Source organism: Proteiniphilum sp. UBA5463 (assembly GCF_002427225.1).
Taxonomy (GTDB): domain Bacteria; phylum Bacteroidota; class Bacteroidia; order Bacteroidales; family Dysgonomonadaceae; genus Proteiniphilum; species Proteiniphilum propionicum.
The window spans coordinates 25020-69599 of record NZ_DIQL01000053.1 but is presented as its reverse complement, the minus strand read 5'-3'; the positions used below and the strand labels follow the sequence as shown (position 1 = coordinate 69599).

General features: G+C 43.8%; 27 protein-coding genes and 1 tRNA gene. 10 read left to right on the top strand and 18 right to left on the bottom strand.

Annotation, left to right across the window (positions count from 1 at the left end):
• From B3B27_RS09105 to B3B27_RS09095, 3 genes are all read left to right on the top strand, one after another.
• On the top strand, nt 1-581 hold a 581-nt coding region (locus B3B27_RS09105; RefSeq protein WP_286847314.1), incomplete at its 5' end, for a sugar phosphate isomerase/epimerase family protein.
• A 178-nt stretch (nt 582-759) separates the two neighbouring features.
• A complete protein-coding gene (ccsA, locus tag B3B27_RS09100; protein ID WP_286832290.1) occupies nt 760-3213 on the top strand; it encodes a cytochrome c biogenesis protein CcsA in 2454 nt (817 codons plus the stop codon).
• 265 nt (nt 3214-3478) lie between these two features.
• On the top strand, nt 3479-4483 hold the full coding sequence (locus tag B3B27_RS09095; protein ID WP_286847311.1) for a Gfo/Idh/MocA family protein: 1005 nt from the start codon (nt 3479-3481) through the stop codon (nt 4481-4483).
• Between the two features lie 166 nt (nt 4484-4649).
• Here the strand turns inward: B3B27_RS09095 and B3B27_RS09090 are convergent, their stop codons facing one another.
• The 11 genes from B3B27_RS09090 to B3B27_RS09040 form a co-directional block, all read right to left on the bottom strand.
• Nucleotides 4650-5570, bottom strand: a complete 921-nt coding sequence (locus tag B3B27_RS09090; RefSeq protein WP_238865708.1) for an alpha/beta hydrolase — start codon at nt 5568-5570, stop codon at nt 4650-4652.
• A gap of 70 nt (nt 5571-5640) precedes the next feature.
• Nucleotides 5641-6204, bottom strand: a complete 564-nt coding sequence (gene gmk, locus B3B27_RS09085) for a guanylate kinase (RefSeq protein WP_238865710.1) — start codon at nt 6202-6204, stop codon at nt 5641-5643.
• Between the two features lie 90 nt (nt 6205-6294).
• Nucleotides 6295-7167, bottom strand: coding sequence for a YicC/YloC family endoribonuclease (locus B3B27_RS09080; protein ID WP_286832284.1), 873 nt, complete (start codon nt 7165-7167; stop codon nt 6295-6297).
• 292 nt (nt 7168-7459) lie between these two features.
• Nucleotides 7460-8185 (bottom strand): CDP-alcohol phosphatidyltransferase family protein, encoded by a 726-nt coding sequence (locus B3B27_RS09075; RefSeq protein ID WP_238865714.1) that lies wholly within the window; start codon nt 8183-8185, stop codon nt 7460-7462.
• Between the two features lie 234 nt (nt 8186-8419).
• A complete protein-coding gene (locus B3B27_RS09070; protein WP_238865716.1) occupies nt 8420-9133 on the bottom strand; it encodes a response regulator transcription factor in 714 nt (237 codons plus the stop codon).
• Between the two features lies 1 nt (nt 9134).
• Nucleotides 9135-10694 (bottom strand): sensor histidine kinase, encoded by a 1560-nt coding sequence (locus tag B3B27_RS09065; RefSeq protein ID WP_238865718.1) that lies wholly within the window; start codon nt 10692-10694, stop codon nt 9135-9137.
• 383 nt (nt 10695-11077) lie between these two features.
• Complete coding sequence (gene sprA, locus B3B27_RS09060) at nt 11078-18313, bottom strand: cell surface protein SprA (protein ID WP_286847309.1); 7236 nt, start codon at nt 18311-18313, stop codon at nt 11078-11080.
• A 115-nt stretch (nt 18314-18428) separates the two neighbouring features.
• The gene (gene ruvA / locus B3B27_RS09055) at nt 18429-19019 is read right to left on the bottom strand and encodes a Holliday junction branch migration protein RuvA (RefSeq protein ID WP_238865722.1); all 591 of its coding nucleotides are present in this window, start codon (nt 19017-19019) and stop codon (nt 18429-18431) included.
• Nucleotides 19020-19212: 193 nt separating this feature from the next.
• Nucleotides 19213-20430, bottom strand: a complete 1218-nt coding sequence (locus tag B3B27_RS09050; protein ID WP_238865724.1) for an L-serine ammonia-lyase — start codon at nt 20428-20430, stop codon at nt 19213-19215.
• Nucleotides 20431-20633: 203 nt separating this feature from the next.
• The gene (locus tag B3B27_RS09045) at nt 20634-21227 is read right to left on the bottom strand and encodes an LEA type 2 family protein (RefSeq protein ID WP_238865726.1); all 594 of its coding nucleotides are present in this window, start codon (nt 21225-21227) and stop codon (nt 20634-20636) included.
• Nucleotides 21228-21243: 16 nt separating this feature from the next.
• Entirely contained in the window at nt 21244-22332 is a 1089-nt protein-coding gene (locus B3B27_RS09040; RefSeq protein WP_286847308.1) for a DUF2027 domain-containing protein, read from the bottom strand.
• A gap of 154 nt (nt 22333-22486) precedes the next feature.
• On the opposite strand from B3B27_RS09040, the gene B3B27_RS09035 reads away from it, so the two are divergent.
• The 3 genes from B3B27_RS09035 (at nt 22487) to B3B27_RS09025 (ending at nt 30592) form a co-directional block, all read left to right on the top strand.
• The gene (locus tag B3B27_RS09035; protein WP_238865730.1) at nt 22487-23728 is read left to right on the top strand and encodes an S-adenosylmethionine:tRNA ribosyltransferase-isomerase; all 1242 of its coding nucleotides are present in this window, start codon (nt 22487-22489) and stop codon (nt 23726-23728) included.
• 107 nt (nt 23729-23835) lie between these two features.
• A complete protein-coding gene (locus tag B3B27_RS09030; RefSeq protein WP_286847305.1) occupies nt 23836-28293 on the top strand; it encodes a translocation/assembly module TamB domain-containing protein in 4458 nt (1485 codons plus the stop codon).
• On the top strand, nt 28283-30592 hold the full coding sequence (locus B3B27_RS09025) for a BamA/TamA family outer membrane protein (RefSeq protein WP_238865735.1): 2310 nt from the start codon (nt 28283-28285) through the stop codon (nt 30590-30592). Before B3B27_RS09030 ends, B3B27_RS09025 begins: the two co-directional genes overlap by 11 nt.
• A 23-nt stretch (nt 30593-30615) precedes the next feature.
• On the opposite strand, the gene B3B27_RS09020 is transcribed toward B3B27_RS09025, so the two are convergent.
• The 3 genes from B3B27_RS09020 to B3B27_RS09010 all read right to left on the bottom strand — a co-directional run bounded on the left by B3B27_RS09020 (nt 30616) and on the right by B3B27_RS09010 (nt 33452).
• Nucleotides 30616-32385 (bottom strand): CotH kinase family protein, encoded by a 1770-nt coding sequence (locus B3B27_RS09020; protein WP_238865737.1) that lies wholly within the window; start codon nt 32383-32385, stop codon nt 30616-30618.
• A gap of 588 nt (nt 32386-32973) precedes the next feature.
• Nucleotides 32974-33044, bottom strand: a tRNA-Gln gene (locus B3B27_RS09015).
• A 48-nt stretch (nt 33045-33092) separates the two neighbouring features.
• Complete coding sequence (locus tag B3B27_RS09010; protein WP_238865746.1) at nt 33093-33452, bottom strand: diacylglycerol kinase family protein; 360 nt, start codon at nt 33450-33452, stop codon at nt 33093-33095.
• A gap of 153 nt (nt 33453-33605) precedes the next feature.
• On the opposite strand from B3B27_RS09010, the gene B3B27_RS09005 reads away from it, so the two are divergent.
• The 3 genes from B3B27_RS09005 to B3B27_RS08995 all read left to right on the top strand — a co-directional run bounded on the left by B3B27_RS09005 (nt 33606) and on the right by B3B27_RS08995 (nt 38977).
• Nucleotides 33606-35039 (top strand): hypothetical protein, encoded by a 1434-nt coding sequence (locus B3B27_RS09005; protein ID WP_286832262.1) that lies wholly within the window; start codon nt 33606-33608, stop codon nt 35037-35039.
• Between the two features lie 75 nt (nt 35040-35114).
• Nucleotides 35115-37190, top strand: coding sequence for an excinuclease ABC subunit UvrB (gene uvrB, locus B3B27_RS09000; RefSeq protein WP_238865750.1), 2076 nt, complete (start codon nt 35115-35117; stop codon nt 37188-37190).
• 122 nt (nt 37191-37312) lie between these two features.
• Nucleotides 37313-38977 carry a formate--tetrahydrofolate ligase gene (locus B3B27_RS08995; protein ID WP_238865752.1) on the top strand — a complete coding sequence of 555 codons (1665 nt, stop codon included), beginning with the start codon at nt 37313-37315 and terminating at the stop codon, nt 38975-38977.
• Between the two features lie 71 nt (nt 38978-39048).
• Here the strand turns inward: B3B27_RS08995 and hemW are convergent, their stop codons facing one another.
• The 4 genes from hemW to B3B27_RS08975 all read right to left on the bottom strand — a co-directional run bounded on the left by hemW (nt 39049) and on the right by B3B27_RS08975 (nt 43009).
• Complete coding sequence (gene hemW, locus B3B27_RS08990) at nt 39049-40173, bottom strand: radical SAM family heme chaperone HemW (protein WP_238865753.1); 1125 nt, start codon at nt 40171-40173, stop codon at nt 39049-39051.
• A 7-nt stretch (nt 40174-40180) separates the two neighbouring features.
• Entirely contained in the window at nt 40181-40612 is a 432-nt protein-coding gene (locus tag B3B27_RS08985; protein ID WP_238865755.1) for a phosphohydrolase, read from the bottom strand.
• Nucleotides 40609-41385 (bottom strand): glycerophosphodiester phosphodiesterase, encoded by a 777-nt coding sequence (locus tag B3B27_RS08980; protein ID WP_238865757.1) that lies wholly within the window; start codon nt 41383-41385, stop codon nt 40609-40611. The genes B3B27_RS08985 and B3B27_RS08980 overlap by 4 nt, the downstream gene beginning before the upstream one ends.
• A gap of 175 nt (nt 41386-41560) precedes the next feature.
• On the bottom strand, nt 41561-43009 hold the full coding sequence (locus B3B27_RS08975) for a tryptophanase (RefSeq protein WP_238865759.1): 1449 nt from the start codon (nt 43007-43009) through the stop codon (nt 41561-41563).
• 353 nt (nt 43010-43362) lie between these two features.
• On the opposite strand from B3B27_RS08975, the gene B3B27_RS08970 reads away from it, so the two are divergent.
• Nucleotides 43363-44325, top strand: a complete 963-nt coding sequence (locus B3B27_RS08970) for an ROK family protein (protein ID WP_238865761.1) — start codon at nt 43363-43365, stop codon at nt 44323-44325.
• Nucleotides 44326-44580 lie beyond the last annotated feature (255 nt).

The following is a 44580-nucleotide window of genomic DNA, read 5'->3' as shown; positions in this document are numbered from 1 at the left end:
ATCCTGCCGTCCGTAAGCAATGCCGTAACACGATGGAGGACCTTATTATTGCCGCCGGGGAACTGGGATCTATCGGCGTCATCATAGTTCCGGCATTCAACAGCCAGGTTCCCGTTATGCCCCATAATCAGGAGACACGCGATTTTCTCTGTGAGCAGTTCGAAGAAATGGGTACCTTTGCACAGCAACAGGGAACCACCGTCATCCTGGAGCCGCTCAATCGCAGAGAGGCCTTTTACCTGCGCCAGGTAGGCGATGCTGCATCCATTTGCCGCGATATCAATAACCCGGGTGTGAAATGCATGGGCGATTTCTGGCATATGACCTGGGAGGAGAACTCCGATATGGGAGCGTTTATCTCAGCTGGCGAACATCTGCAGCATGTGCATGTTGCCAGCCGCAAACGCCGCAGCATGCCCGGAGAAGATGGAGAAGCTGATAACTATGTTAACGGTTTTAAAGGGCTGAAAATGATCGGATACGACAAATATGTCAGTTTCGAGTGTGGTTGCCAGGGAGACCGTAAAGTGGTAGTACCCGCGGCTCTTGAGTTACTTCGTAAACAATGGGAAGAGGCCTGAGGCCGCTTCACTGTTTCCGGTTTGATGAAAAATGAGTGAAAGAAATCGGATTTTTCACTCATTTTTTATCACTGGATAAATGAGTTATAGCAACCATTTCAGTCAAGCTTGGCTTCAGTTTATCTGTTTAAAGCAAAAGTAAAACAAGCTTGTAACATTTTGTATCAATAATTACGGCATGGACAGATTACTGAAACTTCTTACCTCCTATAAGGCAACCATTACCCTGTTGTTTGTTTATGCTATTGGTTTGGCAACAGCTACGATTTTGGAAAAACAGATGGGTACCGAGGCAGCCAAAATGCTTATATACTACTCACCACTGTTTATCTTACTGCAGTTCCTGTTGGTGCTTAACTTCATCCTTATTCTTATTCGTCAAAATTTCATCAAAAGGAAAAGATGGGCAATGGTTGTGGTTCATTTAGCTCTTGTAGTCATCCTTGCGGGCGCATTAGTTACTTTCCTGTTCGGGAAAGAGGGGCAGATACATATCCGTGAGGGTGAAAAGGCAGACACAATGATGATGCATACATCAAATGGAATTAAGACCGAGAGGATGCCTTTTGTGCTGGAACTTGCCGAATTCAGGATTATCCGTTATCCAGGATCTGAAAGCCCATCATCTTACGAGAGCGATCTGCTGATACATATCAATGGTGAAGTGAGGGAGGTGAAACTGTTTATGAACAACGTGCTTGATTTAGAAGGATATCGATTTTTCCAAGCTTCTTACGATCACGATGAGAAAGGTACTATCCTTTCGGTCAACAGTGATGTGGCTGGACGAACTATCACCTATACAGGTTACCTCATTCTTGTGTTTGGCTTCATCCTTATGTTCATTCTTCCCGGTTCACATTTCAGAAAACTTGCAAGACAGCTTAAGGAGACAAGGGAGAGTGCAAGGAAAACCGTGATGACGCTCACTATGGTACTGATTACCATGGTAAGCCAGGGACAGGAGCTGCCAGGTAGCCATATGATTGAAGAGATACAGCAAAATACCATACCGCAGGAACATGCGGCAAGGTTTGGTGCATTGCCGGTACAGTTTCACGGGCGCGTGATGCCTATGAACACTTTTTCATCAGAGATATTACGAAAAATATATAAGAAACCGGTATATGGCAATCTCAACTCCGACCAGTTCCTTCTGAGCCTGATTGCACAGCCGCAGATGTGGATGCAGGTACCAGTTATCTCCATGGCAAACGAACAGATCAGTGACCGGTATAACCTGCCGGTAGAACATGTTGCTTACTATCATTTTTTTGATCATAGGGGAGACTATCGGCTATTGCCTCAACTGCAGGAGATATATCATAAACCGGCAGGTGAACGGAGTACTTTCGATAAAGACCTGTTAAAGCTTGATGAAAGGGTAAACATTTTATATCAGTTGTTTAACGGTGCTATGCCGGGCATCTTTCCCAATCCTCACGGCTCTTCTCACACATGGTATGCTCCGGGCGGCAATCTATCTGTTTTCAACGAAAAAGACTCACTTTTTATAACAAACACATTCGCATGGTACCTCTCGGAAGTTACACACTCGCTCAGTAGCGGTGATTGGAGCAAACCCGGCAGGGTGCTCGATTTGATTGAAGAGTATCAACGGAAGAACGACAAAGCCTCGCTTATCAACCCTAAAAAACTTGAGGCCGAAATCCGTTATAACCATCTGAATATTTTTAATCACTGCAAAGAAGGTTATTTTCTCTTTGGCGGAATTCTTCTGATGCTTGCATTTATGCTAATGCTGAACGAACGAAAGTGGATTCGTTATGCCTCAGCACTGTTTATAGGAGGGACACTGCTGGTGTTTCTTATACATATTTATGGTATGGGAATGCGGTGGTATATCTCCGGTTATGCTCCCTGGAGCAATTCTTACGAGACAATGGTTTATGTAGCTTGGGCAACGGTACTGGCGGGACTTATCTTTGGCCGGAAGAGCACCATCACGCTTGCCCTGGCAACCCTTTTCGGTGGTATCATCCTTTTTGTTTCAGGCCTCAACTGGATGGATCCGCAAATAGACACACTGGTACCGGTACTGAAATCGCCATGGCTGATGTTTCACGTGGCGGTGATTGTGGGGGCCTACGGATTTTTTGGTATCAGCTTTTTGCTTGGTATCACCAATCTATTAATAATGACTTTCACTAAGAAGAGTATGCTTCTATCATACCGTATCAGAGAACTGACAATTATCAATAACCTGTCGCTTCTGGCGGGGCTTGCTCTGATGGCGACCGGTACTTTTCTGGGTGCTGTATGGGCAAACGAATCGTGGGGCAGGTACTGGGGCTGGGACCCCAAGGAGACATGGGCACTTATAACAATTGTAGTATATTCAATAGTTACACATATACATCTAATTAAAAAGTGGGATAACGAATGGATCTTTAACTTGCTGTCGGTATTTGCATTTTCTTCAGTACTTATGACTTTCCTCGGGGTAAACTATTTCCTGAGCGGTATGCACTCTTATGGGCAAACAGAAAGTACAACGTCTGTTTTTTTGTACATTGCCATCGCATTTCTTATGATTGGCATTCTGGGCATATTCTCTTACAGAAAGAGAACAATTTTTAAGCAAGATCTGCTTGAAAAAGTCTCAAAATAGAATATTTGACATTATAATCACTGAGTCTCCTCCGATAAGTCTTTTTTCTTGAAAATTTCACAAGATGAACATTGATTTTCAATAAGTTGCAAGCCAATAAAATTGAGTTTTGAGGTTTTCGGAGAGGACTCATCACTTGAAAATCAAATATTATATTTTTACAAAACGACTTATTAAAGTGGACTCAAACAACAATTAAAATAGGACTCATAAATGATTTTACTGATGGTTGATATTTCAAAGATAAAATTTATTAATTGTTAATATGGTACATTGGGGTTTCATCGGCTGTGGATCCGTAACTGAAAAAAAAAGCGGCCCGGCCTTCGGAAAAGTAGAGGAATCGGATGTGGTAGCAGTGATGCGCCGTAATGCGGAAAAAGCGCAAGATTATGCCCGGCGGCACGGAATCGGCAAATGGTATGACGATGCATATGATCTGATCAACGATCCCGGGGTTAATGCGGTGTATGTAGCAACACCACCTGCATCGCATGAGGAGTACGCCATTGCGGCAATGAGGGCCGGAAAACCGGTATATGTAGAAAAGCCAATGGCTGCCTCGCACGAATCAGCACTTAGGATATGTCGTGTGTCAGAAGAGACCGGAGTCCCCTGTTTCGTTGCCTATTACCGTCGCACCCTCCCTTATTTTCTCAGGGTGAAACAGTTGATCGATGATGGATTGCTTGGAGATATATCTAACGTGCAAATCCGATTTGCCATTCCACCTTACGCAGATGATTATAATCGGGATAGTCTGCCCTGGAGAGTGAAGAAAGAGATCGCCGGCGCCGGATATTTTTACGATCTTGCTTCACATCAGTTCGATCTGCTTGATTATTTGTTTGGTGAGATCACCGATGCACACGGCTTCAGTACTAATGTGAAAAATCTGTATGAGGTTGAAGATACCGTCACAGCAGCCTTCCGGTTTAAATCCGGTATATTGGGCAGCGGCAGCTGGAGCTTTGTTGCACCGGGAAACACCCGCACCGATAAGATCGATATTACTGGAACTAAAGGCAAGGGCTCATTCTCAACCTTTATGTTTACCCCAATACTTTTGGAAACTGACAAAGGGAAGAAGGAATATCACGAAGAGAATCCTGAGAATATTCAGTATTACCTCATTAAAAGTATCGTTGACTATATAAACGGAGACGGGCTTATGCCTGTTAGTACAGGTGTATCTGCTGCCCGTACCAATTGGGTGATGGATGCCATCCTGCAGCGGAATTGTACCTTTGGCAAATTCGTCGAGCCTTAAAAGCACATTTTTTTCCCGATTGTCTCTTACTGAATATCTGCCATAAGTTTACCAGACTATGCCACAGACGCATGTCCAAGTTCCCAGTGTTGCAATCGGGTTCAGGTAGCTATGCATGAACCATATGGTGAGTACTGTGATTTTCTATCCTGGCAACGCAAGCATTTCAGTCGTAATAGCTGTCCGGAGTTGTAGAAGTGTCCGATTTTCGCAGAATATCTTTATAGTTTATATCTATCATCTGTTGTCTGCGGTCGAACACCATATCATTTATAAACTGTTCTATCTCGGGCAGAAACTCTTCCATGGGATAACCCGACACCTCATGTCCAATATTTTCCATGCTGTAGAAAATATATGGATAATGTTCCTCACGGAATCTCTTCGCCAGCGATTTAGATCCGAACATGCCAATATTGAATAATCGAATGTTGTCGTATGGTACAAGCTTATCGGCACTGCCGTGAAAGAAAAGAGTGGGAGCAGGCTTTTTTGCGTACGACGGTACACCTTCAGTACTAAAGATTCCGCCTGCAAAGGCAATCACACCTGCATATCTGAAATTGTCAGGCAGCACACTGGCTGAGGGATGGTTGTCGCGTTCACGGTAATCTGCTTGTAAAACAGTGATGGCACCTGCACTTGATCCGCTGATTATTATGAGCGAAGGGTCTATATAAAGCTCTTCGGCATTTTCCAGCAGATAACTTGTCGCAGAATATAGATCGGCTACAGCCAGTGAAATGGAATTTTGAATTGGTTTGTAATTAAATAAACCCGGGGCCTTTTGCCCCTTCATCCCCAGGCGGTAATCAATAGAGGCTACTGTAAATCCCTTGCTGGCGAAATAGTTGAAGAAAGAAGAATATATTTTTGCATCTCTTTCCCCTTCTTTAAACCCGCCTCCAAAAACAAAAAGGAGGCATGGCTGTGGCAATAAGGCGGCAGAATCTGATCTGTACAGATCCAGTTTAAGCTCCCGTCCATCCTTCACCGCATATGTGCGGGTCTCCTTTTCCAGTGAATGCGGGAAGAGAGAGAAAGAGAGAAAACAGGCCGCGAAAATTATGGATAACCTTCTGATCATAATGCGTATGCTTTTTTAATATGATTCAGTTAAATATTAAATGAATTGATCGGGAACAGGGCCAGAAAAATCACTCTTCAATAAAGTCGGTGACCAGTTTCAGAATCTCAGCCCTTGCCTTGTCGTAATCGTCATTGCTCACTATTACATCGAATTGCGGAGCAAAACTCATTTCATATTCAGCTTTTGCCAACCGGTTCTCAATGACTTCCGGTTCGTCGGTACCTCGTTTTTCAAGCCTTTCGCGTAGTACCTCTACCGACGGAGGCATAATAAAAACACTCAATGCCTGGTTATTGTATATATTTTTAATGTTGAGCCCACCTACACAGTCAACATCGAAAACCACATTCTTGCCTTCTTCTAGAATGCGGTCCACCTCGCTTTTCAGAGTACCATAGAATTTATTGTCATAAACCTCCTCATATTCTAGGAACTCGTTGTTGTTTATGCGCCTGCGGAACTCGTCGGGTGACAGGAAATAATATTCTACACCATCTTTCTCATCCCCGCGTGGTTCGCGGCTGGTAGCCGAGATGGAAAACTGAATGTTCAGTCCCTGTGACAAAAGAAAACGCACAAGTGTCGATTTACCTGAGCCTGAAGGTGCTGAAAAAATGATTAGTTTGGCCATTTTATTACTTTTTCCGGTAGAGCCACAACTATTATTAATTGTGTCATAAATAGCTTCTGCTTCTCTGCTTCTCTGCTTCTCTACCTTTCTTTACAATACATTTAAAACCTGTTCCTTAATCTGCTCCAGCTCATCCTTCATCTGCACAACAATACATTGCATATCCGATTGATTTGATTTGGAACCCAGGGTGTTTATCTCGCGCCCTATCTCCTGGGCAATGAACCCAAGCTTTTTACCCTGGGAACGTGAGCCGTTTAGCGTTTCTGTGAAATATTTAAGATGATGGGCAAGGCGGTTTTTTTCCTCGCTCACATCCAGCTTCTCAATGTAGTAGATCATCTCCTGTTCAAAACGGTTCTTGTCGAATTCAATCCCTTCAAGGTTGTTAAGTTCGTCATAGATTCTACTTTTTATCTTATCAACGCGTTCTGTTTCAAAAGGTTCTACTGCAATAAGCAGGGCGCTAATCCGTTCAATTTTTTCAGTCAGTACCTTCGCCAGCATCTCCCCTTCCTGTTTGCGAAAGGCAATGACATCATCTACTGCACGTTCAATTGCTTTCCCTATAGATTCCCATTCCACATTGTCGGGCTCTTCCGTATCCTGTTTCATTACATCAGGAAGGCGTAATAGTATTGAGAACCAGTCCTGGGGAGGAGAAACGCTCATTTCGAGGGCATGGTCCCTTATTTCTCTGTGATACTGGCTCAGTGTATTGAAATCTATCTTTGAGGATACATCCCTGGAGATAACATCCACATTTATATTAAGATCGATCTTACCTCGTTCCAGGCTATGTGAAAGGTTATTTCGCAGTGTGATCTCTTTTTCCCGGTAAACTGCCGGCATACGTATAGATAGATCAAACTGCTTGCTGTTCAAGGACTTAATCTCGACAGTTACTTTTTTGTTAGGGAGTTCGACAACTGCTTTGCCGTATCCTGTCATTGAATGTGTCATTTCGATACTTTTCTATTAATTCAAAATATTTGGTTTGCTTTTGTATTTTCATGCAAAACAAATATTGCCATCGCTAAACCGTTATTTTTGTTTAACTGAATAGTTTCACAAAGGTAGGGATTTTTGGTTGATATTTTTGTGTTTGCAGCCGAAAGTTGACTTGCATGCACAGGCATATGCCAGGGTTGTGGATTTCCTCGAAACCACTTCCCCAGAGTAATACTCTTTGGGAGGATAATCAGATTACTGAAAGGTTTTGTAATTATCTTCCTACTGAATAAAACGCGTCAGTTTATGCATTTTCAATTCTTCTTGCTTTGCGCTCCTCTTCTTTTCTCCGGCGATCTGCAATATCCTGTTTGTCGGCCAGTATAAGCAGTTTACGTGTCTCAACCAGATTCGAAACAAGTAGAAAAACACAGGCAGCGGTTGCAAGGTACTGAATGGAACCGGGTATAAATACCTCTAACGTGATAATGGTTCCCAGCAATAATCTCACCTCGGTAGGGCCAAAGATACCGGAGTCTATAGAATACTGGCCGCCTATCTTATAACGCAACTGGGCGGTAATCATTTCCCATCCGTAGAACACAACGAAGAAAAATCCTGCATATTTCCATATCCCGGGGGCATAGATGGTATAACCTAATCCAATCAGGAAGGTACCTACCCAGTCCACTGACACATCAAGAGAAAAACCGTACCATTTGCGTGGTTTGTTCCGGTAGTATGCAAGCCGCCCGTCGAGCGAATCGCCTACCCAGTTTATAACAAAACCTAACAATGACATAAGCAGCCAGTAACGATTCAGATAAGCTCCCAATACAAAGCTTGAAGCAACCAGAAGGTTTCCGAAGAAGCCGATGGCAGTAAGACCGTCGGAAGTGATCCGGGAAGGCACCTTTTGCACAAGGTATGCAATAGTCTTTTGTTCCCATTCACGCAGAATATTAGTTCTGTTACGATCTGTGGCGATAACCTTAAGCGTTTTCGCCATTTTTCTTTTGTTACTCTTCATATCTGACTCTATTTTTCAAATTACTCTTCTTTTCTCAATATTTTCACGCCTGCCAATAGATATTTCAAAATCATAAATATTTTAAATCATATTATTGACTGTAAATGGGCCTCTTTTTTTGCAAATGTAAACAATATATTTCTGTTACTCTTCTGTTAGGGTAAAAAATTATTAATATAAAGAGGCCATTCCATTCAGAACGGCCTCTTATAGAGAGTGAAAATTGCACTCTTGTTATTCTACGTTATCACCTTCTTCAGTAGGAACAATAAGCTTGTACCCTTTTCCGTGAATGTTGATGATTTCGATGTTGGGTTCTGGCTTTAGCAGTTTGCGCAGTTTAGTGATATATACGTCCATACTGCGTGCGTTGAAATATGTATCCTCTTCCCAAATCTGTTTCAGTGCATGGTTGCGTTCTAAAATATCGTTAGCGTGAGCACATAGGAGCGACAACAACTCCGATTCTTTGGTTGTCAGTTTTGTCTGGATGTCGCCGATATTAAGAATTTGCTTTTGAGTGTCGAAGGTCATCGTACCAAAGTTGTATACTTGCTGCTCCTTGCTTTTTTTGCCTTTCACACGGCGAATGATAGCTTCAATACGAAGAACCAGCTCTTCCATACTGAACGGCTTGGTAATGTAGTCATCGGCTCCGGCTTTGAAGCCTTCAAGTACATCCTCTTTCATATTTTTGGCCGTTAAAAAGATCACAGGTATTTCAGTGTTGATAGTCCTTATCTCTCTAACAAGCGTTACGCCGTCTTTCTTAGGCATCATTACGTCAACGATGCACAAATCGTATTTTGTTTTCACGAATCCTTTGAAACCGGCCTCCCCATCGGGAAACAGATCGGTATCAAACCCTTTTGCCTGGAGATATTCTCTGAGCAACATGCCAAGATTCTCATCATCTTCGCATAAAAAAATTTTTAACTTCTCTTCCATATCATTTTTGTGTTATTACGGGTAAACTAATTATAAATTTGGTGCCTTTACCTAATTCACTTTCGGCACGTATTGTGCCATTCATGTCTATTACGATCTTTTTCACGTATGCCAGCCCCAGTCCGAATCCTTTTGTATCGTGCCTGTTGCCGGTAGGAACGCGATAAAACCGTTCAAATACCTTTTTCGAATCTTCCTTCCTCATCCCGATTCCATTATCCTCAATGGTAATAATGATTTTGTTCCCTTCGTTGCGTGTACGGATCATCAATTCAGGCGGAACATCTTTTTTTCTGTATTTCAACGCGTTGTCCAGGATGTTGAAAAGCACATTGGTAAAGTGCATCTCATCCACGCGTATTGTGGACTTTTCAGCCTGAAGATCAATGTCCAGAATGCCTTCCAACTTCTCCACTTTCAGCACATGAGTATTGGCAACACTCACCACCAGGTCGTTTGCATCTATCTCTTTCATCTTCAGAGTTGTCTTCTGCTTGTCGAAAAGCGACATCTGCAACACCTTTTCTACTTGGAAGCTGAGCCTTTTGGTCTCATCATGTATCACTCCCGTGACATGCTTGAACACTTCGGGCGACTTAAGGATAGACTCATCCTTAAGCATCTGCGTGGCAAGCGAGATGGTGGAGACTGGCGTCTTCAGCTCATGCGTCATATTGTTAATAAAATCGTTCTTCATCTCAGACAAACGCTTTTGCCTGAACAGTGATACTATCGTAAATATAAACGTTATCAGTAGTATAAACGTGAATATTAGCGATGGTATAAAAAAGGAAAGTTCACTATACACATAATTCCTTTTAGTTGGAAAATAAACCCTCAACTGGTTTAATTTTGCCGGTGGATCGTTAGGAAACAGAATTTGAGTGTAAATCGCATCTTTGTATTTTGTCGAAAAGCCGGGAGAAGAAAAAACCACCTTATTGTTGTAATTCACTACCTGAAAACTGAATGGTTCGTTCAATCCATTGTATGACAGCTCGTAACGAATATATTGTTCAACCTTGTTGAAATCGATTCTTTTTTCAATAGGCTCATTACTGGCACGATTCATTATTTTAAAAATAACCTCATCAAGTAATGAGCGCTCGTGAAGATATCGCTTCGACAACGACTGTTGCATATCATACTGGGTTTTTGAGATTGTGCTTAAGCCCTGGCTGGGTGATAAAAACACCCTCTCCCTTTGCTGATCCGGCCGCATCGACTGCTGTGGTGCGTTCAGCCTTATTCTTGTATCACTTCCTCCGGGTTGTGTTATTGCTGCACCTGTTTTCTGCTCTGAAATATTTGGGGACATCTGCGGGGCGGAATACTGTGAATATCTGTTTTCCGATTCAATCATATCCTGCTCCAGGTAATCGCGTGTCTGATCCTGCTCAAGATCCCTCATCACGTTGTACAAGCTTCTGTTTACCTGCTCATCGAACTGTTTGGTGCGGATATCCATGCTTGTCCTCATGTATCTTACCTGCAGAAACAGTAAAGCTAAAAAAGTGGTGAACATAACAACGGCAACCAACCATATAGTCGATTTTTTCATACTGTACTTTCTTTACTAACCTCTTTTTATAAGTGACTATTTTATTTCAAAGATCGTCTTTGTTCATTTTAATTTAACAAATAAACGACTTTTTTGTTTAACATATCCTCTTAAAATTAAAAAAAAACGCAGGAAAGCCCGTTTTGCAACATTAATTAAGATAAAATAGCGGTTTTTATTCTAATTTTCAGTATTTCTCAGCCATCTCTTTTTTCATATAACACCTTTGTATGATTTTTGGTTGCCGGGTAAACCATCTTTCTATATGAATATGCTTCACCCAGCCAGTTTTAATACTTCATACAGATTGTTTCAATGTTATACCTAGCCAGTTTCAATACTTCGCTCTGCCAGTTTCAATGCTTCAACCCCGATGAACCCGGCTATTGAATAAGGTTTATCCGCAAACTTACCCCCGCATTTGTTGTTGCTCCCGGATAGGATGATGATGAAACAAGTGGTGTATTTATCAACTTGTCGTAAAATGCACGCAGTGTTAGAGCCCTGCTTAATTCGTAATCTGCAGTAAAACGTATAGTTATGGTCTTTATTCCGCTTGTAGCCTGAGTAAAACCGTCTTCAATTTTTCTGATAAGAGCACTCGTGGTTTTGTGAGAGACATCGAAACGGAGATTCAGAGTGTTACTGAATGTTTTGGAGGCGTGAGATTGGCCTTTCTCTCCAGCTATTCCCGGCAACCGACTGTTTCTGACCCTTTGCATTGAGTTTGACCCGAATCCTGCTATCCGGTTAAAATCGGCAATGCGGTAGCCTATTCCAACAACAATATCGTTATCATTCATCTCCACTATCCTGTATGAAGGGATATTCAGGTTCAGCGCCCTTGTCCTATTTATCCTCAGGCTTACATTCATATTGTTGCTCAGTATGCTGTTTGCCTCAATAAGCGGGTGAAAGCTTTCTGTAATGGTTACCGCTGAGATATCGTATGGTGTTGAGGGGATAGGAGATCCTGAGAGGGCGTCACGTATGTAACCCAGGTCACCATCATCGTTTGCCGGCACCCAGCTGAGATAAGATGAGAACGAACCAACACGGTAATGCGATATGTATTGATGAACAAGGTTTAACGACTTCACATGCTCACCCAGTTCAGGCAATATTGACATCATGTCGAACGATATGTCCCAATTTGGTAACAGCGACCTCATGCCGGGAAAGGCGGTAAGCTCCACGCTGTTAGGACCCTTGCCTGTATATGCTGCCAGTAATGAAGGGATTAACACCTCGGCTGAGTTAATGTTAACATCACCTGTTGCCGGGTCAAACGGTTGTCCTGCGTAGCTGCTTCCAGCCAGAAATCCACTGGAAGGGTAGTGTGAAAGTTCATATTGGCCCCTTACTCTTGATGCGATAGCCTCCCTGTTTTTCCGAAACCTCTCGAATGTACTTGAGAAGTAGTTTTTACCTGCTCTCTGGTTTTCAAATGCTGATGAGAGGGAGATGGTAGTCATTGCAAAACTGCCACCGTGAACCACAGGCATCTCCTCAAACATAAATTGAAATTCTGTACGCCGATTATCCTCGTAGAGAGCGTTAAGGTCGATTTTTAATCCCGGGAAAGGTTCCAGGGAAACTTCCAGTCTCATATTTTTTGTCCGGTTACTTATGGCGGGTGTAATATTGTTTTTGTTTATTACCAATAGGTTGTCTTCTTTCATTCTCTCTATGAATCTCTTTCCGCCATCAAATCCGAAGGCAAACCCCAATCCGGGAAGCAGCCCGTCAGCACCGTTATGTTGGCCGAAAATGTCGCCAATCATCTTATCATATCCAGGCAGGCTGGTACGTGTCATGTATCCAAAATTCAGGTTGATACTGCGAACCATCATCACTGCTCTCATGGCATAACTTGCAATGTCGTAACCGGGAGTACTTCCTTCCGCCGGAGAGATGTCCGCCTGCATAGGTCCCGCCCCTCCGTTAAAAATACTGTTCGCCTTCTGCAGGAAAGGAATCTTATTGTATAGCAACACCAGGTTGAACCTGCTGTTTACTGAAAGTGCAAAATCGTTCTGTAGAAAGTTGCCTGTATTTTCATCATCGACAACAGCTCCGCGTTCCCACCGGTAGCGGGAGTTATATGCTGCACTCGAACTGATCCAGTCAAGCGGTGCTATATGAGCGAACGGGAGGATATATGTAACGTTGGCCGCCTGCTCGTAGTTGAGTGGTTTCCCTAGCTCACGTATACTGTGGATCACAGAATCCTTCCATATTTCATAATCGCTCCGGTTAATCTTTTTATTCACTTGCAGATAAGGCTCTTCAATTTCGGCTATCGTACCCGAATGAAACGATGCTTTCAGGTTTCTCGTCAGATCCCACGTGATGGAAAAATCCCGGTCCCAAAAGAAATTGCGGCTAAACGAAAGGTATTGCCGTTGCGACTGTGTTGTTCCATCTCCTTGGGCATTGAGGCTCCGGAGCTGTTTCTCCTGATAATTACGCACTAACAGTGAACCTGCTCTGATGTTGTTTGGGAGTAAATTAAAATATAGCGCTTTAACCGGTTTCAGCCATCCGGAGTTGTCTTTTATATTTTTAAAAGGCTCCAGGGATTTCATTAAAGGGGAGTACTCGTAGTCCGCCTGTATCCGGTAATCGAGTACCGTTGCGTACTCGGTATCAGGGCTGTGAAGTTCATTAATGTTCCTGGCAAAGGTGAAGCTTAAGTTGGCCGGATCGTATGGCATCGGGTTTTTACTACTGATATTTACTTTTACATTGCTCAGGCTAATGCTTTTGTTTATAGAACTTGTAGTTGAGATGTTTTGAATAGAATCGCGATGATGCCTGTTTTTGGACTGTTTCAATGATTCGGAGAGCAGGATATCTCTGTTAAATGGGTCGTAGAGCGGGGTCCATGTCCGGTCTGAATAGGAGTATTGAAACGGTGCCGTCACCTTTGCCTGCCTTGGAAGAAAACGTCCTAACTCCAAATTAAAAGACATATGCATTGATAAATAGTCATCGTTGCGTCGTTGCAAAAGGCTCCTGCTGAGAGCACCAAAGCCGGCTGTCTCTTTTCTTCCAGAGAAGGCGACAGTACCGATATCTGACAGTGCCAGCTGCATATTTCCCTGAAACGCCCAACCTCCTTTTTCATCGAACTCGCTTAAGCGTAGCTCGTTTATCCATACTTCCCCCGACTGATTCCTGTCAGAATGGTTCCTGATGCCAATCATCATCACCTTCACTTCTGCCAGCGAAGGATTACCAATAATGGTTATCCTGTTTCCCGGTTTATCCGGGTCGTAAAGCGAGTAGGGGATATAATAGTCAGCACCACCACTACGGTGTTTTTCTGCATTACGTTCCAGCTTCAGGCCGGTGAACAGCTCAAGAGGAAAATCGAACATGTTTTCCAGTGGCCATACCGTCTTCTGCCCGGTCGGGCTATTGGTGCTGTACTGCCCTTCAGGAGTAATTAGCAGAGGTATCTCATACTCGTAGAAGTTATCCCTGTAGTCCGACCCCAGACGCAAGAATATTGAAAGATCCCCATCCTGTAATGTGCCGGGGACTTCCGGCAGCTGCTCCGCATGTACAAACATCTGCAGCCTTTTATAGCGGCGCATATCATACATACTGTTTTTGTAGATCGACCTGGAGGCCCCCGGCTCAAGATCTTGTACCTTTATAGAAAGCGACTGCTCATTCTCCTGTCTGAGCTGAGGTTGTCCCGGATCAAGAATACGTGTAACCCCCGGAGGCAAAACATAATTTACCGGTGTGCGATTGCCGTTCTCTTCAATGTTCACTGTTGAAATGTCAAGGCTACCTGTGCCTGTGACTTCTCCTCCTGTTACAGGATCTTTCGTGTAACTTCTCCACTCACTACGTACCAGTTCAAGTGTGGCGAATCTTAGAAAGATAGGTTCTTCAAAGCCGGTAAGAAAAATTCTCATAAACCGGATATTGTTGAACCCATTTATATTGCCAATCTTTTGCTGATAATCCCTGACAGGTATTTTAAACTGGTACCAATTGACCTTCCCGTCCTGTCCGTTCCGCAATCTCACGCTCACTTCACGCCTGTCGACAATAAAGTTGCTTCCCGTCTCCATATTTTCGTGCCTAAGCGATACCCTGTACTGATAATATGATTCATTCTCATTGAGTGTATTGTCGTTATCTATGTCCTCCACATCAGGAGTGGAACGCGATATTGAAGAATAGCGTGCATCTTCATCAGATGCAAGTGAATTGCCTTCAGTGCCGTTGAAATATTTATATCTCTCGAGTATGCTCATCTGCATGCGATCCTGTTCCGCCCCTCTATAATGGCGGAATTTGTCCCCTGCAGGGTCGTTTAACGGTGAGTGGCTGTCGGCTTCCATTGCTGAAATAGTTTCACCCGATAACCGGGGACGAAGTTCGTTCAGGTAGTTGGCATATGATGGATACACTTTCTCCTCTTCACTGCTCAGTCCGTTCAGCCCTACATCCTGCAACCGTCGTGCTTCCATCCCCTGAGAGTTGTCGAAGGCATAAACTGTGGACTGCCGCTTCGGGTATTTACCCCATACTGTGTATCCCACTGCCGTAGTATCGCCATCAACAGGCAACCCATTCTCAAAAAACTTTTTTCCGTCTTTCAACACATCTTCCGATATATCACCAAGGTTGAAGTAGAGGTCGCCACCTGTTGAAGTGCCGAGCGTGTCATTCACAAAAGGATCCATCAGCCAGAACTCAATATATTCAATGTTTGCTGCCTCAAAATCGCGGGTATCCATTCGTCGTGTGATACCACCCCAACGTTGTTCCGGATTGAGTAGATTTCCTTTACCGTCCACATTACTATCAAGGTTATAAGGTCCCCGTTCGTTAGGATAGTAGGAGATATTAAGTGCAGGAATGGTGGCTGGCTGTCCGTAATAGGCATCCCTGTTGGGGTAAATCTCCCTCTCAAATATCTCCCTTACCCGGTGGTCGGAGAGTTGGGTGTGATCGTTTTTGATATGAGCAGGCGTCAGGCTCGAATTCCTTCCGGTGAAGATGCCATCGATATAGAACCATGCCATCAGCGCGCGGTTTTTTCCATAATCGGTATTGTTAGAGAGTGCCGCCTCCGGAAACAGTCCTGAGGACGTGTTGTTAAGCGGAGTGGAGGCGAGTGACCAGGAGTAGGGTGTACGAAGATCGATGCTCGTCGATGAACTTTCAAAATCATCAATATAGGAGTATTCGCCCGTGTATCTGTTTTTATAGTGTCCGGCAATCAAGTGAGCAAACTCCAGGTTTGCCGAAAGTTGAGAAGGTGCTGTAGCATCCACAAAAGGCAGCATATCAATCAGGTTGGTTAGCGCATACGACTTTCTTCTGTAGGAAAGGTTTGCCCCCCACAACGTATTTTTTGCAGATTCGTCTCCGTAAGCACTTTTCATTATTAGTGGTTTCTCGTAGTAGTGCATCAGCGTGACTCCTGCTGAAAAGTCCTTTGAAAAATCGTATAACAGGTTGATACCCATCAGTGTCTTGCGTTGCAGATGCGACATAAGGCGGTTTTCGAGAGTTACACTCACAGGTGTTCCCGATTCAAGAACTGAACGGTTAATGATGCTTACAATACCTGAGAGATAATCAACCGTGTAATCAACACCTTCGGTAAGGGGGATACCGCCGGCAGTGACCCTTACCGAACCCCTTTCCACATTCACTGCGTTTAGGTTTATCTCATGGGCGGAAGAGCCTCTGTACTCGCCACTCAAACGGAACTTATTTCTTTCGGGGACCTGTCGTGCTGCGGTGAGCGTTGAATCATACAACTCCTGATATACATATTTGCGGGCAATGGCATCGTTATCGATTTTTTTCTTCAGATGCGACCCGAACGGCTCAGTAACAGGAAATATAATCCAGCCGTTTTCGCTGTCTATTGTATAGCCTTCAAGAAAATCGAAGATCCCGTCGGGATTGGGATTATTGCGTGAGTCAAGCCTGTCGAGGTTCATTATGGTGAGGAGCAGCTTGTCGTCTACACCACTCCCTGGTAGATAGTTCATATAGATACCTGAGGAATCGCTCTGGTATGTGACATTCATCCTGAAGCGATCCTTTTGCACATTGTATGCTCCATATCCTATGGAGTAGATGTTTTTCATCATCAGCCCCCATGCCGGGGACCGTGGAGAGAACGAAACAGGTTTCAGCAGTTTAACAAACAGGGCACCCTTTTGCCTGTCGCCGTTACCTGCAGAAACGCTTCCCACTTCACCGGAGAACTCTCCCACCTGGTACACCCTGCCATTATATGTGTATTCGTAAGCAATTGCCAGCACTTCATCAGGCTGTAACGGCATGTTAAGGGAGATATATCCAAGCTGAGGGCGGTATTTGTACTCAGAGGGACTCAGGAGTCGCGCATTCTCCAGCTTTTCATAGTCCGTGCCCGGGACGATGCTGCCGGGGAGGGTGTTTTCCGTTTCACTCAGATTGCGTGCACCGGGGTAGTTAGAGACAAGCTCGCCATACATGGTGTTGGACATATTGTCAGGAACGTCTGACGAGCCTTGCGCTGTCCACATCGGGTTATGTATGTTATTGTGTTCCCCCAGGTCGGCAAATGCAATAATATTTCTAACCCTGTCATACTCCCCTCGTTTGTTGGTCACCCACACCTCCATCCTTGTTATGGATACCGATGACTGCACATAAGGGAGCTTTGCCAATGCATTATCATAGGTATCGCGGAAGTAATGTCCCAGGAAAAAATGGCGGTTCTCATCATACTTGTCGGCGTTAAGCTCAAATTGTGTAGTTTGTACCCCACCGCCGGTATTAACGGTTTGTGATTCCGACTGTTGTTGAGAGATGACCGTATTTACCCGCAGTTTACCAAACTGCAGTTCCGATTTTATGCCCAACAGCGCTGCTCCGCCGTCAATAAGCGAGTTGGTTGTGGACATGTTAACGTTTCCCGCTTCAATATTTTTAATTATCTCGTCTTCATCACCCTTATAAGCAAGCCTTATCTGTTTTGCATCTGCATCAAAGGTAGCATCGGTATTGTAATTGATATCGAAATTTATCTTTTCCCCCACTTTGGCATTCATATTTAGCTTTATCTGCTGGTCTGAATCGAATATATTTCTTACTCGTGACCGTTGCGGAATGCCCGGATTACCGGTAAAATCCCGTTTAATCCCAGCTGATATCTCTACAGATCCCTGTGCAGTGAACCTTATGCCCCCAGGGCCGAAAATTGTCCCTGGCTGATTTGTCCTTTTGCGAATACCTGAGAGTGACGAGTATCGTGAGGATGGCCTTAAACGGTCACGGTTAAGGGAGTTCTTTTCTCTGAAATAGTCCGATTGCATCTGTCGCGACCGGTATTCCATATACTCTTTCGGAGTCATGGTGACGGGAGTGTTTATCACTGCATCACCCACCTTATATTCAAAGATATAGAGGTTGGAGCGATAATCGTAGCGTACTTCCGTTACAACATTAGAAGGATTTTGCAGTCTAACAGGCAGCCCCTGCCGATTAAAAGGCAGTGTTACGGCAGCAGTATCTTTTGGCATGAGCCCAGTCTCAACGCTGTCGGGCGGTAAAACTGTGCTGTTAGCATAAGCAAAATAAACTGGCATTCCATTCAGGGGGAACAGAATATAGAGGAGTAATATGTAAACAGTTTTTTTCAGAGAGACAACAGCAATATACGATTCTTGAATTCAAAAATGTGTATTACGTAACCAGCTGTTGTTATAATCTCTTCAATGCCTCTTTGATAACACCTTCTACCGGTAGTGAGGGTGCTTCTTTTATAATTTTTGATACCACCTTGTTTGAGGCTGTCTGAACAAACCCCAGCATCACCAAGGCTGAGACTGCAGCATGGCCTGTCTCCGACAGATCGCTTTTTGAAAACGGTTTAACTATACCGCTCTCATCGGTTATCTTGATCTTGTCTTTTAAATCCACGATTATCCGCTGTGCGGTTTTTGCTCCTATACCCTTGACTGTCTGCAGCATTGCTGTATTTTCATTAGCGATAATAACCTCCAGCTCTTTTGAGCTGAACGATGAGAGTATTACCCTGGCCGTACTTGGCCCTACGCCAGAAACGCTTATAAGGTGCAAGAACAGTTCCCGTTCATGTTTATCCATGAAGCCGAACAAAACATGTGCGTCTTCTCGAATAGATTCATACACATAGAGTTTGGCTGCCGGCTTTTCATGAATGGCACCGTAGGTGTTCAGTGAAATATTCATCTGGTAACCGATACCTCCGCATTCCAATGTTACGGAGGCCGGTGTTAGTTCGGCGACATCGCCTTTAATATAGTCTATCATTTTTTTTACAATGCAGCTTAATTACGTAATACCGTTAATATAACGGTAAAATTCCGGGAAAAGTATGAACAGAGGAAAAAAAATCTGTTGTTACCGGTGACTGCAGTCATATCCCGTATTTCCGGCCTTCAGGTGAATGTATGCCCTTTGGCATAAGCTTATGAGCAATGAGCTTGCTTGTTTTATTAAACTTTCAGGTGAATGTATGGCCTTTGGCAAGGCCTCCTTCTGCCGTTTCTTTGTATAAAGATGGTAGATCGTGCCCGGTCTCTTTCATCACATTTACCACCCTGTCGAACGATACCCGGTGAATTCCGTCTGTGAACGAAGAGTATAGGTTGGCATCCAGCGCACGCGCTGCAGCATAGGCATTTCGTTCTATGCATGGTATTTGTACCAGTCCGCAAACCGGGTCGCAGGTCATCCCCAGGTGGTGCTCCAGTCCCATCTCGGCAGCATATTCTATCTGAGCGGGGCTACCTCCGAAAAGCTGGCTGGCAGCTGCGGCAGCCATAGCGCAGGCAACACCCACTTCTCCCTGACACCCCACCTCGGCACCCGAGATAGATGCGTTTTTCTTTACAATATTTCCAAATAACCCAGCAGTTGCCAATGCACGCAGCATTCTGTTTTTGCTGAATTCACGAATCTGCTCAAGGTGATAGAGCACCGAAGGAACCACGCCGCTGGAGCCGCATGTGGGCGCCGTTACAATTTCACCGCCTGCGGCATTCTCTTCCGATACCGCCAGTGCGTAGGCAAACACTAATCCGCGAGATTGTAATGATGCCTTATAGCCTTTGGCTTTTATAAAGTAGCTTGCTGCTTTCCGGTGGAGGCTAAGCGGTCCCGGCAGTATCCCTTCATTATCGAGTCCCCGCTTTACGGATGCTTTCATTACATCCCATACTTTTCCCAGATAATCCCATATATCTTTTCCCTCGCACTCCTCCACGTACTCCCAATAGCTTTTGCCTGTCCTTTCGCACCACTCCATTATCTCTGTCATTGTGGTCATCGGATATATATCTTTTCCCTCGTTTTCAGAGAGTCCGATCGTATTTTTTCCATCGGAAAGGGTGCCGCCTCCTATGCTGTATACCGTCTGCACGTCCATCAGCTCTCCGTTGCTGTCATATGCCTCTATTTTAAGTCCGTTAGGATGAAAAGGCAAGAACGTCTTTGGCAACCACTCAATGGTGGCCGGTGCAACAGGTTCAAGTACACTTAATATAGCTATGTCGGTTAGGTGACCTTTTCCGGTTGCAGCAAGGCTTCCATAAAGTGTCACCTCAAAACGCCCGGCATCGGGGTTTGCTTCAGCAAACAGAGAGGCTGCTTTTTTAGGTCCCATGGTGTGGCTACTCGATGGTCCGTTACCTATCCTGTAGAGCTCTTTAATTGATTGCATAAGGTGGAATTAGAGTTAGAAAATCATTTACGCAAAGATAGCTATAAAAACAATTCCGGGAAATAGCAAAACAGCTGTTTTCAAACACTTTTACAATTGCCATGTCGTCAGACACCATATGCCTGAAAAAATCAATCCCGAGGTCATCTTACGAAGTTCAATCCAATTCCATGTCGTCAGACAACGTGTCTGCCGTAAATAGACTAATCCTTCCCGCCAAAATTAAATATTATGGGTATGGCGGCCGGTACTTTTACAAGTTTTCGGCCTACTGTAAGCTTAGGCCACAGCTTCACCGTCACTGAGGTTGAGTTGGGGGTTATTCCCAGGAAGTCACTCATCTCCTTCGTAACCCTGTCCTGCGAATAGCGGTTCATCAGGTTTTTCAGGTCGATACTAACAGGTATAGGTACCACCTTTGTCTCTCCCGGTTCAATGCGGATAGGAATATCCATTTTTCCCGTAGCAAACTCCATCTCATTGATAAGAATTGTGTAATCCAGCGCATCAAGGAAAGCAGCTGCTGTATTAGGGTTTGTTACATCCATATTGAGCGTCATGCTGAAAGGTATGTTCTGCCTGCTTGAGCCTCCCGCAAGGACAGTGGCTATGGATGCCAGGTTTGAGACCGATATGCTTGAGGCATTACCCAAGTTTATCCCTGCCACAAGTATATTATCGAGCGAATGGTATCGGTATTCGCTCTGAGAGAGCTGGTAGGCACCCCCGATTCTACTAATGAGATCGCAGCCGGTAAGTAGTACCGACGCCATAAAGATTAAGATAACTCTTTTCATTTTGTTCTCTGTTTTATTACTTAATGGTTATCATTGTTGCTCCATATCCGTATTCCTGAAATGAAGCATCCTGATGATAACATTTTGGATAATTCTTCTTCAGCTCCTTTATGATGGCATTTCTAAGAACGCCTTCGCCTTTCCCGTGGATAAATACAATTTTTCGGTTTTTATCGTTTATGTGTTCACTCATCACTTCGTTAAACTTCTTTAACTGATACTCCAATATATCGGCACTGTTCATTCCCGTTGTGGTATCAAGTAGCTCATCAATATGCAGGTCAATTTCAATTACGGGACTTTTTTTTCTTTTTTCGATGCGCTGTCTTTTGGGGCGTTTTTCTATCTGTCCCTTCTCTTTTACAATCCTCTCAAGGTCGCCGGCAGAGACAAGAATCTCCTTCACAGGCAGGTCGTCCTGCATAACATAATATATAAGCGCATCATCTTCGAAATAGTCGTTTTCGCGGAAACAGTGCAGCTTGTAAAACTTCACAGTGTCAATTCGAAGTTCCACCGAACATGGATTCTTGAACCTGAACTGTTTGTTGTGTTTGAACGCAATAAACTGCACGCATACCTTTTCTAAGTTGTTCAGTTCAAATTTGTCGAACTCTTCTATGAAAATTTTGGTATTCGGCTCCACCGAGCCGCTGTAACGGCTTTTCCAGGAGTTGTTCTCTCTGCTCATATAGTTGAAAAAGAGATAGTAGTTGCTGTCGTTCACGAAATAACACTCGTAAGGTGTAGTGTTAATATTTTTCATATCTGTAGGCAGAAAGGCCAGGCATACAGTAATGTTTTCTCCCTCAGGAGTCTCTTCAGGGATCTCTGCATTCTCTGTTTTAGCAACCGGTTTGAATGATACAGCCATATTATCCTGAGAAGGTTTTTTGTTCTGCAATACCGTTTGATCCTCAGGGGCTTGCCCTAACTTTTCGTTTCCTGCTGACTCCACAAGCACACATTCCGATATAAGTACAGGCACATCAAATCCATGCTCATCTTCCACAACCGCAAGTTGCTTGTTTAAAAAACCTTTTACTGTTCCTCCGCCTACTGTGTTGAGGAAACGTACATTGTCGCCTACTGATAATTTGTTCATTTTCTATGGTGTAATTAATCCGTACCTCAGGCAAATTTTCCATGGAAAAGCCTGTTTAGGGTGTGATAATTTTGTTACCTGTTGCAAAGTTGACTAATTTTGTGGAATAAATGCATTAATAATTACGAAAAATAGTTTTTACGATTGTAAAAAAATGAAAAAGGATAAAATCCAACAACTGCAGATATCCCGTTTCAACTATACTCTTCCTGATGAAAAAATTGCCAAATACCCTCTTGAGCATAGAGATGCATCAAAGCTTTTGCTTTACCGAGGTTCGAGGATAACATCGTTGCCATTTGCCGATTTACCAGGTCAGCTGCCTGACAACAGTCTGCTTCTGTTCAACAACACCCGGGTAATCCACGCCCGCCTTCTTTTCCGCAAGGAGACAGGTGCACATATTGAGGTTTTCTGTCTTTCACCTCTGTACCCGGCCGACTATGCACTGAGTTTTCAGCAGCGGCAGCACTGTTCCTGGAAATGTATGATCGGAAATGCCAGACGATGGAAGAGCGGGCCACTGACAATGGATATCCCTCTGAAAGGTGATGTAGTGAGGCTTACAGCTCAAAAAACCGGCAACCCTGCACAGGAAACGATCGTCGATTTTTCATGGAATAACGGTGAATATACATTCTCGGAGATACTTGAAGCGGCGGGGAAGCTGCCTATACCTCCCTATCTTAATCGTCCGTCTGAAGCGAAGGATGATGTGACCTACCAGACAGTCTATTCCCGGATAGAGGGCTCAGTAGCGGCACCAACGGCCGGTCTGCACTTCACTCCGGAAGTACTGGAACGCATAAGGGAAAGGGGCATTCAAACCGCAGAGGTAACCCTTCATGTGGGTGCAGGCACCTTTAAACCGGTTAAATCGGGTACTGTCGCCGCCCATGAGATGCATTCTGAATTTATTTCGGTGCCCGTTTCAACCATTGATAAGATTCTTAACAACAAAGGAAGCCTCATTGTGGTGGGAACTACCTCCATGCGTACTCTGGAGAGCCTCTACTATATAGGCAGGAAACTACATGATAATCCTGAATTGCCTATGCATGAGCTCAGTGTTAATCAGTGGGAGCCTTATGAAAATGATATAGATAATGCAAGCATAACCCCCGGAGATGCTCTTAGGAGTATTCGCCATTATCTGGAGCGTACACATAGTGACAGTCTGCTTGCTGCCACGCGTATAATTATTGTTCCCGGTTATGAATTTCATTACCCCGATGCTCTTATCACCAATTTTCACCAGCCTCAAAGCACATTACTTTTGCTAATCGCTGCTTTTGTTGGTGACGATTGGCGCAAAATATACGACTATGCATTAAACAACTATTTCAGGTTCCTTAGCTATGGAGACAGTTCACTTTTGTGGAAAAAGTCCAAATAACCTTATTTTTTGGTTAAAAATTCCACTTACTTCCACTCTTACCTCCTTTTTTTGTAATATTGCATCAACAAAGAGTCGTTGTAAATTACCTATTCGTTTATATTGATTTGGTTGCAAAATTTGCCCGCATACTCGCTATTGTCGTTATCAGTATTATATTTGTAAATATAATACTTTTCATCTCTTTCAGCATTCCTGCTGTACAAAAACATGCTGCCGATTTTGCGTTGGAGAAATTAGAGCCTGTCATCGGCACCGAAGCCCGATTGGAAGGTATTCGTATCCGGCTCTTCAATACCGTTGAGCTGAAAGGGCTTTATGTGGAAGATCAACAGCAGGATACGCTGCTCTATGCAGGAAAGCTAACAGTCCGTATCCATGCAATGGACCTCCTGAGGAACAAGCTCTCTGTCCGTAAAGTGGGATTGGAAAATTTTGTGGCAGATATTTACCGTGAAACACCCGACGATCCTTTCAACTTCCAGTTTATAATCGACACTTTTGCCAAAGAAAAGGATACAACAACAGTTAAAAAAGAAAAAAAATCCTGGCATATAATGGCTGAAGATGTAGAGTTGAAGGATGGACGGCTCAGTTACAACATCCTTTCGGTCCCTCAAACACCCGGGCAGTTCAATGCAAACCACATAGATGTGCGCGATTTGAATTTCAGTGGGAAAGCAGATTTCCTCAGCATTGAAGATATGCAGGCCGCTGTGAGGCTACTCAGTTTTACCGAAAATAATGCAGGGATTACCATAAGCGATCTTAAGGCCGATGCCCTGGCAAAGGGAGAAACTATAACATCAGGTAAGGTTATACTGGCACTCAATAATACACGTATAGAGGTCACAGGCGCACGTTTTAACAGAAAAACAAAAGAGTTTTCAGTCAAAGCGAAGAGCGAACAGACAGATTTTAAGGATGTGGCTATCTTCTCACAGCGCTTTGCACATTTGGATAAGCCTTTTTCTTTCGAAGTAGATGCTACGGGGCAGCTGCCAATGGCAAAAATTAACAGTTTCAGCTTTCATTATGGCTCTGGAACACAGATTAAACTGTCAGGATCTGTTGCCGATTTCAGCAATTTCAACAATAGCGACATCGACTTAGATATACGTTCACTGGAAATCACCCAGGATGATCTGGAAGCGTTTATCCGTATCGGGGCAATTCAGTATAAGTCCCCTGTACAACTGCTGGCGTTGGGCGATATTAAGCTGCAGATGAAAGCAAAGGGTAAACTGGGCTATTTCAGGTATGACGGTTCTGCTTTAACTCAACAAGGCGACGTTACTATGAGGGGAACAGGCCGCATGACCGACAGCTTCAGTAGACTCATATTTGAAGGGCCTGTCACCGCCGGCAATATACAGGTAGCGAACATCATTGGAGAAGGGCCCGGCGTGGGTAACACAACCATGCGTGCAGAAGCAAAGGTCTCTGTCATTCATAATTCAGGGGTCACTGTTGTTGCTGAAGGAGATGTTGAATCGGTAGTGTTCAGAGACTACCTTTACAACAATCTTCATTTTAACGGCACTTACAGTGGAAATAATGTCAAAGGAAGCATTTTTACAGATACAGAGCGCAATAAGATCGACCTCTCCGGCGATATTACTTTCGGTGATGGTTTAGGCTTTGTCGTGAATGGCAACATAGGCCGTCTCGACCTGAGGCCATTTATTGATGTGAAGGGTTGGAAAGATCCATTCATTAGCCTTACTATAGACAGCGACCTTTCTGGCAGCTCTATTGATGATATGACAGGAACCGCGGTAATTGACAACATCTCCCTTGCTGACAGTAGTTTTATTTACAATCCCGGTGCTGTCTATCTGCAGTCGCTTCCTGATGAGGGTGAGGGGAAAAGACTGAAGATCCTCTCCTCTTTTGTTGAAGCCGAGGTGACTGGCGATTACTATTTTTCCACTATTGGCAAGGAGCTGATGCAGGTGTTGCGTCATCATCTGCCCTCGGTAATTACTGAGAAAGAGAATAAACAAGATAATGTGCCTGGCACAGAAGCTGTCAGAAACAACTTTCAATTTAATATCTCGCTGAATAATACGGAGGATATCTCCTATGCATTCTCGCTACCTTTTTACAACGTGGACCCGGCTACTATTAGTGGCAAGGTTAATATGCGGGAAGATGAATCAGTAAAAATAAAAGCCTATATCCCGCGGCTGATGTTCGGTAATAAAGATGTGCGCGAGACTAAAATTGATATCAACAACAGGCGTTCGTCGGGAATGGGGCTGAACGTCAACTCCTACCTCGTCCAGAACAGCGGGTATGTCAACGCCAGGCTAAACAGCACCGCCTCTCTCGATTCGGTGGTAAACCTGCTCACGTACGATCTGAAGCAGGCTAACACTCGCTCTAACGGCGAATTACTGGTGACAATGGCGTTCCTCCGCGACCGTAACGATGAACTTGCTTCTAATATCCGCCTTCACCCTGTTACAGTAATGTTTAACGATAAGAAGATCGATTTGAACGATGCCACAATCTCTTACCACAAAGATCGCATCGCTATAAATAACTTCGGTATCCGTGAACAGAATATGCTTATGCTTGGTATTGACGGAGTAGCTTCAAGAAGTGAAGCCGATAATATAAGGATATATTTCAACAATACTGAGCTGGCGAATATTTTGGCCGGGTTTAACATATCCCGGTTCTCAGGCTCTATAAATGGTCAGATTTTTGTTCGTCAGGCTCTTGAAACCCCTATAATACGTACCGAAGGCCTTCGCATCGAAAACATCACAGTTCATAAGGATACCATTGGGACCATGCGGATAGAAGGGAACTGGGATAATCTTTACAACGGACTCGACCTGAACGCTTTTCTTGAGAATAAAAATGAAAAGAAGCTTCATATTACCGGCTATATACCCACAGGTGATCAGAGTCCGTTACCCATGGATGTGAATTTTAAGATTGATGAGTTCAACCTGAAATCCATTCAACCGTTGACAGCCAATATCTTCAGTGAACTCTCAGGGCATCTCAATTCCGATATTCATATCACCGGAAAATTGTCGGAACCGGTTACTGAAGGATGGGTGGGTATAGACCAGGGAGTTATGAAGGTGGCTTATACAAACGTAACATATCATGTATCGGACACAATAGAGATAAGCAGAGACAACGTTGGGCTCAGGAATCTGGTCATTCGCGACCAGAACAAACATACCGCAATATTGAACGTGAACCTGTCGCATACTAATTTCGGGCGAGTGGTATATAATGCCGGTATACGGTTCAACGACTTTACTCTGCTTAATAACCCAGGCCGTACTGATCAGATGGTTTATGGTACTCTTAAACTTTCGGGAGAACTGAATGTGGCCGGGTCTCCATCAGGAATATATGGAGATGGGAACTTAACGAGCTCCAGTAAGTCCGATGTCATGGTGGTACTTCCGCAAACGGCCAGTGCTACGGAGTATAGCGGCATTGTTTATGTCAACAGCAACGAAAAGATTGATTCATTGTCGTTTTTACGTAAAGACAACACTCCCTTAGATATTGTCAATACGACCACCTCGGCGGGAATTCCCATTTTAATGAGGGCGACACTGAATCTGAACCAGCTGTTAGAGATGGGTGTCGTTCTGGATCCTACCACCGGAAACGCGCTTGAAGCAAGCGGAGAGGGTGAGTTGAACATCAACTTTAACTCAAGATCCACTCCTCAGGTACGTCTCTACGGTGACTATGTAATACACGGCGGAAAATTCCATTACAATCTACAGAATCTACGAACCATCGACTTTAACATACGCGAAGGCAGTATGCTAACCATGGAGGGCGATCCGCTGAATACTCAATTCAATATAACCGCTTACCTTCCTGTAAGAGCTGACCTTGCGGCACTCAGCAACACTTTTGCATCAGAGCTGGCAAACACGCGAGTGCCGGTGAACGCGCTGCTGCTTATCAGGGGAGATCTTGAAGCCATGGATCTGCAATACGATATAGAGCTGCCCGAAAGCTCCAACGATATTCAGCTCCGAGTAAACAGCTTTATAAACAACGAGGAGACAAAGATTCTGCAGTTTGCTTATCTTGCTACCACCGGAAGTTTTATCCCGTCTGAAGGATCATCAGATATGAATTTCGGGTCGTCAATGTTCACCAAATTCGCTGCAAGCACACTCTCCAAAGGGCTTGACGCGCTGTTTGCCGGCGCATTAAGTGATAACTGGTCTATCAGTACAAACTTGGAATCGATAGATGGAACCTTCGATAATGTGAGAATGGGTGTTGACGTATCTACAAGTTTGCTTAACGACCGTTTACATATCTCCACCAACCTCAGCTATGGAGATAAAAGCATGCTGGCAAGTCAGCAAGCCTTTATGGGAGAGTTTGAGCTTAAGTACGATATTAATAACTGGTTTATGATAAAAGCGTTCAACAGGGCAAACGAGAGGTTCTATCGCCGAACGCCCACTACACAGGGAATAGGAGTTGTGGTAACCAGGGAGGCGAAATCGTTCAGAGACCTTTTTGATTTAAGGGTTGTCAGAAAAAAAGAGGATGATGAGTAATCTGAAAAGAAAATTTATATGCCTGCTTGCTTTGGTGGCACTTGCTTCATGCAGTGTGACCAAAAAAGTACCAGAGGGGAGTTATCTTCTCAACAAGGTAAGTGTGAAATCAGAAGTGAGAGGTATCGGAACCTCCGAACTGAAACCCTATCTCAGGCAGAAACCCAACTCATCGATGCCTATTCTCGGAAAAATAAAACTGCATATGTACAATATTCCCGAGAATGATTCCACATGGTTTGGAAGGCAGCTGCTCAAGTATGGCGAACCTCCGGTATTATACAACGAACAACTAACAGTTGTCTCTTCGGAACAGATACGCCTTCATCTCAGCAACAAGGGCTATCTGAACGCTGAAGTGGATACAAATGTCGTAAAGAGAGGCAAAAAAGCCGAGGTGAGGTATGACGTAACGCTTAATGAGCCTCACCGAATCCGCATTTTTAGAGATACTGTCAGTTCAGTTGATACGACTATACATAATCTGCTGTCTGAGAACCGGAGGCTGGACCTTATGAAAGAGGGGGACATTTTCGACCTTTCCGTATTGGAAGCTGGAAGGGAGAGAATGACAACTGTCCTCAGAAACAGGGGATATTACAATTTTTTGAAGGATAATTTCTATTTTATTGCCGACACCACCGTAGGTAGCAATCAGGTGGATGTTGTACTGGGCTTGAATAATCCATCTGACACAACCAGGCATCAGCAGTACACTATGAGGAATATTACAGTTATCAATGGTGTCGATCCGGCTCTTCTTGAGGATTCAGCCAGGCACAATCTTCTCGATACTGTGCAAATCAAGGGTGTAGAGATCATCTCCGGGCAAGATCCCTTTCTTCGTCCCCAGGCTATTTATTACAACATGTTTTTACGTCCCGGTCGGCTCTATTCCGACAGGTTGGTTGAGAGAACCTACGCCTCTCTAAACGGTATGGGCCCGGTGAGCCAGACCTCCATCAATATGTCTACTGCTGAGCGTAACGACTCAGCATATATTGATTCAAGGATTATCCTTTTTCCGGGAAATCTGCACTTCATGCAGTTTGGTGTTGATGGAACCAATTCTGCGGGTGACCTTGGAGTGGCCAGCAACATTACGTATGAACACCGCAACTTCCTTAAGGGAGGTGAGACATTCCGCGTAAGGCTGAATGCTGCCTACGAATTTATCAGAGCTACCGACAGCCTTAACCTTATCGACAAGAGCTACTATGAATATGGTGCTGAGGTGTTTCTTTCAATTCCTCAACTGCTGCTCCCCTGGCTTATGAATCAGTTAAGAGACAGGCCATCAGCATCTACGGAGTTTTCAGTGGGCACCAACTTTCAGAAGAGGCCCGAGTACCTGAGGCAGTTTTTTAATCTGTCATCTCGTTTTCAATGGTCTTCGATGGACTGGAAGCTTCTTAGTGTGTTGGAACCTGTCGGCATTACCTACGTAAGGATGCCTTGGTCGTCAGATAGGTTCAAGGATTTGTATCTGAGCGAAGAAGCCAATCCTATTTTGCGATACAGCTACGATGAGCAACTTATAATGCGCACAGCCTACAATATAACCTACACTAATTATAACCGCATCTCAAGAGGAGCAATGCCGGTCATTCCTGTCCGTGTTCGTTCAGGGGTAGAGCTTGCAGGGTGGTTACCTCGTTTAGTGACCAGTTTTGGAGGTGGCAGCAAGAACGAAGAGGGATTTGAGTCTTTTTTCAAATTACCCTATTCCGAGTACGTGAAGGGAGATTTTGATATATCTGCTTCATACGCATTCAACGATAACAGAACCATTGCTGCTCATTTGGCTTTGGGAATGGCTTATCCTTACGGTAATTCCACCATCCTGCCTTTTGAAAAACGATACTTCGGCGGAGGCGCCAACAGTGTACGCGGATGGAACACCCGTACCCTTGGCCCGGGTAGCTACAGCCGGGATTCTCTGGGTCACGATTTTGGACGCAAGGTTGGTGATATAAAGATCGACTTCAGCCTGGAGTACCGCCGTAAAATGAATAAGCTGATAGAGCTGGCCGGGTTTGTGGATGCCGGAAATATTTGGACCGTAAAAGATTATGTAGAACAGCCGGGCGGGCTGTTCAGGTGGAAAGATTTCTACAAGGAACTGGCTGTTGGATATGGCCTTGGAATCCGGTTCGACCTCAACTTCCTGCTTATCCGTGTTGATGGTGGCATGAAAGCACATAATCCTGCATTAAGCAAGGGTTCACGGTGGACCTTATTCAATCCCGATTTCCGGAGAGACTTTGCTTTCCACTTCGCCATCGGTTATCCGTTCTGACCTGGAAACAACCTCCTCTGCTATCACATTTTATTAATTTCTGAATCAAGAAATACAATTCGGTCATTTATCCACTCCTTCATATTTTTAATCAGGTCCTGATAACTTTTGTTCTTTGTGTTTGGCGTGTTAGTAGGGTTTTTAAAATTCTCAGCTTGCGATTTATCTAATTTGGCTGCCATCATATCAATATGATCAATAATTTTTACAAGCTCCGGCTTCATCTCTTTCCATCGTGCTTTATACTTTGTACGAAACTCCGGAACTTCCATAAACCTTGAAAAGAACCTGGCACCCGGCCTGGAATCGCTTTTCCCTTTATAGAACAGTAGGTTGTTTTTGATGAAATAGTCGTTGCTCTCGTTATATCCGAAGGCCCAGTCGAAATCCCAAAGAGGCCCCCATTTTATTTTAGTATTTTTTTCCTTGTAGCAATAAGTACTTTTTGGATGATCGAGTTCCTGATTGCGGACCAGTTCATTAATAAGCATAAAGTTTATTAATGAATTAACATCGGTGTGATTTTCAAATGAAATGTCGGGGAAACTTTCTCCAAACAATGCATCTTCGAGTCCCCTGAAAGCCTCTTTAATATACTCCATTTCAGACTCATTATTCAAAGATGGATCAGTAACCATTACCGGAAGTTTCAAGATTGAGGTTTTAAATTTATAATCCTCATCATAATAGCTGTCCATTTCAACAAGAAATCCACCATTTGTATCAATATCTACACGTCCTTCACCCACTTCCTTCTGTTCTGTCAATTGATAGTTGCCACGGTGCCTGCCGTTTATAAACAGCTCAACATGAATAGATGAGTGGTTAAATTCCAAACCGAACATGCGCCCGAGCTTGAATGCAACATCGTTCATTATCAGGGTTGGATCCTGGTAATTGGCCAGCAGCACCCATTTTTTTGCTTTAGGCAATCCAAAAAGTGAAGTTTCTTGCGGAAAATCTACACGGTAAGGTTTCTTAGGCATAACCCATGTACTGTTTCCCCGCCCACGAATTTTCATAGCGGTCAAATCAATGTCGAAACCTTTATCTGAGGGGTCAATAAGCTGAAAAACCGCAGGCAGCTTAACTGTTTTCTCAACCACTTCGGCACCGCCTTCAATATCCACCTTTATAATAGGAAGTCCTGTAAACATTGCTCCTTCGGCTATGAGAACGTAATCTGCAGAAAACCCGTTTGCTGTTTTAACTGTGTAGGTTATCTTATCTAAAAAGGAGTTAGGTGTAACACCACTTATCTGTTCTGTTTCCCCGATATATAGTTTGCCTTGGGTTTCGAACTGTGCTATAAGATTTTTCACATTGCCTATCCAGGCTGATGTTGAAATTGTAATTGTTTTTTCTTTGTTGTTGATAACTCCATTTATATCTGCCTTCAGATTGTTAATATCTGCCGGTATAATAAAGGAGCTTATATATTTGTCGCTTGCCGCCTGTGTTACAAGTATTGTTCTTGTTTCACCCTCTCTTGCTGTTATTGTGATTGATGTTTTTCTGTTATCACCTACAATTGTATTCTTTGTAACGCTAATGTAGATAATATTGTCATAACGTCTGGCAGAACACCATTTACGTCCATCCTCCTGAATATCTATTGTAATTGAGCTGGAGTTTGTCTCAATTGTCACCTCCTTATTTTGTGCGTCAGAGGAGTCGAAAAATATTTCATTTTCGCCAACGTTGAGTGTTATTTCCTGAATATCGTCGCTACATGCAAGTATGCCAAAAGCCAGAACTGAGATGAAGAGTTGAAGCAGATATTTATTTTTCATTTAAAATTGAATTTAATTTATTTAAATATAATAAATAATGAATTTTTCAGACTGATAGTCCGGTATAATTTTACCGGTTGAACTTTCTCATGTGTTATGTTAAAAGCTAAATACCCTTTAGTTCGATAAATAAGAATGATAAATTACCAAAATTAGATAAGCTGGCAGCTTTAATGCCTCAAAGATAGTCTATTTTTATATATTATGAATGATTAATGAAAATATCATAACAGAACAGTAAAGTTAACCGATGGCTGCCCCATCTTGATATGTGGTGACGATCACCTATTCCCGTCGCTGGTGAACATTAGAAGAGTCTGCTACTACGGTTAAAACATCTAAAAAATATAATAATGCATTGAATATAAATATGTATATTTACCTGAGCATAATGAAAGAGGCTTTCGTGAGAGGACTCTTGAATTGATTGGTAAACTAAATAACTATATGGGTTTATTTCTTCTGGAATTGGCCATGGAGAAGCCAACGTCGTATTTTTAGGTGAAAACCGGGGTAAAAAATTAGGTAGAGAGCTTAAAAAAAGAAAACGCAACCAGTTGAAATATAACTGATTGCGTAGCAGCGTTGTTGTCTTACCAGGACTCGAACCTGGACAAACAGGACCAGAATCTGTTGTGCTACCATTACACCATAAGACAGTTTCGGACTGCAAAATTACTAAAAAATGCGATAATAAAAAATATTGGTCAAAATATTTTTGGCAGAAAGATCACGAGTCCCGCAATCAGTGCTGCCAGTGCTGCAAACAGAACCCCAGCTGCGGCAATGTCTTTAACTTTTCTGATTGCCGGATGGGTCTCTTTTTTACTTGCGTAATCCGAAAGCGTCTCTAATGAAGAATTTATCGCTTCCATGACAAATACCAGTGCTGTAACAGTGATAACTGTCAGCCATTCAACTTTCGAGATGCGAAAAACAAATCCCAGGGTAATCGCTGCTATAGCCGCTATCAGATGTATCCGCATGTTTGGTGTCTGGCCGATAAGGGTACCTATGCCTCTGAATGCATGCCTGAATGACTGAATACGTTTCTTTATGAATGACATAATCTTTAAAGGGAATTAAAGCATTACGAATACATGTCTCAAAAGTACTAATTATGTTTCTTCATTCAAAAACATTTTTACGTTTGTCATGATAATAAGTGATGATTCCTTATCTTTGTAAAGATGTAGAATTCTTATAACTCGGATAAAACTATGTCTCAATCATGTCCGCTTTGCGGGAATAATAAACCGGAAGAAGCTCTTTTTTGTGATGATTGTGCAAAAAAGATCCGTATGGATTACGAGCTGGAGCTTCCCGAAAACATAACATCTGTTGTTCATGATCCCGAAAACAGTTTTAACGGGAACAGGACTGAAAACGCCGTGGAGTCAGTTGAGCCGTTAAAGTCCCCGGAGCCAGATAGGGCCCCGGAACCGGAGGAAACCGTGGGGTTGGAGGAGAATGTTGTAGAACCGTTAAAGGGCGTGGAACAGGTGGAGGAATCTGTGGAGCCCGGGGAGCAGGAGAAGTCGCCGGAAACGTTAAAGAGTGAAAACCCTAAAGAGGAGGTTGTGGAGCCGGAGGAGATTTCGAAGCCGGAAGAGGTTGTGGAGCCGGAGGAGACCGTAATGACCGGGGAATTAGAGAAAACCATTGATGCAAAAATAAAAGAAAATAGTGATAACAGGTCTCGTCAAAAAATGTCAGTCGCCCCCCGGGAAAACTATCAAGAGGAAATGCCGGGAGAATTAACGGATAAGAAAAAGGGCAAAAGTTCCGTAGCGACAATTCTACTGGCGGCGACACTCATCGTGGGATCATTTTTCATATACAATCAAACTGTAAAGAAAAGCTATATCGATGGAAAGAGCTGGGAGGCAGCACTTAATAAAAATACAGTGGAAGGTTACCTATTCTATATGGAATCTTATCCTCACGGAAAGCATTTCAACGAGGCACAAAACAACCTCTTAAGCCTTAAATCTGAGGAGGCAGCCGACTGGGAACAAATAAAGTTTACCGGCAATATTTCTGAATTGCACAACTTCCTTGATCAGCACCCGGGAAGTCCCTACACCCTGCTGGCAGAGATACGAATCGACTCGCTATCCTGGATGGGGGCCTTGAGGACGAACACTCCCGAATCTTACTCCGGCTATATAACCTTATCGCAAAACGGGGAAATCAGGGGGGAATACATAGCTGAAGCGCTAAAAAGAGATAAGATGCTTTCACCGCAGTACCCGCAAAATGAAGCCCTTTCTGATAGCATATTTGCCATTGTAAACGGATTTTACTCGTCGCTCTCGGCAGTAGATCACAACAAGATGTCTCTTTACCTGGCACCGGTTGTAAAAAGGTTTTTTAATTCCGGTACAGCCACCCGCGAAAAGATAACCGGGGAACTGCTTGTTGCCGGTGCACAGTCACAGGGCTCAACGCTGAAATTCACACCAAACACTGAAGCGGTGAATTATGAAAAGACCACAGAAGGATACTACAAAATAAATGTGCCGCTTATGAAGTCATATGTGAAAAACGAAAACATAGAGCTGGTACCGGGCTATATTGTACATATGGAGTTGAATCCCGGCTTTCAGATAATCAGCATTCATGAAACAAAACCATATCCCGGTGCACCCTGATCCATAAGTCAGAGAAACACCTTTCGGAGGACTTAGTTTAAACATAATCATCATATGTTTGTTTAAAAACTATCTATGCAATTCCAACTTACATCTCAATATAAACCCACCGGAGATCAGCCGGAAGCCATAAAAGCGCTGCTGGAGGGGCTGCGACAGAAGGTCCCATATCAGACACTGCTGGGTGTTACCGGTTCGGGTAAAACATTCACAGTAGCCAACGTAATTGCACAGATAAATAAACCAACGCTGGTGCTCAGTCACAACAAAACCCTGGCAGCCCAGTTGTACAGCGAGTTTAGGAGTTTTTTCCCGAATAACGCGGTGGAGTATTTCGTTTCCTATTATGATTATTACCAGCCGGAAGCATATATTCCGTCGACCGATACTTATATTGAAAAGGACCTATCAATTAACGATGAAATAGAGAAGCTCAGGCTGGCTGCCACATCATCACTCCTATCGGGAAGAAATGATGTAATAGTGGTGTCTTCAGTTTCATGCCTGTACGGCATAGGTAATCCCGAAGATTTTAATAAAATAACTATCGATGTCAGGGTAGGGCAGTCTATAGATAGAGACCAGCTGTTGCGACTGCTTGTGAACAGCCTATACTCTCGCAACGAAACAGCTGACTTTAATCGTGGAAACTTCCGGGTTAAAGGTGATACAGTTGATGTGTTTCTTGCATATCACGACTATATAGTGCGCATTATCTTCTGGGGCGACGAGATTGAGAGTATCGAGCAGGTTGACCCGCTCACCGGGGTAACCGAAGAGCGATTGGATTCGTACCGCATTTTTCCGGCAAATCTTTTTGTTACCACCCAGGAGCGTATCTTCAGAGCGGTTGATGAGATACAGATAGATCTTGGCAAGCAAGTTGAATTTTTCAGGTCGATAGGAAAGCCGCTGGAAGCCAAAAGGCTCTATGAAAGGGTTATCTTCGACTTGGAGATGATAAAAGAGATAGGATACTGCTCAGGAATTGAGAACTATTCACGGTATTTCGACGGACGGCTGCCGGGTACGCGCCCCTTCTGCCTGCTAGATTTTTTTCCTGATGATTATCTCACTGTTATCGATGAAAGCCATGTAACAATTCCGCAGATCCGCGCAATGTATGGGGGAGATCACTCCCGAAAGATGAACCTGGTGGAATATGGCTTCAGGTTGCCCGCAGCAATCGATAACAGGCCGCTCAAGTTCGAAGAGTTTGAAGCCCTCACCCCCGAAATTATCTTCGTTAGTGCAACACCGGCCGATTACGAACTCGAAAAATCCGAAGGTATCGTGGTGGACCAGCTTATACGTCCCACCGGACTGCTCGATCCGCCCATCGATGTGAGGCCGAGCCTTAATCAGATAGACGACCTGATGGAGGAGATACAGCAACGGGTAGAGAAGGATGAGCGGGTGCTTGTGACTACTCTTACCAAACGTATGGCTGAAGAGTTGACCAACTATCTTGCCGGTAATAATGTCCGTTGTAACTATATTCACTCAGACGTGGAAACACTGGAACGGGTGAAAATTATTGATGACCTTCGAAACGGATTGTTTGATGTACTTATCGGCGTTAACCTGTTGCGTGAGGGACTCGACCTGCCCGAAGTATCGCTTGTGGCTGTTATCGATGCCGACAAGGAGGGCTTTCTGCGTTCTCACCGTTCACTCACACAGACTTCAGGAAGGGCAGCACGAAATGTTAACGGTAAAGTGATCTTCTATGCCGATAAGATTACTGACAGCATGCAGATGACCATCAATGAGACCAACCGCCGCCGCGAAAAGCAGATGAAATACAACGAATTGCACAATATTACACCTCAACAGATAAAGAAGTCCCAGACATCGGCATTGAGTATAAAATACACATCGGCAGTTGAGACGAAAGCTTACGTAGAACCAGGCTATTATGCCATAGCTGCAGAGCCCGGTAGTGAATATGCTTCAGCCGATGAACTGAAGATAAAGATTGAACAGACCCGTAAAGCAATGATGGCCGCAGCAAAAAAACTGGAGTTTCTTGAGGCTGCTCAGCTGAGGGACCAGCTGATCATTCTGGAAGGACTTGTTAAAAGTGATGTTGTGAGAGATACAAAAAGCAACGGGAATAGCGATGTCAGGATCAAAGAGAAAAAAAGATAAAAAATATTTGACAGTGGTACAACCGGCTGAACTGTCATACAATCATACAATCATACAATCATACAATCATACAATCATACAATCATGATAAATAATACAAGTAACACTAAATTAATATTTTTATGAAAACTGATATTCAAATTGCAAGAGAAACACCACTGAAAAGAATTAAAGATGTAGCCGAAAATATCGGGATACCTCGCGATGAGGTAATCAACTTTGGGAGACATATGGCAAAAGTGCCCGTAAGCCTTATCAATCAACAGAAGATAGATGAAAGCAACCTTATTCTTGTGACAGCCATCACCCCCACAAAAGCGGGTGTCGGAAAAACAACAGTATCCATAGGACTTGCACTGGGATTGAACAAGATTGGAAAAAAGGCGATCGTTGCATTGCGGGAACCATCGCTGGGGCCGGTTTTTGGAATGAAGGGCGGTGCTGCCGGAGGCGGTTTTGCACAGGTACTGCCAATGGAGAACATCAACCTTCACTTCACAGGAGATTTTCATGCCGTTACCACAGCACATAATACCATCTCGGCACTGTTGGATAACTATATATACCGGGTACTCGACAGTGGTAATGAGATCAGGGATGCACTTTGGAAGCGTGTACTGGATGTGAACGACCGCAGCCTTAGATATATTGTTACCGGATTGGGGCCGGGTAATGGTGTACCAATGGAATCGGGGTTTGATATAACAGCTGCTTCTGAACTGATGGCTATCCTTTGTCTTGCTGAAGATGAGGACGACCTGCGACGGCGTATAGAAAATATACTGTTGGGATATAAAAGGAGTGGAGAGCCTTTTACAGTGAAAGATCTGGGAGTGGCCGGAGCCATCACCGTGCTGATGAAAGACGCCATAAACCCCAACCTGGTGCAGACCACTGAAAATACAGCCGCTTTCGTTCACGGAGGGCCATTTGCCAATATAGCTCATGGTTGCAATTCGGTTCTGGCAACAAAAATGGCAATGTCGTATGGCGACTACGTTATTACAGAGGCAGGTTTTGGAGCAGACCTGGGAGCAGAGAAATTTTTTAATATTAAATGCCGTAAGAGTGGGCTGCGTCCCAAGCTGACTGTTATTGTGGTAACGGCGCAGGGACTGAAGATGCATGGCGGCACACCTGAGAAAATGATTAAAGAACCCGATATGGCGGGACTGAAAAAGGGACTTGAGAATCTGGAAAAACATCTCTGCAACCTTGACAGTTTCGGACAGTCGGTCGTAGTGGCATTTAACAAATATGCTTTCGACACTCCCAGTGAAATTGATACTGTGCAGAAATTCTGTGAAGAGAGAGGTGTGCCGTTTGCAGTTAATGAGGCGTTTACCAATGGTGGCGCCGGAGCCGTTGATCTGGCGAACACTGTGGTCGATGCTATCGAGAACAGGCCATCGAAAGAACTAAGGTTTACCTATGATGAAGATGATGATATTGAGACCAAACTTACAAAAGTGGCTACACTGATTTATGGAGCACGTGATGTTGTCCTTGGTGAGAAGGCTCTTAAAAAACTGAAACTTATACAAGGAACACCACTTGAAAAAATGCCTGTATGTGTGGCCAAGACTCAATACTCTTTCTCTGCAGACCCGCGATGGTATGGCGTGGCGAAGGATTTCAGGTTCAAAATTAATGATCTGGTAATAAATCAGGGTTCGGAGTTTATTGTAGCCATTGCAGGAGAGATGATGCGCATGCCCGGCCTTCCTGCAGACCCGCAGGCAAAACGTATTGACATAATCAACGGAGAGGTCGAGGGGTTGAGTTAAACCCACATCAGGCCACTTATTCCATTTTATTTCCTGTTCAACTCTTCAATATCACAGTATGTGAAGCTTAGCTAAACCCTCATCAGGTCACTCATGATGCCGTCAGAGATGAAAATGCCTTCGCGAGTAAGCTTCAGGGTGTGATTTTCTGCTGTAAGCAGTTTCATGTCGATAAACTTTTGTGCATTTCCTATACAGTAGTGATGGAGCTCATTGCCGAAATTGCACTTGAGAACTTCCAGATCTATGCCCCACATAGTCCTTAATCCTGTGATAATAAACTCGTTGTACTTTTCAATCAAGCTCAGGTGCTCTGTATCCCTCTCCGGAGATCCGGCAGATACACCTTTGATATAGCGATCAAGAGAGGCTATGTTCCGTGTACGGTTATCGCCATCGTATGAGTGTGCCGAAGGCCCTAGCCCCAGGTACTTCACACCCTTCCAGTAAGAGGAGTTATGCTGTGAAAAATAACCCTCCTTGCCGAAGGCTGATATCTCATAATGAATAAAGCCTTGCGATATAAGCATGTCAATAAGCAATGCAAACATTGCTGTACTTGCATCTTCGTCCACCGGTTTTATTTTTCCCGCTTTAAGCAGGGAATAGATACGGGTTCTCTCTTCGTAAATAAGGTGGTAAGCCGATATATGCTCAATATTTAGGCCTATAGCCTGTTTCAGATTATTTTCCCAGATCTTCATGGTTTGTCCCGGCAATCCATACATCAGATCAATACTTATATTGGCGAATCCCTGCTGCTGGCATCTTTTCACCGATTCCGCGGCCTGTTCGGCTGAATGCCTGCGGCTCAGGAATTTCAGCTCGTCGTTGTTGAAACTCTGTATGCCTATACTTATCCGGTTAACAGGAAGTTGAGCTAGCATGCTTATATATTCGTCCGTAAGGTCGTCGGGATTTGCTTCAACGGTTATCTCAGCTGCCGGATTAACTTCAAAACAACCGAACAGTATTTCGAAAATCTGTTCAAAATGCTTCCTATCCAGTCGAGATGGCGTTCCACCGCCAAAATAAATTGTTTGCACCGGTTCGGTAACCTCAGCCTTTCTAATCTCTGCCTCCCTGCACAACGCTTCAAGAAACGCATTCTTCTGCGATTCGTTGGTCCCGGAATAAAAATCGCAGTATATACACCGCGTTTTACAAAAAGGAATATGAAGATATATACCGGCCACTTCTTTGCTATTCTGTGAGCTGCTTATATGCTTTCAGGTATTTCTGCAGGCGTGCCAGTTCGTGATAGGGGACCTCGTTCCAGCGGCGGATATCCATGTTGTCTGTCAGATCGTTCAGCTTAACGCGCCTGGCTATGGGGTTGTTCATTACACGATGAATATAATCATCGTACTCTTCGTTATCTCTGCATGTCATGGCATCAATGCCATCAACAATCTCATCAGAAAAACCTTCCTCCCTCAGTTTCTCCAGCGTCCATGAGGTGTCTTCCACCACATCGTGAAGCACACCCACGATCTTCTCCTGAAGCGTATGCCCTGCATTCATTACACGAAAAGGGTGTCCAATATACGGCTGTCCGTTATGCGTATCCAGCTGGCCTTCATGAGCTGATATCGCAATCTCGACAGCTTGGTTAAGCTGTTCTTTCAGGTTCATTGCTTTTGTAAAATTTCACGCACCAGCAACGGTTCATCCGTCGTTATAAAATCAACTTTCAGATCTATGACCTTCTGTATGTCTTCCGGTTTGTTCACGGTCCACACGTTCACTTTTTGACCCATGTCATGAGCTGCCTTCACCCACTGGGGACGTTTATACAGTATATTATAGTGATAATCTAATCCGTTTAAACCCATCGTGTGGAGCACATCGGGAGAGATATCGCCGTTGAGGTAATAAACATGAGCCTGAGGTTCAAGCCTCCTTACCTGTTGAACAAAATTTATTCCGAACGAGATATATTCAACTCTGTCCTGTAATCCACGTTTACGTACCATCTCAATCACTTTCTGTGCCAAAAGGTCTTCCCTCTCTTTTAATCTGTGCGTTTTAAACTCAATTATTAATTTTGTATGCTTGCATTCTGCGAATGCATCGAGGTACTCTTCAACCGTTGGCAGTATCTCGCCGTTGGAGAGCTTCACCTGCCTCAATGTGGCCAAAGGCGTATCCTGTATAATCATTTTTTCATTGTTCAGGGTAACTGTGGCATCGTGATTCACTACCGGTACACCATCAGAAGAGATCCAGAAATCCACTTCTGATCCGTAAACACGAATTGAATCGGCCTTCATCAGTGCAGTAATGGAGTTTTGCGCGGACCCGTCTGTTTTCCAGTATCCTCGGTGCGCGATGATCTGTTGAGCCTGTACTGCTGTCAAAGCAGTAAACGACAGCAGCAGTGTCAAAATAAGTGAATTTAGTTTCATTTTACATTTGTTTGCCGTGAATAATTTTCTAAAAGTACAATTATTCTTTCAAATTTAACAGCTATTACATTAAAATAAAAGTGAATAATGGTTAACGGATGAGGCCGTTCGAAAACGGCCTCATTATGCTGATCTTATATTAAAAAGTTCAGTTAATTGTCACATATATGATCAATTACAAGCTCTCGCCGAAGTCCTCTTTAAACTTGGCGATTAGCTTCTGTGGCCAGTCGTTAACCGGTTCAAGGCCTCCCATGAAGAAACGAAGCACAGGCGGTTCATACACGAACCGGAGGCCGCCAATCAGGCTTCTGTTTTCATATAGCCACTTCATGCGATCCTCAACATATTTAATCTGAGAAAGGGTAAATACGCGACGGGGAACAGCCAGTCGCAACAGCTCCATGTCGGCATATGTCTCGTTACCATATTCGTCCCGCTGGTTTGAGATTGTGCCGCGCTCCATACCTCGAATTCCCGAAATAAGAAACAGTGCTGCAGCAAGTGCACCGGCGGGGTACTCTTTTTGCGGTATATGCTCGCACACCTTCATCGCATCCACGTGGGCTCCCAATACTCCGGCGGGTTTCACCACGGGAACCCCGTGTGCATCGAGCGCATTCACCAAGTAGGCGATAAAGTCGGGACTTTGACTAATCATCGTTTCGTCGAGTGTCTCGTATAATCCTACAGCCATCGCCTCTATTTCACGTACCGATATACCTCCGTAGGTAAGAAATCCCTCGAATAGGGGTACAAGTGCTTCCAGTTCACGGTATATATCGGAGTTATTTGTACAGATTCCTCCTCCACGGGAAGAACTCAGCTTACGGGCCGAGAAATATACAATATCTGCCAGGCCGGTCATAATCTGTATCACTTCACCCATAGAACTATCTTTAAACTCTTCTTCACGTTGGATTACCAGGTAAGCATTCTCGCCAAGCAGGCTTGCATCGAGAACAAGCCTGATGTCGTATTTGTCTGCAATAGCCCTTACATCCCTCAGGTTCTGTACCGAAAAGGGTTGTCCCCCAATAAGGTTGGTGGATGCTTCCATTCTGATAAACGGGATATTCTTGGCACCGTGCACCTTGATCACATCTTCCAGTTTTTCAATATTCATATTCCCTTTAAAAGGGTGAGAAGAGTTGATCACATAGGCTTCGTCATACAATAACTCTGCAATCTTTCCTCCATACTGGGTGATGTGTGCCATGGCGGTGGTAAAATGGTAGTTCATAGGTACCAGACTGCCTTTTCTCACGTAGGCGTTGGATAGAATATTTTCGGCGGCACGTCCCTGATGTACCGGCAGATAATATTTTTTACCCAATACCTCCTCCACTGCTTTTTGCAGCCGGAAAAAACTCTGAGAACCTGCATAAGCATCATCGGCCTGCATCATTGCCCCCATCTGGTTGTCACTCATGGCGTTGGTGCCGCTGTCTGTAAGCATGTCAAGGAATACATCTTTTGTGCTTAGCCTGAAAGTGTTGAATCCCCCTTCCTTTAAGGCTTCCAGTCTCCTTTCAATAGGCACCAGATGTAACTTTTGAACCACTCGCACCTTGTGTAGTTCCAAAGGGATGTTCTCCCCAAAATAAAATTTAATCTCGTTCATGACTCAGTTTGTCTGTATTGTCTTATTGTTAATATTGTTTCGTAGTATTCTGAAAATTGATGTTAATATTGGGCAATATCCGATAAATGTAAATTTTAAATTGCAAATATAAAACAAATAAACCGAAATGGATAACAATCATATTTATAAATATGCAACTTTTTTGTTAAGTGATGAATAGGTGGCAATTTCAGTTACACTATTCATTTGCAATTGTAACATAAGGGAAAGCTTAATGAATTATTAAAAAGAAATAAATACTCAGTAATGAAAACCTTTAACGAAAAATTCCTATATTTGCGGGTATAATATTTTGCAATCACCATTGACTAACTTTTAATAAATAACAAATCATGGATAAACCCTATGTAATAGGTATAGACGTAGGTGGTACCAACACCGTTGTCGGCATTGTAGATAAAAGGGGACAGATCTTAATGAACGGGAGTATTAAAACTGCCAAACATTCTGAGGTCGAGAACTATCTTGACGAGCTTACTGTTCTTATTAACGACATTATTAATGAGACAGCCACCAAAGACCAGATTAAGGGAATTGGGGCAGGTACTCCTAACGGCAACTATTTTACCGGGAGTATAGAGTTTGCACCCAATCTCCCATGGAAAGGAGTAATTCCTTTTGCTCAAATGCTGGAAGACAGGATAGGCATACCGGTAGCTCTTACAAATGATGCCAATGCCGCAGCTATAGGCGAAATGACCTATGGAGCTGCCCGGGGAATGAAAGATTTTATTGTGATAACTCTCGGAACCGGTGTCGGGAGCGGTATAGTGGTTAACGGACAGCTGGTTTACGGGCACGACGGTTTTGCAGGAGAGCTTGGACATGTTATCGTTCGCCGTAACAACGGCCGTCTTTGCGGTTGTGGCCGATCAGGGTGTCTCGAAGCTTACACTTCTGCCACAGGAATGGCGCGTACAGCACGTGAATATCTTGAGATGAGGCCCGATGTGCCAACCCGTCTCCGTAATATTCCACCCGAAGACATCACATCAAAAGATGTGTTTGACGCAGCAATTGCAGGTGACAATATGGCTAAAGAAATATTTAATTTCACTGGAGAGATGCTGGGCGAGGCTTTTGCCGATTTTGTGGCATTCTCCAGCCCGGAAGCGATAATTCTGTTTGGTGGACTTTCCAAAGCAGGCGACCTTATCATGAACCCTATACGTGAAAGTATGGAGAAAAACCTTCTTGCCATCTTCAGGAATAAGGTTAAATTAATGTTTTCCGATCTCAAAGAAAGCGATGCAGCCGTTCTAGGTGCCAGCGCTTTGGGTTGGGAAGTGAGATAAGGTTTTCCGTTTTTAGGAAGAAAGAGCTTACATACGGGAGTGTCGCGTGATGTGACACTCCCGTATAATTTTTAAAAGGAATGTTGCTGATCTAATTCAACTTCGGGGAAATTGTTATGCACACCCGAATCAATATTAACAGTGCTGTTGCTGTCTGTTTGCGTTGTTAATTTTTCAGCAGCAACTAATAGTGTGCTATTTAACATTTTGGCAGGTTAAAATTCTAATCAGTTTAACCAGGGAGTCCGGTGCGGA

Coding starts and splice junctions, on each gene's coding strand:
- ccsA (WP_286832290.1), top strand. CDS start 760: ATGGACAGATTACTGAAACTTCTTACCTCCTATAAGGCAACCATTACC.
- B3B27_RS09095 (WP_286847311.1), top strand. CDS start 3,479: ATGGTACATTGGGGTTTCATCGGCTGTGGATCCGTAACTGAAAAAAAA.
- B3B27_RS09090 (WP_238865708.1), bottom strand. CDS start 5,570: ATGATCAGAAGGTTATCCATAATTTTCGCGGCCTGTTTTCTCTCTTTC.
- gmk (WP_238865710.1), bottom strand. CDS start 6,204: ATGGCCAAACTAATCATTTTTTCAGCACCTTCAGGCTCAGGTAAATCG.
- B3B27_RS09080 (WP_286832284.1), bottom strand. CDS start 7,167: ATGACACATTCAATGACAGGATACGGCAAAGCAGTTGTCGAACTCCCT.
- B3B27_RS09075 (WP_238865714.1), bottom strand. CDS start 8,185: ATGAAGAGTAACAAAAGAAAAATGGCGAAAACGCTTAAGGTTATCGCC.
- B3B27_RS09070 (WP_238865716.1), bottom strand. CDS start 9,133: ATGGAAGAGAAGTTAAAAATTTTTTTATGCGAAGATGATGAGAATCTT.
- B3B27_RS09065 (WP_238865718.1), bottom strand. CDS start 10,694: ATGAAAAAATCGACTATATGGTTGGTTGCCGTTGTTATGTTCACCACT.
- sprA (WP_286847309.1), bottom strand. CDS start 18,313: ATGCCAGTTTATTTTGCTTATGCTAACAGCACAGTTTTACCGCCCGAC.
- ruvA (WP_238865722.1), bottom strand. CDS start 19,019: ATGATAGACTATATTAAAGGCGATGTCGCCGAACTAACACCGGCCTCC.
- B3B27_RS09050 (WP_238865724.1), bottom strand. CDS start 20,430: ATGCAATCAATTAAAGAGCTCTACAGGATAGGTAACGGACCATCGAGT.
- B3B27_RS09045 (WP_238865726.1), bottom strand. CDS start 21,227: ATGAAAAGAGTTATCTTAATCTTTATGGCGTCGGTACTACTTACCGGC.
- B3B27_RS09040 (WP_286847308.1), bottom strand. CDS start 22,332: ATGAACAAATTATCAGTAGGCGACAATGTACGTTTCCTCAACACAGTA.
- B3B27_RS09035 (WP_238865730.1), top strand. CDS start 22,487: ATGAAAAAGGATAAAATCCAACAACTGCAGATATCCCGTTTCAACTAT.
- B3B27_RS09025 (WP_238865735.1), top strand. CDS start 28,283: ATGATGAGTAATCTGAAAAGAAAATTTATATGCCTGCTTGCTTTGGTG.
- B3B27_RS09020 (WP_238865737.1), bottom strand. CDS start 32,385: ATGAAAAATAAATATCTGCTTCAACTCTTCATCTCAGTTCTGGCTTTT.
- B3B27_RS09010 (WP_238865746.1), bottom strand. CDS start 33,452: ATGTCATTCATAAAGAAACGTATTCAGTCATTCAGGCATGCATTCAGA.
- B3B27_RS09005 (WP_286832262.1), top strand. CDS start 33,606: ATGTCTCAATCATGTCCGCTTTGCGGGAATAATAAACCGGAAGAAGCT.
- uvrB (WP_238865750.1), top strand. CDS start 35,115: ATGCAATTCCAACTTACATCTCAATATAAACCCACCGGAGATCAGCCG.
- B3B27_RS08995 (WP_238865752.1), top strand. CDS start 37,313: ATGAAAACTGATATTCAAATTGCAAGAGAAACACCACTGAAAAGAATT.
- B3B27_RS08985 (WP_238865755.1), bottom strand. CDS start 40,612: ATGAACCTGAAAGAACAGCTTAACCAAGCTGTCGAGATTGCGATATCA.
- B3B27_RS08980 (WP_238865757.1), bottom strand. CDS start 41,385: ATGAAACTAAATTCACTTATTTTGACACTGCTGCTGTCGTTTACTGCT.
- B3B27_RS08975 (WP_238865759.1), bottom strand. CDS start 43,009: ATGAACGAGATTAAATTTTATTTTGGGGAGAACATCCCTTTGGAACTA.
- B3B27_RS08970 (WP_238865761.1), top strand. CDS start 43,363: ATGGATAAACCCTATGTAATAGGTATAGACGTAGGTGGTACCAACACC.